This is a genomic window from Bradyrhizobium sp. IC4060 (assembly GCF_020193715.1).
Classification (GTDB): domain Bacteria; phylum Pseudomonadota; class Alphaproteobacteria; order Rhizobiales; family Xanthobacteraceae; genus Bradyrhizobium; species Bradyrhizobium yuanmingense.
Map to the genome: position 1 here is coordinate 282,193 of NZ_JADYVJ010000007.1, position 55,648 is coordinate 337,840.

48 protein-coding genes (1 of these 48 cut by a window edge) are annotated in these 55,648 nt (G+C 63.6%); 25 read left to right on the plus strand and 23 right to left on the minus strand.

Annotated elements, in window-relative coordinates:
* Positions 1 to 794 carry the 5' end (the start) of a Wzz/FepE/Etk N-terminal domain-containing protein gene (locus tag I6F16_RS23690; protein WP_225112410.1) on the minus strand. Its footprint begins 1,438 nt before the window's first position, so only the first 794 of its 2,232 coding nucleotides appear in the window; its start codon is at positions 792 to 794; its stop codon lies off the left edge, out of view.
* A 31-nt stretch (positions 795 to 825) separates the two neighbouring features.
* Positions 826 to 1,392, minus strand: coding sequence for a hypothetical protein (locus tag I6F16_RS23695; protein ID WP_225112411.1), 567 nt, complete (start codon positions 1,390 to 1,392; stop codon positions 826 to 828).
* Between the two features lie 592 nt (positions 1,393 to 1,984).
* On the opposite strand from I6F16_RS23695, the gene I6F16_RS23700 reads away from it, so the two are divergent.
* The 4 genes from I6F16_RS23700 to I6F16_RS23715 are packed head-to-tail and all read left to right on the plus strand — an operon-like array spanning position 1,985 to position 6,745.
* A complete protein-coding gene (locus I6F16_RS23700; RefSeq protein WP_225174044.1) occupies positions 1,985 to 3,196 on the plus strand; it encodes an acyltransferase in 1,212 nt (403 codons plus the stop codon).
* 7 nt (positions 3,197 to 3,203) lie between these two features.
* Positions 3,204 to 4,541: a hypothetical protein gene (locus tag I6F16_RS23705; RefSeq protein ID WP_225112413.1), complete on the plus strand. Its 1,338-nt coding sequence runs from the start codon at positions 3,204 to 3,206 to the stop codon at positions 4,539 to 4,541.
* A gap of 9 nt (positions 4,542 to 4,550) precedes the next feature.
* Positions 4,551 to 5,657, plus strand: coding sequence for an acyltransferase (locus I6F16_RS23710; RefSeq protein WP_225112414.1), 1,107 nt, complete (start codon positions 4,551 to 4,553; stop codon positions 5,655 to 5,657).
* The gene (locus tag I6F16_RS23715) at positions 5,654 to 6,745 is read left to right on the plus strand and encodes an acyltransferase (protein ID WP_036024720.1); all 1,092 of its coding nucleotides are present in this window, start codon (positions 5,654 to 5,656) and stop codon (positions 6,743 to 6,745) included. Before I6F16_RS23710 ends, I6F16_RS23715 begins: the two co-directional genes overlap by 4 nt.
* A 17-nt stretch (positions 6,746 to 6,762) precedes the next feature.
* Here the strand turns inward: I6F16_RS23715 and I6F16_RS23720 are convergent, their stop codons facing one another.
* Both I6F16_RS23720 and I6F16_RS23725 read right to left on the minus strand, forming a co-directional pair.
* On the minus strand, positions 6,763 to 7,878 hold the full coding sequence (locus I6F16_RS23720) for a glycosyltransferase (protein WP_225112415.1): 1,116 nt from the start codon (positions 7,876 to 7,878) through the stop codon (positions 6,763 to 6,765).
* Position 7,879: 1 nt separating this feature from the next.
* Positions 7,880 to 8,713 (minus strand): polysaccharide pyruvyl transferase family protein, encoded by an 834-nt coding sequence (locus I6F16_RS23725; protein WP_225112416.1) that lies wholly within the window; start codon positions 8,711 to 8,713, stop codon positions 7,880 to 7,882.
* A gap of 124 nt (positions 8,714 to 8,837) precedes the next feature.
* Here I6F16_RS23725 and I6F16_RS23730 point away from each other — a divergent pair, with 124 nt between their 5' ends.
* On the plus strand, positions 8,838 to 10,304 hold the full coding sequence (locus tag I6F16_RS23730; protein ID WP_225112417.1) for a lipopolysaccharide biosynthesis protein: 1,467 nt from the start codon (positions 8,838 to 8,840) through the stop codon (positions 10,302 to 10,304).
* A 25-nt stretch (positions 10,305 to 10,329) separates the two neighbouring features.
* On the opposite strand, the gene I6F16_RS23735 is transcribed toward I6F16_RS23730, so the two are convergent.
* The 7 genes from I6F16_RS23735 to I6F16_RS23765 form a co-directional block, all read right to left on the minus strand.
* Positions 10,330 to 11,454, minus strand: coding sequence for an acyltransferase (locus I6F16_RS23735; RefSeq protein WP_225174045.1), 1,125 nt, complete (start codon positions 11,452 to 11,454; stop codon positions 10,330 to 10,332).
* Positions 11,455 to 11,705: 251 nt separating this feature from the next.
* Positions 11,706 to 15,614, minus strand: coding sequence for an RHS repeat protein (locus I6F16_RS23740; RefSeq protein ID WP_225112419.1), 3,909 nt, complete (start codon positions 15,612 to 15,614; stop codon positions 11,706 to 11,708).
* Positions 15,615 to 16,153: 539 nt separating this feature from the next.
* Positions 16,154 to 17,545 carry a hypothetical protein gene (locus I6F16_RS23745; RefSeq protein ID WP_225112420.1) on the minus strand — a complete coding sequence of 464 codons (1,392 nt, stop codon included), beginning with the start codon at positions 17,543 to 17,545 and terminating at the stop codon, positions 16,154 to 16,156.
* The gene (locus I6F16_RS23750) at positions 17,542 to 18,810 is read right to left on the minus strand and encodes a glycosyltransferase family 4 protein (protein WP_225112421.1); all 1,269 of its coding nucleotides are present in this window, start codon (positions 18,808 to 18,810) and stop codon (positions 17,542 to 17,544) included. Before I6F16_RS23750 ends, I6F16_RS23745 begins: the two co-directional genes overlap by 4 nt.
* 30 nt (positions 18,811 to 18,840) lie before the next feature.
* The gene (locus I6F16_RS23755) at positions 18,841 to 20,181 is read right to left on the minus strand and encodes a hypothetical protein (RefSeq protein WP_036013936.1); all 1,341 of its coding nucleotides are present in this window, start codon (positions 20,179 to 20,181) and stop codon (positions 18,841 to 18,843) included.
* Positions 20,181 to 21,320, minus strand: coding sequence for a glycosyltransferase (locus I6F16_RS23760; RefSeq protein ID WP_225112422.1), 1,140 nt, complete (start codon positions 21,318 to 21,320; stop codon positions 20,181 to 20,183). Before I6F16_RS23760 ends, I6F16_RS23755 begins: the two co-directional genes overlap by 1 nt.
* A gap of 253 nt (positions 21,321 to 21,573) precedes the next feature.
* The gene (locus tag I6F16_RS23765; RefSeq protein WP_225174047.1) at positions 21,574 to 22,677 is read right to left on the minus strand and encodes a glycosyltransferase family 1 protein; all 1,104 of its coding nucleotides are present in this window, start codon (positions 22,675 to 22,677) and stop codon (positions 21,574 to 21,576) included.
* Between the two features lie 181 nt (positions 22,678 to 22,858).
* Here I6F16_RS23765 and I6F16_RS23770 point away from each other — a divergent pair, with 181 nt between their 5' ends.
* Entirely contained in the window at positions 22,859 to 23,746 is an 888-nt protein-coding gene (locus I6F16_RS23770) for an aldose 1-epimerase family protein (RefSeq protein WP_109145043.1), read from the plus strand.
* Between the two features lie 24 nt (positions 23,747 to 23,770).
* Here I6F16_RS23770 and I6F16_RS23775 read toward each other — a convergent pair whose 3' ends face one another.
* Positions 23,771 to 24,619 (minus strand): MBL fold metallo-hydrolase, encoded by an 849-nt coding sequence (locus I6F16_RS23775; RefSeq protein ID WP_109145042.1) that lies wholly within the window; start codon positions 24,617 to 24,619, stop codon positions 23,771 to 23,773.
* A 247-nt stretch (positions 24,620 to 24,866) separates the two neighbouring features.
* On the opposite strand from I6F16_RS23775, the gene I6F16_RS23780 reads away from it, so the two are divergent.
* Complete coding sequence (locus tag I6F16_RS23780) at positions 24,867 to 25,670, plus strand: response regulator transcription factor (protein ID WP_225112423.1); 804 nt, start codon at positions 24,867 to 24,869, stop codon at positions 25,668 to 25,670.
* A 68-nt stretch (positions 25,671 to 25,738) separates the two neighbouring features.
* Here I6F16_RS23780 and I6F16_RS23785 read toward each other — a convergent pair whose 3' ends face one another.
* Complete coding sequence (locus I6F16_RS23785; RefSeq protein ID WP_225112424.1) at positions 25,739 to 26,509, minus strand: transglycosylase SLT domain-containing protein; 771 nt, start codon at positions 26,507 to 26,509, stop codon at positions 25,739 to 25,741.
* Positions 26,510 to 26,561: 52 nt separating this feature from the next.
* Positions 26,562 to 27,698 (minus strand): CocE/NonD family hydrolase, encoded by a 1,137-nt coding sequence (locus tag I6F16_RS23790; protein ID WP_225112425.1) that lies wholly within the window; start codon positions 27,696 to 27,698, stop codon positions 26,562 to 26,564.
* A gap of 164 nt (positions 27,699 to 27,862) precedes the next feature.
* Between I6F16_RS23790 and pgm the strand changes: the two genes are divergently transcribed.
* The 4 genes from pgm (at position 27,863) to I6F16_RS23810 (ending at position 32,494) form a co-directional block, all read left to right on the plus strand.
* Positions 27,863 to 29,509, plus strand: coding sequence for a phosphoglucomutase (alpha-D-glucose-1,6-bisphosphate-dependent) (pgm, locus tag I6F16_RS23795; RefSeq protein ID WP_225112426.1), 1,647 nt, complete (start codon positions 27,863 to 27,865; stop codon positions 29,507 to 29,509).
* A gap of 187 nt (positions 29,510 to 29,696) precedes the next feature.
* Positions 29,697 to 30,746: an aromatic ring-hydroxylating dioxygenase subunit alpha gene (locus I6F16_RS23800; RefSeq protein ID WP_225112427.1), complete on the plus strand. Its 1,050-nt coding sequence runs from the start codon at positions 29,697 to 29,699 to the stop codon at positions 30,744 to 30,746.
* Between the two features lie 3 nt (positions 30,747 to 30,749).
* Complete coding sequence (locus I6F16_RS23805) at positions 30,750 to 31,502, plus strand: GntR family transcriptional regulator (RefSeq protein WP_036013918.1); 753 nt, start codon at positions 30,750 to 30,752, stop codon at positions 31,500 to 31,502.
* Between the two features lie 11 nt (positions 31,503 to 31,513).
* Positions 31,514 to 32,494: a PDR/VanB family oxidoreductase gene (locus tag I6F16_RS23810; protein ID WP_225112428.1), complete on the plus strand. Its 981-nt coding sequence runs from the start codon at positions 31,514 to 31,516 to the stop codon at positions 32,492 to 32,494.
* A 232-nt stretch (positions 32,495 to 32,726) separates the two neighbouring features.
* Here I6F16_RS23810 and I6F16_RS23815 read toward each other — a convergent pair whose 3' ends face one another.
* The 3 genes from I6F16_RS23815 to I6F16_RS23825 form a co-directional block, all read right to left on the minus strand.
* Positions 32,727 to 34,688, minus strand: coding sequence for an EAL domain-containing protein (locus I6F16_RS23815; protein ID WP_225112429.1), 1,962 nt, complete (start codon positions 34,686 to 34,688; stop codon positions 32,727 to 32,729).
* A gap of 171 nt (positions 34,689 to 34,859) precedes the next feature.
* Positions 34,860 to 35,720 (minus strand): EamA family transporter, encoded by an 861-nt coding sequence (locus I6F16_RS23820; protein WP_225112430.1) that lies wholly within the window; start codon positions 35,718 to 35,720, stop codon positions 34,860 to 34,862.
* 72 nt (positions 35,721 to 35,792) lie between these two features.
* The gene (locus tag I6F16_RS23825) at positions 35,793 to 36,407 is read right to left on the minus strand and encodes a TetR/AcrR family transcriptional regulator (RefSeq protein WP_225112431.1); all 615 of its coding nucleotides are present in this window, start codon (positions 36,405 to 36,407) and stop codon (positions 35,793 to 35,795) included.
* A 149-nt stretch (positions 36,408 to 36,556) separates the two neighbouring features.
* On the opposite strand from I6F16_RS23825, the gene I6F16_RS23830 reads away from it, so the two are divergent.
* The gene (locus tag I6F16_RS23830; RefSeq protein WP_225112432.1) at positions 36,557 to 37,567 is read left to right on the plus strand and encodes a hypothetical protein; all 1,011 of its coding nucleotides are present in this window, start codon (positions 36,557 to 36,559) and stop codon (positions 37,565 to 37,567) included.
* Positions 37,568 to 37,578: 11 nt separating this feature from the next.
* Here I6F16_RS23830 and I6F16_RS23835 read toward each other — a convergent pair whose 3' ends face one another.
* On the minus strand, positions 37,579 to 37,944 hold the full coding sequence (locus I6F16_RS23835; protein ID WP_036013913.1) for a nuclear transport factor 2 family protein: 366 nt from the start codon (positions 37,942 to 37,944) through the stop codon (positions 37,579 to 37,581).
* 101 nt (positions 37,945 to 38,045) lie between these two features.
* Here I6F16_RS23835 and I6F16_RS23840 point away from each other — a divergent pair, with 101 nt between their 5' ends.
* The 3 genes from I6F16_RS23840 to hemC are packed head-to-tail and all read left to right on the plus strand — an operon-like array spanning position 38,046 to position 41,321.
* Positions 38,046 to 38,636 carry a TetR/AcrR family transcriptional regulator gene (locus I6F16_RS23840; RefSeq protein ID WP_225112433.1) on the plus strand — a complete coding sequence of 197 codons (591 nt, stop codon included), beginning with the start codon at positions 38,046 to 38,048 and terminating at the stop codon, positions 38,634 to 38,636.
* Positions 38,637 to 38,689: 53 nt separating this feature from the next.
* Positions 38,690 to 40,315, plus strand: a complete 1,626-nt coding sequence (locus I6F16_RS23845) for a choline dehydrogenase (protein WP_036035330.1) — start codon at positions 38,690 to 38,692, stop codon at positions 40,313 to 40,315.
* Between the two features lie 25 nt (positions 40,316 to 40,340).
* Positions 40,341 to 41,321, plus strand: coding sequence for a hydroxymethylbilane synthase (gene hemC, locus I6F16_RS23850; protein WP_225112434.1), 981 nt, complete (start codon positions 40,341 to 40,343; stop codon positions 41,319 to 41,321).
* A 264-nt stretch (positions 41,322 to 41,585) separates the two neighbouring features.
* Here the strand turns inward: hemC and hemE are convergent, their stop codons facing one another.
* A complete protein-coding gene (gene hemE, locus I6F16_RS23855; protein ID WP_225112435.1) occupies positions 41,586 to 42,620 on the minus strand; it encodes a uroporphyrinogen decarboxylase in 1,035 nt (344 codons plus the stop codon).
* 106 nt (positions 42,621 to 42,726) lie between these two features.
* Between hemE and I6F16_RS23860 the strand changes: the two genes are divergently transcribed.
* Together I6F16_RS23860 and I6F16_RS23865 are read left to right on the plus strand one after the other, a co-directional pair.
* Positions 42,727 to 42,942, plus strand: a complete 216-nt coding sequence (locus I6F16_RS23860) for a hypothetical protein (protein ID WP_036013926.1) — start codon at positions 42,727 to 42,729, stop codon at positions 42,940 to 42,942.
* A 174-nt stretch (positions 42,943 to 43,116) separates the two neighbouring features.
* Complete coding sequence (locus I6F16_RS23865) at positions 43,117 to 45,018, plus strand: diguanylate cyclase (RefSeq protein WP_225112436.1); 1,902 nt, start codon at positions 43,117 to 43,119, stop codon at positions 45,016 to 45,018.
* Between the two features lie 6 nt (positions 45,019 to 45,024).
* Here I6F16_RS23865 and I6F16_RS23870 read toward each other — a convergent pair whose 3' ends face one another.
* A complete protein-coding gene (locus I6F16_RS23870) occupies positions 45,025 to 45,243 on the minus strand; it encodes a SlyX family protein (RefSeq protein ID WP_036024763.1) in 219 nt (72 codons plus the stop codon).
* Entirely contained in the window at positions 45,233 to 46,000 is a 768-nt protein-coding gene (locus I6F16_RS23875) for a rhodanese-related sulfurtransferase (protein ID WP_225112437.1), read from the minus strand. The genes I6F16_RS23870 and I6F16_RS23875 overlap by 11 nt, the downstream gene beginning before the upstream one ends.
* A gap of 194 nt (positions 46,001 to 46,194) precedes the next feature.
* Here I6F16_RS23875 and ggt point away from each other — a divergent pair, with 194 nt between their 5' ends.
* The 5 genes from ggt to I6F16_RS23900 all read left to right on the plus strand — a co-directional run bounded on the left by ggt (position 46,195) and on the right by I6F16_RS23900 (position 52,404).
* A complete protein-coding gene (gene ggt, locus I6F16_RS23880; RefSeq protein WP_225112438.1) occupies positions 46,195 to 47,781 on the plus strand; it encodes a gamma-glutamyltransferase in 1,587 nt (528 codons plus the stop codon).
* 166 nt (positions 47,782 to 47,947) lie between these two features.
* Entirely contained in the window at positions 47,948 to 48,562 is a 615-nt protein-coding gene (locus tag I6F16_RS23885; RefSeq protein WP_109145029.1) for a (2Fe-2S)-binding protein, read from the plus strand.
* A 4-nt stretch (positions 48,563 to 48,566) separates the two neighbouring features.
* Positions 48,567 to 49,583 carry a xanthine dehydrogenase family protein subunit M gene (locus tag I6F16_RS23890; RefSeq protein ID WP_225112439.1) on the plus strand — a complete coding sequence of 339 codons (1,017 nt, stop codon included), beginning with the start codon at positions 48,567 to 48,569 and terminating at the stop codon, positions 49,581 to 49,583.
* A 2-nt stretch (positions 49,584 to 49,585) separates the two neighbouring features.
* Positions 49,586 to 51,877, plus strand: coding sequence for a xanthine dehydrogenase family protein molybdopterin-binding subunit (locus I6F16_RS23895; protein WP_225112440.1), 2,292 nt, complete (start codon positions 49,586 to 49,588; stop codon positions 51,875 to 51,877).
* Between the two features lie 62 nt (positions 51,878 to 51,939).
* Positions 51,940 to 52,404 carry an FKBP-type peptidyl-prolyl cis-trans isomerase gene (locus tag I6F16_RS23900; protein ID WP_036024769.1) on the plus strand — a complete coding sequence of 155 codons (465 nt, stop codon included), beginning with the start codon at positions 51,940 to 51,942 and terminating at the stop codon, positions 52,402 to 52,404.
* A gap of 208 nt (positions 52,405 to 52,612) precedes the next feature.
* On the opposite strand, the gene I6F16_RS23905 is transcribed toward I6F16_RS23900, so the two are convergent.
* Positions 52,613 to 52,831: a CsbD family protein gene (locus tag I6F16_RS23905; RefSeq protein ID WP_036013900.1), complete on the minus strand. Its 219-nt coding sequence runs from the start codon at positions 52,829 to 52,831 to the stop codon at positions 52,613 to 52,615.
* Between the two features lie 128 nt (positions 52,832 to 52,959).
* Here I6F16_RS23905 and I6F16_RS23910 point away from each other — a divergent pair, with 128 nt between their 5' ends.
* From I6F16_RS23910 to I6F16_RS23920, 3 genes are all read left to right on the plus strand, one after another.
* On the plus strand, positions 52,960 to 53,478 hold the full coding sequence (locus I6F16_RS23910; protein WP_036024770.1) for a cupin domain-containing protein: 519 nt from the start codon (positions 52,960 to 52,962) through the stop codon (positions 53,476 to 53,478).
* 96 nt (positions 53,479 to 53,574) lie between these two features.
* The gene (locus tag I6F16_RS23915) at positions 53,575 to 54,003 is read left to right on the plus strand and encodes a VOC family protein (RefSeq protein WP_225112441.1); all 429 of its coding nucleotides are present in this window, start codon (positions 53,575 to 53,577) and stop codon (positions 54,001 to 54,003) included.
* Between the two features lie 34 nt (positions 54,004 to 54,037).
* Entirely contained in the window at positions 54,038 to 54,526 is a 489-nt protein-coding gene (locus I6F16_RS23920; RefSeq protein WP_225112442.1) for a VOC family protein, read from the plus strand.
* Between the two features lie 160 nt (positions 54,527 to 54,686).
* Here the strand turns inward: I6F16_RS23920 and I6F16_RS23925 are convergent.
* Positions 54,687 to 55,648: hypothetical protein (locus I6F16_RS23925; protein WP_225174046.1), on the minus strand; the 962-nt coding region annotated here is incomplete at its 5' end.

The window sequence follows — 55,648 nt, forward strand, 5'->3', positions numbered from 1 at the left end:
TGAACTAGCTGCGTGTTGAGGTCGGACAATTGCTGCTCGGACATCAGGCCGCGGCTGGTTCCGACGATGTTGTTCTCGGCCTTGAAGGTCTGGACGGCGCGATCGCTGGCCGATGCCTGCTCGCTCAGCTCGAGGCTGCGCTGCTGCAGCCATTCGGTGGCCCGCTTGGTGGACTGATATTTGGCCTCCAGGGCGCCGACGAGATAGGCATTGGCGATCGCGTTGGCGATCTTGGCGGCTTTGTCGGGGCTCCGCGCTTTATAGCTCAGCGACAGCACATATGTCGTCAGCACACGCTCCGTACGCAGATTCTTCTGAATCTGCTGGACGACTGCATGTTCGATTCGCTCCTGGCTTGCTGGTTCGCCGGAGCCGAATAGCGATGTCAGCTTGCCGATGATGATAGAGAGCAGGCCGGGCTTGGAGCCGTTGAACTCCGGGTCTTCTGTCAGCTTCAGGCGGCGGACGACGGACAGAATGAGGTCGTCCGAGTTGATGATCTCCACCTGGCTGTCGACGTAGCCCGTGTCGATCAGGGCGCTGCTGGCGTTGCTGTCCTTGTCCAGAACTTGCGTCTGCCGCGTATCCATCATGATGCGGGCGTTTGCCGTATACATGGGCTGCGCCATGGCCAGGTAGACGATCACCAGGGCCAGCGAAGCTCCCGTACAGACCGCGATGATCGGCCATTGGCGGCGAAGGACGTCGGCCACGCGCTCGAAGCTGAGGACCGCCCCGCCGAATTCGATGCCGAATCGGTGCCCCGACTGGAAATGTTCCCTAGGCTGGTACATGTGCTAATTCGCTGCCTTTGACAATCATGGATCAATTCGGAAGGGGGACGGGCTTGAATGGATTGGCCAGCTTGGTTCTCCACTCGCCTTCGAGCAGTGCTCCGCCACGGCCCGGCTGCGGCGAGGTCTTGATTTGCGATTGGGCCTGGACGCCGGAGCTGTCCTCTCCGGCGCCGGAATAACCGGCCTGCACGTTGAGATCGCCGATCCGCTGCACGAAATCCCTGATCTTGCGCGCGGCGTCCGGCTTGGTCGACGTGCAACGTGCTTCGGCAAGGCGCAGCGCAGCGCCGATGGACGAGCGATCGGCTGAAGCCGACGCCGAGATGAGCGTCTGGACGGACGGCAGCACCGACGGATTCGTCGCGACATAGCGCGCGAGCCAATACCGCAACTTCTCCTTGTCATTGCGCAACCGCTCGAGGAGCGAGGACGGCGACTTCACGAAGGTGTCGAGTTCGAGTTGCGAGGCGCGGTCCGAGAATTCGACGCACTGCGCGCGGCAAGCACCGGCGCCCGACACGATCAGCGCAGAACCAATCAAGACAATCGCTAGCCATCGCGGCTGCGCATGACGACGTGTTAGTCCGCGGCCCATCCGTGTTCCTTGCTTCTGTTGCAATAGGAGAACAGGCGAAACTTGACAGGTAACTGTGTCATCTTTTTGTGCGACGCAAAAGCTGGTGCAAAGCTGGCGACAAAACAAACGCGAGCCCGCTTGTTCGCCGGTTGCAAAAACAAGTTCTACAATGCCTGCGAGATCGGCAAATCACGCCCATGAATGTTGCAACCTGAAAACATATCGGGCACTCGCGCAGCCGCTCGTCGCAAAACCGACACAAGTCACGAGGCGCGTTTATTGTTCCCCGTTGGCGAAAGAATTTTTCGTGCGACATTGGCACGCAGCAATCAACGTGCTCAAGGGCCTCGATCGCAACAGCGCCGAATTTCGCGCACACTTTGCGCGCAAATACTCGCAATCATCCCATGCCGATTGGCTTGCGCGCCGAAGCAGGCGCACGTCGGATGAAAAGTGGCATGAACTTGGCGCTCGCATGTCCGAATGATCTGCAAGCTTTGAAATTATTGTCGGTCGTCATGCATCGAATGCGGCTCCGTGATTGCAGAGATTGATCACGCGTTGAGACCTGATACACACTGCTGCGGTGCAACAGCTACGGAATGTTGATGTGACGGAGTTGGTTCATCGTGAGAAGGCGCACGTCCTGCCGCTCGACAGCATCCGGGGGATCGCCGCGACTTCCGTGGTGATCCACCATCTGCTGCTGATGCCAACCTTTCTCGCGGCATTCCCGCACAACGCCTGGATCAACTGCTCCTTCTTCAGGAGTGCATGGCTGCTGGTCGATCTGTTCTTCGTTCTCAGCGGAATGGTCATGGCGCTCAGCTATGTCGAGAACGACTTCACGCGCTTCTCGCTGCGCGAATTTATGGTACGGCGCCTGGCGCGAGTCTACCCGCTGCATATCGTCATGCTGCTGGCAAACCTCGTCTTTCGCCTGCTGCGCATCGGCCTGGTCATGGCGGGGGTGGTCGTCGCCGCGCCTGCGGCGTTCGAAGTGAACAATGCCTATTCCTTCGGCCTCAACGTCCTGCTTCTCCACTCGATGGGGTTCATCGACTATCTCAGCTGGAATGCGCCGAGCTGGAGCATCAGCGTTGAGTTCTACACCTACCTGGTGTTTGGTCTGATCGTTCTCATTGCCCTGCGCATGCGCTCGCTGGCGTGGTTTTATGTCCTCTCCGGGCTGCTCGCGGTCGGAAGTCTCGTCTTCATCATCTTCGTGCTCGAAAAGAAGAGCATCGAGCTTCAGACGGATTTCGGCTTGCTACGCTGCTTCGTCGGCTTTTTCCTGGGCGTCTTGATGGTGAGGATCGTCGATCGCCTGCCGGCCAAGCCGGGGCCTGCCGTGCAGGGCGCATTGCAATTCGTCGCCATGATCGCGAGCATCGTCCTGGTGTCCCTGGCGGAGGCCAATCCTGCCGCGACCTTCCTCGCGCCAGTGATGTTCGCGATCTTCCTCGGCAGCCTGCTGGCCTTTCCGGATGCGCTGCTGGTGCCGCGCATCCTGGTGGCCAAGCCGCTGATCTGGTTGGGGCGTCGTTCGTATTCGATCTATATGGTGCACGCGCTCGTGGTGCTGCTGGCTGAATACTTCGTGCGGGGCGTGGGGGCGGGGCGAATCGCCGCCCTGGATTCGATCTGGGCAGGCCTGCCGGCGACGCTGAATCTCGTCGTTTCACTGGCCGCCGTGCTCGCGGTTTCGCACCTCACCTATCTCTATGTCGAAATTCCCGGCGGCAGGCTCCTGCGAAATGCATTCGGAAGCCCCCCGGATTTTGCGCCATCCCCCGCCCGATCGGCGCGGCTGAGCAACTGAGCCGCGCATGAGCACCTTCGCGCTGCAACCCCGCAGGATGATGCTGATCAGCCTCAATATCGAGGCGATCGCGCTCGCAGCCTATCTGGTCCGGGATGCCTTCGGCGGTATGATGCGGTACTACACCAGCATCATGCATTTGGACGCGCTTTGGTTCGTGCCGGATGGCATTGCGCTTCTGTGCCTGGTCCAGTTCATCGTGCATTGCATCTTGCGCAATCGCAGTATCATGGCTGCAGTTGTCCTCGTGCAGATCATGCTGTCGCTGGTGCTCGGCTACTTCATGCTGGGGACGGTCAACGCGGCGATGTCGTCGTTTAAGATGATGCTCCCGGTGTTCGTCGGATTTTGTTTCTGCGACACCAGTCTGGGCTCCTACAAGAAGTTGCTGTCGGTCATCGCCGCGACGTTCTACCTCTCGCTGATCGGCGTGCTACTGACGAAATTCTACTTCATGCCCTGGGTCGGATACAAATATGAGTCCTTCGGCGCCGTTCGTGAGGCGGGTCGCTTATGGTGGGCCTATGGCGGTGACGATCAGCGTCTCACGGGCTTTGCTGCCGAAAGTACCATGGCGGCCTTCTTCATACTCGTGTCCTTCGCAATTACGTCGATCCGTAAGAGCACGCTTTGGTGCCTTCTGTACGGCTCCCTTGCGGTCTACATCATCCGTCTGACGACCAGCAAGACGACCATGATCGTCCTCGTGCTCTACTTGATTCTGCTGGTGTTCGTGCGGATGCTGCCGGAGAAGTCGCGCTTCTCCGCGATACGGAACATTGCATTGTGGTCGTTTGCCGCGATCCTGGTGCCGTTCTTCATGATCGTGCTCGCTTCGGGTACCGCCGCGGTGCCGCACACGACCCTGTTCAGCATCGTCGACCGCATCAACAACAGCTGGCAACTGCCGTTCGTCTACCTGAGCCAGCTCATGCCCGTTGGTCTCGTGACCGGCTGCGGCGTGGGCTGCTTCAACTATCCGCAGAAGCTGTTCTCGCCGCTCGCCGCCTTCTGGGTTCCCGTCGACAATTTCTACATCGGCACGTATCTGATGTTCGGACTCCCGTTCGTCGCATTCATGGTGATGGTATTCCGGGCGACGTTCGGCACGACCGACGTCTACAAGCTGACGCTGATCTTCGTCGTCAACTTGTTCACGATCACCGTTCTGAATTACGGCCCGGCGTCCGGCCTGCTGATCATCGCGTTGAGCTTCAGCGAGGTGTTCTCGCGGCGCGCGACCACCGCGCGGGCGGGCGACGCCGTGCCAATCATCGTACGGCCACCGATGCCGTCATTAGAAGGCTTCCGCCCGGATGTACCGGCGGCGAGCGGAAGCAGGTGAGAACGAACAATGCATAAACGGCTCGCATTCATCGACACACTGCGCGGCATTGCCGTGCTGGCCGTCCTGGTCCAGCACGTGTTCGAGGTCATCCTGGAAAAGCACCCGACGGGTGTCTATTACGGGCCCCTCCACGACATATTCGGCTACTACATGAACTTTGGCCGGTTCGGGGTCGTGTTGTTCTTCTTCGTGAGCGGCTTCGTCATTCCGTTCAGCTTCCCGGACAGCGCCACGCCTGTGCGCGATTTTACGATCAGCCGCTTCTTCCGGCTCTATCCGGCTTATTGGACTTCGATCGTTGTCGGGCTCGTGTCGGTGCAGCTGCTGGATTCGAAGAGTTTTCCGCTGGGGCAGATCGCCGCTAACGTGACGATGTTGCAGACTTTCGTAAACGTCCCGAATCTCTGGGTGTTCTATTGGACGCTGGCGATCGAACTCTTGTTCTACGTCGGATGCACCATTCTCTTTGCGATGGGGCTGCTCAACCGGCGCTTCACGGCGGTGACCATCGTCGTTGCCGCCGCGCTGGTGGGAACTACAGCTGCACTTTTCGTTGAGAGCAGGGCAGTCTCCTCGGTGATGGAGGTCGGCTTGAACCTCTCGGCGATGTTCCTGGGCAAGATCATCCGCGACACCGTCATTGGCGGCAAGCTGCGGTGGACGCATGTGACCGTCTGCACGCTTCTGTATGCGGTCTTCGCCGCCACCCTGTCCGACCGCCGGTTCGGCGGCGTGTATCACGAGAATTTCTTCTACAGTTATTCGATCGGATCGGCCTATATCTGCGCGGCGCTTGTCTTCATCGGCTTTGCCGTGTTCGGCGAACGGATGGCCTGGCGCCCGATGGCATTCGTCGGCGTGATCAGCTATTCGGTCTATCTGATGTCGCCGTTCGCGATTGTCTACGTCCATCGCCTGGTATGGTTCGGCGACGGACCCCTCGGATGGTCGATCTTCCTGGTCGTCATCCTGGCATTGTCGATCCTCGTCAGTTGGATGACATACACGTTCATCGAGAAGCCCAGCATTTCCTTCGGGCAAAGATTCCGCTCCGCGCGAAGAAAGCCTGTCGTCCTCGAGCCAGTGCTCAGCACCCAGGGTGCCGCAGAGTGATCAAGGCACCTCACCAGCCGGGCACCGCCTATGACGGATCGTTCCTTCCTTCGGTCCAGGGCCTTCGTGCCATCGCGGCGCTGAGCGTGCTGATGGATCATTTCTACGACATGCCGAAGGCAGGCATGTACGACATCCCGAACCCCGGATTCTTGCCGCCGATCTGGCCCTGGCTGCAATCTGTGATCAATGTCGGCGGGCACGGTGTCGAGCTGTTCTTCATGATCAGCGGCTTCCTGATCCCGGCCAGTCTGATACGCCACGGTTCGCTGTCGCGGTTCTTCTTCGACCGCGTCCTGCGCATCATGCCGGTGTTCGTCGTGCTGCATCTTGCGCTGTTCGCGATCGGGCCGATCGTGGCCTACAAGTTCTTCCGCGGGATCGATCTCACCAGCTATCTCGGGATCTTTGCGGCCAACCTGTTCTTCGTGCAGGACGCGCTCGGGTTGCCCATTGCCCAGCAGAATGCCTGGACGCTGACCTATGAGTGGGCGTTCTACATCTGGTTTGCGCTGACATTCTCGATGTGGCGCGCCGGCGGCAGGCTGCTGGCTGCGCCTCTGATCCTGCTGGGCGTGGCCTGCCTGATGCGCTGGCCTATCACCGCGTTCTTCTGCATCGGGATGCTGTTCAGCGCGACGGGATTTCGCATTTCCATTCCCGGACGGCTCGGTCTGGTCGCAGGGCTCGTCTGCGGGGCCGCGCTGTATGCGAGCCTGGTGCTGTTTCATCCGTTCGTGGGCCTCATTCCCGGATTTCTGCTGTTCGCCATGGTGCTCGCCCCGGAATCAGGCCTCGGGAAGGCCCTGAGCACGCCGGCGCTCCAATATATCGGCAAGATCAGCTACAGCCTCTATCTCGTGCACCCCTTCGTGCTCTTCCCCTTGCAAGTGGTTGGCCTGAAGCTGGTTGCCGCCGGCGTCGACCGCTGGTTGCTATGGGCGGCTTTCATCGGACTCGGGCTGGTGATGTCACTGGCTGCAAGTGCGATCAGCTATGAACTGATCGAGGTCCGGCTGAGGCGCTTGCTGGACGGCGCGTTCCGCAGCACGTTCTTTCGACCGCTGAAAGTGGGGCAATCGGCTTGAGAAAGCGCGTGTCGCGCTCACTTCACGCTACGACCTGCGAGCCTGTGATAGGATCCAAGCAACCGTTCGGCAATGTTGTCCCAGTTCAGAGGGCCGGCCGCGGTCTGCCGCGCGCCGTCAGCCAACGTTGTGGCGAGTGAATTCGACGTCAGCACGCGCTCGAGTGCATCGGCGAGCGCAGTGGCATCGCCGGGAGGGACCAGGAGACCATTGACGCCGTCCGTCACAACGTCGGGAATGCCACCGGTGGCGCTGGCGACGACGGGACGCGCATTCCCATAGGCGGATGCGAGCACCCCGCTTTGTGATGCATCCTTGTAGGGCAAGGCAACCACCGTAGCAGATTGAAATAGACGTCCGGTATCCGCAGGCGAAATGTAGGCATTGATGGTCTTGACCGTCGGCATTGCCTCCATCCGGGCGCCGAGCCGTGTCATCTCGGGGCCGCGCCCGGCGACGATCGCTTCATGCGCGACGCCGCGCTGGGCCAACATGTCGATCGCGTCGATGAAAACGTCGAGGCCCTTGTAAGCCCACATCCGTCCAAAAAACAGGATGCGTCCGGATTCGGGCTCGGTGAACGAGCTTTTGTCCGGCGGAACCATCAGCACGCCGTGCATGCTGCAAACCGTCTCGCCCTTGAAGTCGGGCGAAGCGCGATGAAAATCTGCAATGCAGCTCTCGCCGTGCGTCGTGACGATCGAGGCGGCCGCACGCATGCGCCCGCGCCAGGCATCTTCACGGGGCGAGGTGCCGGAGCCGCCCTCCGAGTGCGGGATAGCATCGTGAACGGTCAGTACCAAGGGAATGCCGAGCGGACGCAGGAGCTGAATCAGCTTGGACGTGTAGATCTCGGGAACTTCGTGACAATGGATCACGTCCGGGCGGAAGGAAATTATGTCGATGAACGAGGCAGGGATGCCGATTGCGCCGCCGCGCCGCAGACTGAGGTCGCGAATCCGTGTCTCGAACGGCGCCGTCACAGCGATATCGGCAAGCTCCCATTGCTGGTTCGCGTCTTTGCGGTTGAGCACAAGCCGAACGTCGCAATGATGCGCCAATCCCGATGCGAGGCGGTAGGAATATTCCGCAAAATGCGGCGCGTAGATGGCCACGCGAAGGCGCTTGGCCATGTTAGTTCTTTCCGCTCCAGAGGTCGATCGGGAATGCACTTATCAAGGCACGATGATCAAAGTTGAGGCGCGCAGCTCCCCCCATCTCGCGACCTTCGTCAATACTCGTCGCAAACTCGACGGCGAACCGGCCGGTGCCCTCATAATAGTCATGATACTTGAACTCGGCCTCTCCGCTGCTCAGCCGTACGTATCGAGCCGGTATCCCGAATGCCTCGGCGACGATGATGCCGTGGAGCGAGCTGGCCAGCACCAGTTCAGCTTCGAGAATGGCGTCAATTCGCCGGTTCCAGGATCCCAGCGGTGAGACCACCGTATCGGCGGCAGGGTCGACGATGTTCAAATCGTGCAAATTCGGAACAAACACCCACGGCTTCTTGGCAGTAGGGCGAAAACGATTTGGAAACAGCTGAGGAAGCAGCAAGGCCGGATCTCCGAACACTTCGGGAACCGCGATGCCCCGGCGCTGCAGAACTTCCCGGGTACGGGGGCCGCGCACCGCTCGCACGTCCAAATTCTGCACGCGATGGTTGAGGTCACCTTGGCCGGGGCGTCCGTTTACGCCGCTTCCCCAGATCACATCGCCATTTCGCGCGTAGTGGAGCACGGAGCCGATCGCGAACAAGCGCGCTTGCCGCGGCACCTCATCGGCGAGCGTATAGCCGAATTGCCGCAAGAGATGGTCAACGACAACGATCGAAAGATGATCACCGAAATTGATCGTTCCGTCGTCGGGACGCCAGAAGAACAAGTCCACGTGCGGATAGGGCAGTTGATGAATAAAGTCGCAGCCGACCTCGTTGATCAGCCGTCGTAGATTGCCTCGAAAATTCATGCTGCCTCGGATGTAGCTGCTTTCTTGCCGTAGTGTCCTCGTAAACAAGGCGACTATTGGACCATAGCAGCCAATGGCTCATCGACGAATGTCGACCTAACCCCGAATTGTGACAGGCTTCCAGTTGCGCCACGAGATTATCAAGCCGCGCTCGATCGTTTCGGGCGTCATTTGGTCGGCGCTCGATTCCGCGGTCGGGCAGGCGCTCACGCTCGCAATCTACATGATCATGGCGCGGCTGCTGTCGCCGCAGATTCTCGGCATCGTGGCAACGGGAGCGCTGGCGCTCGAGTTCTGCCGGGCGGTCCTGATCGAGAGCATCGCGATTGCCGTCCAGGCGCGTCCCGATCCGAAGGATGAGGATTACACTGCCTCGTTTTGGCTCATCGCGGGCCTCTCCTTGTTTGCAGCACTCGCACTGTTCGCCTCGAGCGGCGCCATCGAACGACTCTCGGGTCTTTCGGATATTGCCATCGTTCTCAAGGGATTTTGCATCGTCGTGGCCGTGCAAGGCCTGTCACGGACGCACGAAGCCTGGCTGACGCGCAATCAACTCTTTCGATCCCTCGCCATCCGTTCGCTTTCTTCAATCTCGGTTGGCGGAGCCGTAGGGATCGCGCTGGCGATACAGGGTTACGGGGTCGTTGCGCTGGTCGGACAGCTCGTCTCGACTTCGTTGATCTCGCTGGTCAGCCTTTGGGTCTTGACACCCTGGCGCCCTCGGCTCCGGGTCAGCCGGCAGGCTGTTATCGATCTCCTGAGCTATGCGCGCTACGTGGCACTGACGGGAATCACGAACTTTGCCAATGCCAATTCCGATCTGATTTTCGTCACGTGGTATACCGGCGCCGCCGGCGCGGGCTTCTACAGCCTCGCCAAGCGCCTGGTCAACGCCGTGAGTACCGTGATCGGGAATGCGTTGAACCGCGTGTTCTTTTCGACCATCGCTGGCCTCCAGCATGACCGGGAAGCATCGCGTTCGACGCTGGTCGACTTCGTCAAGTACACGTCACTGCTGACGGCCCCGCTTTTCGCGGGCATAGCGGCTCTGGCACCGGATCTCATCGTCGGTTTCTTCGGATCCAAGTGGGGCGAGGCCGCCCCTCTACTCGCGATCATGTCGATCACCGGGTTCTTGACCACAATCGGCCTCTACAATCACTCGGTGATCCTGGCATTCGGCAAACCGCACTGGCAGACTTGGCTGACGCTGATATACGCGGTTTCGAACATAGCGATCTTCATCGTCGCTGCGCCATTTGGCCTTATCGCGATCGCTGTCGGCTACGTCGTTCGCGCCTTGTTGCTGTATCCACTGTCCGCCGGAGCCTCGATGCGGATCTTGGCGCTCGGCATCAGGCCCTATGCTGCGGCGCTGATGCCGGCACTTGCGGGCTCCGCGGTGATGGCATGCGCGGTCGTTGCTGCCTCCGTTACCATGCCGGCCACGTCGCCATGGCTGCGTCTCGCGGCGCTCGTGCTGCTTGGTTCTTCGGTCTATCTTGCCGTTGTCATGGCGGTCGCCCGGCCGGCCGTGGTGCGGATATGGCAGGAAGTCTTGGGTCGTGTGCGGCGATCGTCTAAGACCTAGCCAGAATTCGGCCTGCACGCACCAGCTAGCTTGCGTTGGCCGCCTGTCTGGCCTCGGCAAGACCGAGCGGCTCGGGCTTCGGGACGCGGGCAGATCTTGCCCCGCCAGGCGCAAGCCGGTTGATCAATCTTCTAGCGGGATCTTCGACGTAGCGATATGTCACGTCGGCAACGACTGTCAGAACGATGCAGCAGACCAATGCAAACACCGGAAACATGCTTGGCTGAAGTCCGAAATAGTGCCAAGCCGGCTTGAAGAGCAGGATCAACAGCACTTCGTGCACCATGTAGATGGCATATGACGTGTTGCCGAGGCGGCCAAGCCAGTCGGAGCCGGGAAACCGCGCGAAGGCGCTTTCTCCCGTGGCTGTGACGAGGATCGCGAGAGAGAACAGTATGATTGCAAGGTCGGGCTTGGCAAAGAAGTTGAGGACCAGAACCGAGACGGCAAACAGCGCTATTCCGGCGAATGCAACCGGCTTCTTGCGATAGTCCCTTGAGAGCCTGAACAGGACGGTTAGGAGAATCCCGTTCAGGAAGCTCGGAAGCGCCCGTAACATCCCGAAATCGAAAGTTGCCCCGTACATCTGAGAGCGTTCCTGCCAGATCGGCAGGTGAGCATGGGCAAGGATGCCGTAAGAGAGCGCGACGATGATCGCCAGCATCAGCGGCGAGATCCTCCCGGCCAGCAGCATGAACAATGGGAATAATAGGTAACAGAACAGCTCGGCGCTGATGGACCAAGCCGGCGAGTTGAAGCTGAGATGATCTGTAATACCCCACGCCTGCACGAGGAAGAGGTTTTGAATGAAATCCGTCAAGCTCGCGTGCGAGGTCGGACCGGATATGCCCATGAGAGCAAGGACCGCGAATATCAACAATGTGAGCAGATGCAAGGGGTAGATTCGCGCGATCCGCCTAATGAGGAAGCGCGCATAGGAGCGCGGGCCTGTCGAGGTTGAAGGATAGGAGTAGGAAATCACGAACCCGGACAGGATGAAGAACATGTCCACGAACAGGCCATAGGACCCGTTCCAGGCCGGTGAGATGCCCTTGTCGATCAGCTTCAGGTGGAAGATGAAGACCCCGAGCGCGGCGACGAAGCGGTAGAAGTCGAGAACGACAAAACGTCTTGCTTCACTGGCTTCCATCGGGGCTCGGTTTCCTTGCACGTTTCGTCGCTCTTCTAGAGACGAATTGTGACGCAAGTTCGCAAGCGCGGCGGCCGATGGCGGCACAACCCGAGACGATCCCTCCGAATTCATGGGGCTCATCCAATTGCGGATGGCAGAGAGCCCTTTGCTCATCGATGAGGCAGGCGCCCGACCAACGAGCGATCAGGGGCCGGGACATGGTCCCGGCCCCAGCGACGTTGGCGCCCGTTTGGGCAGGTCTCACCGGCTCAAACGAACACGAAGTCGTGGCTCGTCAGGCTGGAGACGTAGACGTTCTTCAGCAGAATCGAGTCGGTCGCCGAGAACGTGATGAGCGCGTTCGTGCCGGACTGCGTGATCTGGAGCTGGCTGTAGTCCTCCGCCAGCAGTTTCGAGATCGCGATCGTATCGTGCGTCGTCCCGCTGCCGGCCTGGAAGTTGAGGATCTGGTCCTGGCCGTGGTCGTACGCGATGGTCGTCGAGTTCGGCGCCGCCGAGAACACGTCATTGCCGGCCCCGCCCTGGATCGTCACGCCGCTGGCGACGGCCGTGACGTTGTGGGTGCCATCGGACTTGGTCTGATCGATGAACTCGAGCGCCTTGGCGGTGTTGTAGCTCTCGTGCTGCGTGACGCCGGCCTGTCCGTTGAAGTTGAACAGGAAGACGTCCCTCGAGCCGTCGGCGTGGCTGGCGATCTCCTGGGTCTTGATGCCGGCGCTGTTATAGATGTCGGTCAGCTTGCTGCCGTCATTGTTGATGACCTGGGTATAGTCCAGACTGCCGTCGGCGTGGGTCCTTGTGATCTCGACGATCTTGCCCGAGGCATCGAGGTGCTGGTGCTGCGTCGTGTAGGACTGGCCTGTGATGTTGTAGTTCCAGTTGTCCGACGTGCCGTCGGCGTTCTTGATGTAGGCAGCGGTCTTGATACCGCCGGTGTAGACCGTGGTGGAACTGTAGCCGTCGCTCTTGGTCGTCACCTCGCTGGTGATAATTCCTTTGGCGTCATACCAGCCCGAGGTCTTGGTGCCGTCGGCGCTCTGCACAAGGGTGAATGCCAGGCTGTCGTCGGCGTGGGTCCGCACGATGTGCGTCAGGAAACCGGTGGTATCGTAGGTATCGTGCTCTTTCGTGTAGTTCTGACCGATGACGTTGAAGAGATAGACATCCCTCGAGCCGTCGGAGTGATAGTCGGTTTGTGTCTTCTTGAGGCCTGAAGCGTCGTAATTGGTCACGACGCTGCCACCGTCGCTGCCGACGACCTGGGTATAGTCGAGCGTGCCGTCGGCGTGCCAGCGGGTCACCTCCGTCGTCTTGCCGGTCGGATCGAGATGCTGGTGCTGCGTGGCATAGCTCTGCCCGGTGATGTTGTAGGTGTAATTGTCTTGGCTCAGGTCGGCATTGGTGATGTAGGCCGCAGTTTTCAGGCCGTTGGTATAGACCGTTGTCGAGCTGTAACCGTCGGCCTTCGTGATCACCTCGCTGGTGAGGACCCCCTTGGCATCGTACCAGTCCGTTGTCTTGGTTCCGTCCTTGCTCTGCACCAGCTTGAACGCCATGCTGCCGTCCGCGTGCTTCCGGATCAGCGTCGTGAGGAAGCCGGTTGCATCGTAGACATTGTGTTCGGTCGTGTAGTTCTGGCCGGTGATGTTGAAGAGGAAGACGTCCTTGCTGCCATCAGCGTGGTACTCGGATTGTTTCGTCCGTACTCCCGTCGCGTCATAGATGGTGACGACGCTGCTCCCGTCGTTGTTGACGACCTGGGTATAGTCGAGCGTGCCATCCGCGTGCTTGCGGGTGACGGACGTGACCTTGCCGGACGGATCGATGTGCTGGATCAGCGTGGTGTAGCTCTGGCCGGTGATGCCATAGGCATAGTTGTCCAGACTACCGTCGGCGTTCTTGATGTAAACTTTTGTCTTGACGCCGTTGCTGTAGAGGGTTGTCGAGGCGAAGCCGTCGGCCTTTTGGACCACCTCGCTGGTGAGGCTGCCGGCGGCATTGTACCAGTTGGTCGTCTTGGTGCCGTCGGCGGTCTGCATCAGCTCGAAGGCCAGGCTGCCGTCGGCATGCAGGCGCGTCAGGGTCGTGAGGAATCCGGTCGAATCGTAGACGTCGTGCTGGGTCGTATAGTTCTGGTCCTTGATGTTGTACGTCCAGACATCCTTGCTGCGATCGGCATGGTAGGCCGTCTCGATCAGTTTCACTCCCGTGGCGCTGTACAACGTGATCACGCTGCTGCCGTCACTATTGTAGACCTGGGTCGAGTCCAGCGAGCCGTCGGCATGGCTGCGGATCACCGAAGTGACCTTCCCCGAAGCGTCGAGATGCTGCACCTGGGTGGTGAAGCTCTTGCCCGTGATGTTGTAGGTATAGTTGTCCTGCGAGCGGTCCGCGTTCTTGACGTAGGCGGCTGTCTTCACGCCGTTGGTGTAGAGCGTGGTGGAGTAATAGCCGTCGGGCTTCTGGACGACTTCGCTCAGCAGGGTGCCGGCCGTGTTGTAGGTGTCGGTTGTCCGGGTTGCGTCGGTTCCGACATGAACGAACTTCGTCTGCACGCCGCCGGTGTAGCTGATCACGTCCTTGGAGCCGTCGCTGTGGACGATGGTGGTCGAGGTCGGCTGTCCGCTTGAATTGAGGCCGGTGTCGGATTTCGAGAGCAGCTTGCCGCTCGAATCGTAAGTCCTCGTGCTGGTCCAGGTCGCCGCCGAGTTCGTCACCGAGAACGAATATCCGCCCTGGATCTTCGAGAGCGCGTTGCCGTAATGGGCGATCATGTAGTCCATGGTCGCCTTCGACGCGACCTGCAGGACGTGGGAGTCGGTCAGGGTGATTGTCTGCAGCGCCGTCGAGTCGCTCAGATCGGACAGTTGCGGTACGATCTCCGCAGCCGTTCCGGTGACGCTGGTCCTTGTGTCCGGGGCGGGCGGCGTGGTCGGGGGCGCGTCGATCTCGATGATCACAGGGTGATCGCTGACCGGAATGGTGATGGTGCTGACGTCGGTGTAGCTGGCGATCGCTGTGGTGCCGGTCAGCGTGTCGTACACCTTCACGGTATGATGGACGGCGCCGAGGTTCACCGTCACCGTCTGGGCCGCATTGGACAGCTCGGTATCGGTGGCATCGTTCCAGAGCTTCGGCTCGGCCCAGACGACGAGTTCGTAGGCGCCATTGCTCTTGCCGAGCACCATGCTGTTGCCGGTGGCCGGCATGTTGCTCAACGTGTAGTTCAATGGGTCAGTCGGCTGCAGGCCGCCCTTGCCGTCGTCGGCCAGAATGGTCGTCAGGTTGTGAATCGCCGTCGCGGCGAGCTTGGGCGTGCCGTCGGAATTGAACAATCCGAAATTGGCTTCCGGATTGGTGTTGGCTGCAGACGAGTCGCGGTCGAACAGCTCGTAGAGGTAAGTTGCACTCACGCCGGCCTTGTAGGCGACGACAAGCGTGTTCAGGATCGATTTGGCCTGCACCGTCTCGTTGGCGCCGAGATACTGGGTGTTGTTTTGCGTGGTGTAGCCGGTTTCCGTGATGACGACAGGCTTTCCCGGAGCCGCGGCCATGACGGCGCTCAGCGTCGCCGCAATGGAGCTGCTCGGATTGAGGCCGGTGCTGACATAAGCGTGGGCGTTGGCATAGTCGACCGAGCCCGACATGTTGCCGAGCTGGCTGTAGCCTTGCGGATCGTTGTAGGCCAGTGACAGATTGTAGACGGGGATGCTGGCGAGCGTCGCGTTGGCATTGACGGCCTGATAGAGCGCACTCTGGAACTGGGCCGCGGCCGAAAGGCTGGAGCTGCCATTGTAGCTGAAGGGCTGGTGATTGGCCTCGTTGAGCCCCTCGATGGCGGTGATGCTACCCGAATAGCTCGTCGCGAATTTTTGGAGCGAGGCGATGTAGTTCTGCAACCCGACCGTACCGGACTGGGGCAGCGCAGACGATACCAGAAAGTCGAACTTGTAGCCGGCGGCGGCCAGGCCCTCGACGACCGGCTGCGCAGCGGGGTTCGTGCCCATCGCGTCGCGGAGATGGGTGACGCCGATATATTCGAGGCTGTCGGCCATCAGCGCGAGGTTGTTGTAGCCGGTCCATCCGAAACCGGCGTGCGTGTTGACGCCGATGGAGTTGATGAAGCCGCTGGCGGACAGGATGGTTTGATCAGGCATTGCAAACTCGGGTTTCAGCGCGAACGAAATTGCTCGCAGGGATTTGCGTCGAAGCTTCTCTGTCGAGTGTGAATTTCAGATAAAAATCGAAGCTACAAATCGCGAGTGAAATGCGGTTCCTTGTGCAGGAACAGCTCGACTCGTGTTGCAGCAGAATGCTGATGCGATGCCCGTGCAGGATGGCGTGAGAATGGCGCTTTCAAGATTTCCACGATTCACGCTGCTAAATATATGCGCAAGCCGTGCGAGTTCGATCCAACGCTTCGGCTTGAGAGCGTGTCATACGAACGCGGCGGTGGGGTGCGACTCTTTCGTCTGCGTCATCGGATGGCACAGGGAGTCGGCAGATGCCATTTTCATGGGCGATCAATCTGAAAGATTTTATCGCACTGGTTGTATCCGTATTTTCCCGGATATGACCGCTTGGTTCGATCGGGGAGGCGCAAAGGTTCCGTCCAGGACCTGAATTTGAGCCGTGGCCCAACGGCTCAGTTGCTCGCCCGCTGTGTTCCGATCCGTGCCGGATGCGGCGAATTGGGCTAGCCGCGACGGGCCAGCATCAGAAAGTCGCCGCGCCATCCGACGATCGCCGTTGCGAGCGCGGCGATCACGATCTTGCCGGCAAGCCATGTCGCGGGCTCGGTCGGCATCGCGCCGAGTGATCCGATCAGGACGGCGGCCACCAGCGCCTGCGCGACCAGTGACCAGCGCGGGAATGCCTCGAACCGCAGGGTCGGACCGAGCGCAAACAGAATCGCTGCCAGCGTGGCGAGGCAAGCGCAGCCGACCGCATCTTGCGGCGACAGGCCGGCCCATGCCGCGGCCAGCGCGACGGCAGCGACGATCGCGAGCTGGCCGACCGCAACGATCACGAGCCTCGTTGCGAGCTTCTCCAGGTGCGGAACGACCGCGACGGTCGCCTGGAGATGCGTGTGCAGGAAATAGAAGACGGCCACAACAGGTGCCGTCGTCAGGAAGCCATCAAGGCTCTCCCGCGGCACCAGGATACGGGCTGCATCCGGAATGAAGCCGACGAGGCCGCCGAGCAGCACGAGGGTCGTGCAGACCATGAACTCGAACATTCGCCGCGTCGATTGCACCGACTTCATGACGGTTCCGTGCTCGAAATCCTTCACGACATCGGGATAGCTCACGGTGTGGATCGCTGCATTGAGGACCCAGAACGGGCGTTGCAGCAGGTCGAGCGCAATCGAGAATCCGGCGCCGGCGCCCGTCGCGCCCAGCCGGCCGATGATGATGAAGCGGAGCAGCACCGGCACCGAGAGATGGATGACGGACGCACCCGCCGCCAGCATGCCGTAGCGGGAGAAATCCTTCCAGTCGGCCAGCATCGTCCGCAGCGGAACGCGCTCCAGAGGGGTGCGATAGGCCACCAGCCCCGCGAGCAGGCCCAGGGCGTGGCCCGCACTGACGCCGAGCAGCGCCGCTTCCGCCGTTCCCCAAATCGCCGCACCCGCGGCGGCTCCGGTCAGAAGGGCGGTAGCGCGAAACGCCAGGAGAGAGGAGGCGACACCCAGCCGGTCGGACAGGCGGACCGACAGCAAATAGAGGTCGGTCAGGCCCTGAAGCACGGATATGCCGAGGCCCAGCGCGATGATCCCTGCCGGGAGCACGCTGGCCAGAGATGCGCAGCCGCCGACCACGACGAGCGCGCCCGCGCTCGACAGGCCCGCGGCAAAGAGCGACCACCTCAGCCGCGCCGCCTCGTTCTCCCCGGCTGCTGCCAGAAAACGCAATCCGGCGAGCTGCAGCCACTCGAACATCAGGACGCAGAGCAATTGGCTCGAGGCCAGTGCCAACGAGAAATTGGTGTAGTCGGCGGCGGGCAACAGATGACTGATCGCGAAGATCAGGATGATCGCCGCGGCGCTCTGATAGAGGTAGCCCGCCATCGCGAAGAGGCGTGTCATCTCGGAATGAGGCGCTCCTTGCCGACGGCCCGCGGCGCTTCAGTCGTTGCTGCGCGCACGCGCGACATCCGCTGCTCGCGCAATTGCTCATACAGATTCTTGTAGGATGACAGCACGTCGGCAAATACCCATTTGTTGGTATCTGCGATCAGGCGCCGGCTGATCTCGTCGATCTTGTGCGGATCAGACGCGACTGCAAGCATGCTGTCGGCCAGGGATTGGGGATCGGCTTCGGTCAGCCAACCCGTCACGCCGTGCTCGATGACCTCGGGCATGCCGCCAAAGCGCGTTCCGAGCAGCGGCCTGCCGGCCGCCTTGGCATCTGCGACGACGAGTGGACCGGGGTCGTGCCAGATCGAGGGCGCGACCACCACGTCGACCTGCCTGTAGAAATCGTCCGGCGCCACGAAGCCCATGAACTCGATGCGCGCATCCGGCGCGAGCGCCCTGAGGCGGCGTTGTTCCTCCTCGCTGACCCGGCCGGCGATCAGCATCCGGATGCGGTCGGGGGGCAGCATGGCAAGGGCATGCATCAAATTGTCGATGCCCTTCTCCTCAGTGAGCCGGCCGATGAACCCGAACGTCACTTCCGTGGTGCAGACCGGGCGAGGGTAGGGCTCGCGCGGCGGCTCGGTCGAGGCGTTGCGGATCACGGTGCGGATCGGCGTCTCCGCGAACATGCCCATGTCGGTATGGATCGACAGCACGCGCTCGCTCACGCCGACCACGGCGCTCAGCCAGTGCGTCGCCCGCTTGCGATGGAAGGTCAGGATCCCGCAGCTCGTGCAGGTGTGCTCGCAAGAGCGTCCCTTGTCGAAGCGCGAGCAGCGCGGGCAGGTCAGATAATAATCGTGAAGCGTATGCAGCACCGGCACGCCGAGCTGGGCGGCGACGCGCCAGATCGCGGTGGTGAGACCCGACAAATTGTTGGAGTGCAGCACGTCCGGCTTGAAGGCCCGGATGCGTTCCGCTATCAGCGGCGCCTGCATCTGCCAGTCGTCGACCGCATGCCAGATGCTGCGCTTTACGATGTTCTTCGGCAGCGAGAAGGGCAGATGGAAGTTGCGCACCGGCGCAGAATAGACGTTGATGCCGTTGCAGCTTTCACGAGCCTGCTCGGGCGCGGATGCGCTGCGGATCACCTCGACCTCGTCTCCGCGCTGCACCAGGCCTTCGGCGAAGCGCCGCGCGAAGATCTCCGCACCGCCGACGATCTTGGGGGCCTGAGGCGTCGGATAAAGCGTGGACGTCAAAAGAACTTTCATCACTGAACCTCATGTCTTGCAAAATCGCGCTTACCGCGCCGGCCTTATCTCCAAAGCGGGCATGGCACCGTTGCTCGCTGCAATGAGAACCGGCGTGGTCGAAACCGGAATCCAGGCACCGGACGTAGGTCTTGCGGCCGAGTCGCACGGCATCGCAAAGGTTGCGCCGTCCTGATCGCCCTTGATCCGGACCTCGTAACGCCGCTCGGGAGTCTCGGACCACACCGCAACTCTGGCGCCGGACGTAGTCGTTGCATTGATCGACACGACGCCGCTGGCGAGCTCGCGTTTCTCGGCGCTCAGGCTGGAGCGGATGAAAGCCCAGGCGCCCTGAACCGCGCAGGCGACGGGCTTCGGCGAATTGTCGAAACGGTAGAGCCCGAAATTGTGCTCCAGATCCGATGCGTCCTTTCCACTGTCCTTGAGTTCGTAGAACCACATTCCTTTGAGCCAGCGCGCCGCGGTTGATGCCCACAAGATGAGCTGCGCACTATTGTCGGACTGGGCTTGTTCGCTGACGCCGCATTTATTGGTGGCAGCCGTGGTCCACCCGGTCTCGGTGACATAGATCGGAAAATCGGGGTTTCCGCTCGCCTGGCCGACCAGGCGGTGAAACGCCGTCAGCCTGTCGATGATTTCGGCCGAGGTGCGTTTGCTCGGGCCCATGCAGAAATTGTAGAGATGGATCGATGCGCCGTCCGCATATTGAAGAATGCCGGTCCGCAGCATCTTCTCGGTCCATGTCCAGCCCAGATCGTCGCCGAGCGCGCCGACCAAAAACGGCGCATTTGGCGCCACCCGCTTGACCACCGGCCGCGTGACCTCGGCAAGCGCCCGATAGTTTTCCGGCGAGAACGCAGGATCCTTCTTCGCCGCCAGGTTCCATTCGTTCCAGAGCTCGAACAGCGGATGCTGCGCCACCACCGATTGCGCCGCCGCCGCCGCATAATCGGCGAACCGCTGCCGCGCCTCGTCCGTCGTCGGTGGCGAGGAATTCGGAACGAGATGATGGCCGAAGGCGAGGATCAGGAGAGGGCGCGCGACGCCGGACTTGACCTGCGCTTCGAGCCTGCCAAGTCGGGGTGTGAAGCCCATCCGGCGTCCCCCAACCTCGAACTCGGACCAGGGAAAATCATCGCGAAAGGAATTGAGACCGAGTTGCTTGATCTGGGCGACGTTTTCCGAAGGCACGTATCCGCGCGCGCTCACCGGGCCGCCCAGCCCCTGATGTGTGCCGACCCCGAGCAGGAATCGGGCATCGAGCGGTTGCGCCTGCTGTGCGCAGACCGGGACCGGAAGGAGAATGGATGCGATGAGGCTCGCGAGGCGGAGACTGTCGCGAACCAAGGTGCGTGGGAGCGGTGCAGCCATCAGAAATTCTTGGAGAGATCCGACTGCAGCGCCGCCTTCGCTGCGACGGGCGTCTGGTCGTCCTGAAGCAGCTCGACATAGACCTGCTGCAATTGCGCATGCGTCTTCTCAACGTCGTAGAGCTGCTTGAACCGGTCGTAGCCGCGCTGCCCCAGCACCTTGAGATCGAGATCGAGTGCGCGCCGGAAACCATCCACGAGCGGCTGAACCGCGACGGGCTCGCAGAGCACACCGGTGACGCCATCGACGACGATCTCGGGCAAAGCGCCGCTGCGGAATGCCAGGATGGGCTTGGCCGCGCGCATCGCTTCGAGCGCAACGAGGCCGAAGGCTTCCCAACGTGACGGAATCACGACGAGGTCGGCGGCCTCGAGCTGGGTCTCGATGGTCGGGCGGTCGAGCCAGCCCAACAGGGACACGTTGGACGGGACGGTCGGACCTTCGTACTTGTTGACGACGGAGGCGCCGATCATGCGGACGTCCAGCACATCCTCGAGCGCGCGTGCCGCTTCGATCAGCAGATCGAACCCCTTCTGCCGGTCCAGGCGTCCGATGAACAGCACCTTGACCTTCTTCGAGGTCCAGTCAGCCGCGACGGGCTGCGGCGTGCGGCTCTTCGAGATGCCGTTGTGGACCACGGTGAGGCGGTCGGCAGGAATTCCCGCGCGCACCGCCTCGCTATACTCGTCGCCGGAGATGCAGATGATTCGGTCCGAGGTGCGCGCAAGCAGGTTCTCCGCCGCCTTCGTCAGCTTATGACTGAAGCGGCCGGTCTCGCGCGAAAATGCCCAGCCGTGCGGACAATAGACGACGCGCGGTCCGCCTGAGCGGGCTGCCAGCGCGGGCCGGAGCACGAGCCCCGCCAAGGAAGAATGCAGGTGCACCACGTCCGGTCTGAAGGCATCCAGCGCTTGCATGCTGGCACGCAGCATCTGGAATAGGCCGGCGACGCTGCGGCCGGATCGTTCGAATGTTGTAATCTGGTCGTCATCGATTGCGCCAAGGTCGCCCCGATGATCCGACGGCACGACATAATGTACGTTCTCGGCACCGAAGCTGGCTTGTTGTTGAGGATGCAACTCGTTCAGATAGCTCGCGATCCCGCCACGGATCGTTTCGGCGATGTGCAGCACTTTCATCGTTTGCCTTGCGTAGGGCCGCGTTGGAGAGCCGGACATCTGTATCCCTGTTCTGTGTTCGCTAGTGCGAAATACAGTTCCTCGAATACGTAGCGATATTGGGGCAGCGATGTGGTGATGTTGCGCCAAGGCGCTCGTGCTTGCGATCATCGCAAGAACGAAGAAGAAATTTCATGGAACCAGGCAAAGAGCCGCGAGTTGCAAATCGTTTGTGCAAAAACCGTTGCGCGCGATAGGCGAACCGCGCCGCGTTTCACGCAGCGCTGGCGACGTTCGCCGGCACTGCGAGGTGATCGAGCAACGTCTTCGCCGATTTTTTCCACGAATAGAGTGCAAGGCGATCCTGTTGCCGCCGGCGTTCCTGGTCCGAGATCGCGCCGATTGCCAATCTTTCGAGCATGAGCTGCTTCAACGCCTCGGCATCCGTGGCGTCAAAATACGCAGCCGCGTCGCCGCACGTCTCCACGACGGCGTCGGCCCTCGAGGCGATGACCGGGCAGCCGAAGATCATGGCTTCGAGCGGCGGCACGCCGAACCCCTCGTAGAGGGAGGGAAACACGAAGGCCGATGCGTGTGCATAGAGAGCTGCAATCTCCCCGTCGGTCAGGCGGCCGGCCAGCAGCAGGCCGGAGACCCCTTCGCCGGAATTGTCCTGAAAGACCTTGCTGTTGTCGCCGCCGACGATGACCAGCGGAATGTCGGGCCGATCGAGCAGCTGGATGGCGCGGATCGCGACGGCCAGATTCTTGTTCTTGGTTTTCGAGCCCACGAAGAGGAAGAACTTCTGCGGCCGAACGCCGAGCCGGGCGAGAATGCCGGGATCGGGCTTCGTGGCCGCAAAGTGTTCGGCACTGTTGGGGAAGACCGGAATGCGCGATGGCGAGAGATTCAGCACGCCTGCAAGTTCCTTGCGCGAAAATCCCGACACCGTTGCGATGCTTGCGTGCCGGGCGAGCATCCGCCCCATCGTGCGATGGACGGTCAGATAGCGCCAGCTGAAGAAGTCGGGCCTGCGAAAGACCTGGGCGTCGTGAATCACGACAATGTGGTCGCGATGGAAGACCGGTCCGGAATTGGCCAGGCTGATCAAGCGGCCTCCGGCGGCAGCGCGGGCGAGATCGATCTGATCCCACGCGTGCCCATGCAGCCGGCCGACAGCGCGAATCTTGATCCGGTCGAGATCAAGTTCCTCGCTTGCATCCGCGGGCTTCAACAATTGCCAGTCTGCGTTGCGCAGCGAGGCCGGAATCTGCTCCGACGCGAGCAGCACGTCGATCGCCTTGACCATTTCAGCGGCATAACGCTGCACGCCCGTGAGCTTTTGCGACAGAAAGCGGCCGTTGATGAAGAATTTCAATTGGGGACCACGATGGTTCATGGAGTTCCGGCCGGGTTCGCGGGGAGCTCGCGGTGGAGGAGCCGCACGTGAGCAATCGTTAGGTACAGAAATATGACGCAGCCGGGCATGGCTCGGAGGCGCCGCCTGCATGGCCCGGCGTCGCCTTGCTGCGTGCCAGGCCGGGGTGTAGAGGTCGGCCATGACCGATGACACCCACTCCTTCCGCTGCGGCTCGCTCACCGCGACCGTCAAGGCGCACGGCGCCGAGCTCTGCTCGCTGAAGGGCGGCGGCACCGAATTCCTTTGGCAGGCGGGACCGGAATGGCCGCGTCACGCGCCGCTGCTGTTTCCGATCGTCGGGCGCCTTGCCAACGACGAATTGCGGCATCAGGGCAAGACGTATCGGATGACGCAGCACGGCTTCGCCCGCGACAGCCGCTTCGTGTGGGCAGAACGCGGCGAGAGCCGCTGCACCCTGGTGCTCGATGATAATGAGACGACGCGCGCGCTCTATCCGTTCCCGTTCCGGCTGACGGCAGCCTATGCGATCGATGAGTCCGGCCTCGATCTGACGCTCACGATCGCCAACACCGGCAAGGAGACGTTGCCGGCCTCGCTCGGCGGTCATCCCGCCTTCAATTGGCCGCTGCAGCCCGGCGCGGCGAAGGAGAGCCATGCGCTGACTTTCGCGAGCGCCGAACCGTCTCCGGTCCGCCGTCTCGAAGGTGGATTGCTGCGGCCGGCAGCGGAGCCGAGCCCGGTCAAAGGCACCTCGCTTCCCTTGTCGGACTCCCTGTTCGTCGACGACGCCATCATCTTCGACCGCATCGAGAGCACTTCGGTCCGCTATGCCGCGGCGGGCGGTGCATCGACCGGGCCATGGCTGAAAATGTCCTGGCGCGGATTTCGCGAGCTCGGCGTCTGGTCGAAACCGTCAGGCGCGCCGTTCCTCTGCATCGAGCCCTGGCGCGGCTACGCAAGTCCCGCCGACTTCCAAGGCGAGTTCACCGACAAGCCGGGACTGATGCACATCGCAGCCGGCGCGGAAGAGCAATTGTCGTTCCGCATCGAGGTCGGATCGTCCTGAGGCCGGCGAGCTGATCGATGATGATCAGACCTCGATGCGCGTGAGATCCTCGCCGAGCACGACCGGTCCTGCATAGTCCCGCCTGACGTCATCAAGCAATGCGTTCAGCATGGCATCGTCGGTGCGCGGACGGTGATGGGTCAGCGCGAGCTTCTTGACGCCGGCTCTGGCCGCGATCTTCCCGACCGTGTCGCCGCAGGCGATCGTGTATTTCGCAAGCCGGCGCAAATGCTCGTTGTTGATCTCCGGCGTGGCGAGGAAGCAGCACTGCACCAGCAGGTCGGCTCCCTCGGCCAGCCGCTCGAGCCCGGGGCAGGGGACGGTGTCGCCGGAAATAGCAATGACCTTGCCTTCCGCTTCGAAGCGATAGCCGAGACAGATCCAGCGCGCCAGAAAGGCCGGCGGCATGTCGAGGCCATCGCCATGCGAGACCAGTTCGGCACTGATCTTCCAGCGACCGGTGTCGAGCACGGGGCCTGGGATGATGTCCGTTGCGGCGACCGGCTTCCAGCCGCCGAAGCTCGGCTCGCCCTGGTCCCGCCAGATGATGTCCTTGTCGTAGACCTGCGTGATGAGCGTGTTGACGAGCCGCTCAGTGTCCGGCGGCCCATAGATGCGGAGATCGTCCTTGCGCCCGTGCATCCACGAATTCAACATCACATCGTAGAGATCACCGATGTGGTCGAAATGGTGATGGGTGAGGAAGACCGTGTTGATGGCGCCGAGCGGCACGCCGGCCTTGTGAAGCTGCACCATGACGCCACGGCCGGCGTCGAACAGGATGTTCTCCTCGCCAAGCCTGATCAGCGTGGTCGTCGCCATGCGGCGCGGGTCCGGGCGCGGGCCGCCGGTGCCGAGCAGTATGACCTCCATGCGCCACCTCCGAGTGCAGGCTTTTGGAGGCACAGTAGATGCGAAGCTCACAGGGGAGCAAGCCGCAGAGCGCCGCCCGAAGTACGATCTGCTTTTCCGAAAATCGGGAGACTGCCGGCGCGACGGTGCGCGGAATGAGAATTGTGGGCCAATTCATACTTAATATGCCAAGAGCATGACCAATATTGTTTGCGCATCACAACGCGCCTAGTATCGCGGCAGGCAATTTCGGGGGCTCGAACAGGCTGTGAATGCCCGTTCACATGACGGCGCGTTGCGCGGCGACTTGAATCTGCAGGTCGGGACGCAGGCACATGGGACCGCCAGGACGGCGGTAGCTTCCGCTCGTCCGCCCGGCCGCGAGCGGCTGATCGTCGTCGAGGACGATCCGGTGACGCGGACCATGCTGGTCGACTATTTCAGCGACAACAATTTCGACGTGGTCGGCGCCGGCACCTGCACGGAGTGCCGTCAGGCGCTGCGCGCGCGCACCGATCTCGTCTTCCTCGACGTGCAACTGCCTGACGGGGACGGCTTCGAGCTCGCCAAGGAGATCCAGGCCACCAGCAACGCGGGCATCATCTTCGTGACGCGGCGCGACACCGACGTCGACCGCATCCTCGGCCTCGAGGTCGCCGGCGACCATTACGTCACCAAGCCGATCAACCTGCGCGATCTGCTCGCGCGTGCGCGCAGCGTGCTGCGGCGTCGCTCGATCGACCGCAAGGCGGCGCGCAACCACAATTCGATCGCGTTCGGCGACGGGATCATCGACCTGACCCGGCGCGAATTGCTCGGCAACGACGGCAAGCCGGTGGCGCTGACGCGCGCCGAATTCGACCTGCTGGCGGCGCTCGTCGGCGCCGACGGCAGGCCGCTCAGCCGCGACTATCTGATCGAGGTGGTCAGCAACCGCCAGGCCGAAGTCGACATCCGCACCGTCGATGCGCTGGTGGCGCGGCTGCGCCGCAAGCTCGTCGGCAGCGGCACGCCCGTGATCGCGACCGTCACCGGCGTCGGCTACAAGCTCGCGCTCAGCGAGCGGCTGTAGCGCATGATCCGGAAAAGCGTGCAGCGGTTTTCCGGCAAGATCATGCTCAGACAATAGCAACATCGCCGTCAGCGCGATGCGACGCGCTTCCAGCGTGCTTCGATGCGCGCCTTGATCCGGCTGACCCTGGCCTCATGGGCCGCCCAATAGGCGCGGCTGGCGGCCGCGGTGCCTTGATGATAGCGGGCATAGACCGCCTTCGGCTGCACCGGCATCTTCGGGCGGCTCGCCGGTTTCACGGGCGCCGCGGCCGCAACCGCAACGGCAGCTGCAACCGTGGACGCCGGATCCGGAGCAGCCGCAGCTTCGCGCTCTCCCGGCATCGCGCTCATCGCGACAAGCCGGTTGCGGGCCCGGTTGCAATAGACCTGCGACCGCGCGCTCATCTCCACTTCGCCATGACCCGCCCGGTATTTCATCAGGGCGCGGCAGAGGTCCCCGCCCGAAAGCCGCCAGGCTTGGCTGAGATAGAGCACCCCGTAATGGATGTTGACGTCGGGTTCGGCCAGCTCCGCGCTGCTGCCGCGGAAGCCCAGCATCGCCGCGGTCTCGGGGCGCACCTGCATCAGGCCGATTTCGCCCGCGCTGCCGATGGCCGCCGGGTTGTAGCCGCTTTCGACGAAGACGACCGCCTCGGCGATATCGGCCGGCAGATTGGTGCTCTTGGTTTCCCGCTCGATGATCTTTCGGATCATGGCCCGCGACGACGGCGTTTCGCCGGCGCCGAGCTCGCTGCTGCCGTCGGCCGCATGTGTGCCGATCGGAGCCGACACGAGCAGGACGACCGCGACGTGCTTCCACGTCGCGCCGAGAATGGAGCGTGCCCGATCCCGCAGCATGGGCCTGTCATAGAGCGCCGGAGTTAACAAACCGGCCTCAGGCGTTTGTGCGTCACGGTCGCGCGCGGGCGCTCTGGTCGGTGGATCTGGCCTGCGACGGCTCCTCCAGCTGGTCATCGACCGCATAGAGCGTGCAGCTGGGCGACCATTTCATGCAGGCCGCCAGCGAGTCGCGCCGGGCCTCCTCGGTCGTCGCACGTCCGGCGCGCCAGCCGTAGCCGCCGTTCGGCGACACCGCAAAGGCCTTGTGCGGCAGCAGGCTGGCGAGATAGCGCGCGAACTCGGCTCGCGCGGCCTCGTTGAGCTGGCGTGGCGGCGGCAGCGGATCAGGCAGGCCCAGCACTTCATGGCCGAGCCCGCGCTCGCGCAGGAAGGCGTCGAGATACGGTGTCCATTGCGGCCGGCCCGCGACCGAATAGAGATAATGCCCGTCTTCGCCGTAAGCCGGTGCCGCCACGAACCTCGCATTGCCGCCGCCGGCGCGAAATCCGTCATGGAGCCGGCGCGCGAGGTCGGAACCGAAATAGGAATCGTTGCTGGCATAGACCCACAGCATCGGCACGCGCGAGGTCTTGCCGAAGGTGGCGAAGGCCTGCACCAGCCCATCCGGATTGCAGACATCGTCGTCGTTGCGCGAGCCGCGGCCGCCGGCAAAATTGATTGCGGCGACGAGGCCCGCCGGCGCCTGTGCGCTCAGCGCCACCGTTGCAAGGCCGCCTGCGGAATGGCCGGCCGCGATCATGCCCGATGTCGTCACGTCGCCCCGGTGCGCCATCGCATCGATCGCGGCGCGCAGATCGGCAACCGCGACGGCGGCCGCCGGCAGGTACGCGGCCTTTGCGCAACCGCCGACGCTGTCGACGCGCCCGCCCGGCGAGCTGCCGTAGCCGCGCCGCATCACCACCAGCGCCGCAAAGCCGCGCCGGGCGTATTCCAGCGCGATGCCATAATATTTGTGCGCCGACATGGTCGCGCGGTCCTCGAACTTGCGCGGCGAGCCATGGCTGAGCAGCGCCAGCGGATATCGCTTGGTCCCGACTGGTCGGACCAGAAAGGCCTCCAGCCCCTGCGGTCCGGCCTCCGCCATCGGGATGCGCAGGTCCTCGGTGTAGAACTCCGCGGCGCGCGCCGGTGCACCGGCCAGGATGAGGCTGGCGATCAGTACGAGCAGCTTGCGCGATGGGATCATCAGACGATTCGAAAGGGCGGTGCTGCCGAGCATAGCACGAAGGCCGCTCATGGGGACTGCAGCGCCTCCAAGGAACGCCTTCCCCCTCGCGCGTGTTGTGGCCTTGGCGGGGGCTTAGCCGATGCTATGGTGTCCCGCACTCACGACAGGACGAGGGTATTCCAGTGGCTGATGTTCATCCCGCGGCGGGCAAGCAGGCCTCGCCGGACGCGCTCACCAATATTCCGCAGCTGGTGACGGCCTATTTCGCCGGCAAGCCGGATGCGTCCGATCCGGCACAGCGTGTGGCATTCGGCACGTCGGGCCATCGCGGCACCTCGTTCAAGAACACCTTCAACGAAGGCCACATCCTCGCGACCACGCAGGCGATTTGTGATTACCGCAAGGAGAAGGGCCTGACCGGCCCGCTCTTCATCGGCATCGATACCCATGCGCTGGCCGAGCCGGCGCTTACAAGCGCCGTCGAGGTGTTCGCAGCCAACGGCGTCGAGGTCATGATCGACAAGGATGGCGGCTACACGCCGACGCCCGTCATCTCGCATGCGATCCTCACCTATAACAAGGGCCGCACCTCTGGTCTTGCTGACGGCGTCGTCATCACCCCCTCGCACAATCCCCCCGAGGACGGCGGCTACAAATACAATCCGCCTCATGGCGGCCCGGCCGATACGGACGTGACCGCTGCCGTCGAGAAGTGCGCCAACGCCTATCTCGCCGGCGAGCTCGAGGACGTGAAGCGCATCGACTATTCGAGGGCGCGCAAGGCCGCGAATGTCCACGCCTACGACTTCGTCACGCCTTACGTCGCCGATCTCGGCAATGTCGTCGATCTGGACCTCGTTAAATCCGCCGGCGTCAAGATCGGCATCGATCCGCTCGGCGGCGCCGCCGTGCATTACTGGCATCCGATCATCGAGCGCTATGGCCTCAACGCCACAGTCGTGAACGAGGCGATCGATCCGACCTTCCGTTTCATGACGGTGGACTGGGACGGCAAGATCCGCATGGACTGCTCCTCGCCTTACGCGATGGCGAGCCTGATCGGCATGCGCGACCGCTTCGACGTCGCCTTTGCCAACGACACCGACGCCGACCGTCACGGCATCGTCACGCGCACCGGCGGGTTGATGAATCCGAACCATTACCTGGCGACCGCGATCTCCTACCTGTTCGCGCACCGTCCGGACTGGGGCAAGGATGCGGCGATCGGCAAGACCGTGGTGTCGAGCTCGATCATCGACCGCGTCGCCAAAAAGCTCGGCCGCAAGCTGGTGGAGACGCCGGTCGGCTTCAAATGGTTCGTCGACGGCCTCGTCACCGGCGGCTTCGGCTTCGGCGGCGAGGAGAGTGCAGGGGCCTCGTTCTTGCGCCGCGACGGCGCGGTGTGGACCACCGACAAGGACGGCGTCATCCTCGGCCTGCTCGCTGCCGAGATCATGGCCAAGACCGGCCGCGATCCCAGCCAGATCTTCAATGATCTCACCGCCGAATTCGGCATGCCGCATTACGCGCGCATCGACGTTGCCGCCACCGGGCCGCAGAAGAACATCCTGAAGTCCCTCACACCAGAGCAGCTCGGCCTCAAGGACCTCGCCGGCGATCCCGTTCGCGCGACGCTGAGCAAGGCGCCGGGCAACGGCCAGCCCTTCGGCGGCGTCAAGGTCGAAACCGATTTCGGCTGGTTCGCGGCGCGCCCGTCCGGCACTGAGGACGTCTACAAGATCTACGCCGAAAGCTTCCGCAGCCCCGAGCACCTGAAACGGATCCAGGAGGAAGCCCAGGCGGGCCTAGCCAAGGTGTTCGCGAGTTAAAGCCAACACTGGCGCTTTCTTACCCTCCCCTCCAGGGGAGGGTAAGGGGAGACGGACGCGATCCATTCCCCCGCTCTGTATACAAGCAAAGGGATAAAGGTATTAAAGTAGAGCTGATTCTCCCTTGAACAATTCCATCCCTCAGCTATTGTATACATAACGTATTCATAAGCCGTGGGAGTGAGACATGACAAAACCCTTCCCCATGAACGCCTGGTACGCCGCGGCGTGGGACGCCGACGTCAAGGCTGCGCTGCTGCCGCGGACCATCTGCGGCAAGCATGTCGTGATGTATCGCAAGGCCGACGGCACGGTGACCGCGCTGGAGGACGCCTGCTGGCATCGCCTGGTGCCGCTGTCCAAGGGCCGGCTCGAAGGCGACACCGTCGTCTGCGGCTATCATGGCCTGAAATACAACGCGCAGGGCCGCTGCACCTTCATGCCCTCGCAGGAGACCATCAACCCCTCGGCCTGCGTGCGCGCCTATCCCGTGGTCGAGCGTCACCGCTACGTCTGGCTCTGGATGGGCGATCCCGCACTCGCCGATCCCGCGCTCGTCCCCGACATGCACTGGAATCAAGACCCGGCCTGGGCCGGCGACGGCAAGACCATCCACGTCAAATGCGACTACCGCCTCGTGCTCGACAATCTCATGGATCTCACCCACGAGACCTTCGTGCACGGCTCCTCCATCGGCAATGATGCCGTCGCCGAGGCGCCGTTCGACGTCACCCATGGCGAGAAGACGGTGACGGTGACGCGCTGGATGCGCGGCATCGAGCCGCCGCCGTTCTGGGCCAAGCAGCTCGGCAAGCCCGGCCTCGTCGACCGCTGGCAGATCATCCGCTTCGAGGCGCCGTGCACCATCGCGATCGACGTCGGCGTCGCGCCGACGGGCACCGGTGCGCCGGAAGGCGACCGCTCGCAGGGCGTCAACGGCTTCGTGCTCAACACGATCACGCCGGAGACCGAGAAGACCTGTCACTATTTCTGGTCCTTCGTCCGCAACTATCGTCTCGGTGAGCAGCGCCTCACCACCGAGATCCGCGAGGGCGTCTCCGGCATCTTCCACGAGGACGAGCTGATCCTCGAAGCTCAGCAGCGTGCGATGGACGAAAACCCCGACCGCATCTTCTACAACCTCAACATCGACGCCGGCGCGATGTGGTCGCGCAAGCTGATCGATCGGATGGTGGCGAAGGAGAACGCCCCAAAGCACCTTCAAGCCGCGGAGTAGAACATGGCCGAGCGTGAGGTCGACCGCTCCATCTCGCAGACCGTGAAGGCGCAGCTCGCGCTGCGCGACCAGATCCTGTCGGGCGCCTTGCGGCCGGGCGAGCGCATATCCGAGCTTCAGGCGGTGGAGACGACAGGCGCCTCGCGCACGCCGGTACGCATGGCGCTGGTGCGGCTGGAGGAGGAGGGGCTGTTGGAGGCGATCCCCTCCGGCGGCTTCATGGTGAAGGCGTTTTCCGAGCGCGACATCTCCGATTCCATCGAGCTGCGCGGCACGCTGGAAGGCCTGGCGGCGCGCTTTGCCGCCGAGCGCGGCGTCTCTGCGCGCGAGCTCGAGCCGCTGAAGGAGTGCCTTGCTGCGATCGACGAGCTGCTGCGGCAGGTGCCGATCTCGGTCGATGCTTTCTCGTCCTACGTCGCGCTGAATGCGCGCTTCCACGCGCAGCTCACGGAACTGTCGCGCAGCCCGCCGCTGATCCGGCAGATCGACCGCGCCTCGGCGCTGCCGTTTGCCTCGCCGAGCGGCTTCGTGATGGCGCAATCGGCGTTGCCGGAGGCACAGCAGATCCTGATCATCGCCCAGGAGCACCATCGCGTCGTGATCGACGCCATCGAGAACCGCGAAGGCGCGCGCGCCGAGGCCGTCATGCGCGAGCATGCCCGGCTCGCGGTGCGAAACCTGCGGCTCGCGCTGCGCAACCGCACCCATCTCGACCTCTTGCCGGCGCTCGCGCTGATCAAGACCGCAACCGATTGAGGGCAGTCACCATGCGCTTCATCGAGACCTGGACCCCGGCAACGCTCGTCGCCACCCGCGATCTCACCCTGAACGTCCGCGAATTCCTGATCAAGCCGGATCAGTTCGAGACCGCGGCCTATCCGGTCGGCAGCCACATCAATGTCAGCGTCACCATCGACGGCCTGCTGGAGACGCGGTCCTATTCGCTGGTCGGCGAGGCCTCGTCGCACGGCCTCCGAATTGCTGTGCGCCGCGCTGAGGATTCCCGCGGCGGCTCCCGCTACATGTGGTTCTTGCAGCCGGGCGCGCGGCTCGAGATCACCCAGCCCGCCTCGCTGCTTGCGGTGGACTGGGCGCGCGAGAACTACTGCCTGATTGCCGGCGGCATCGGCATCACCCCGATCCTCGGCGCCGCGCAGGCGCTGGCGCGGCGCGGGGCGGATCTCACGCTGCATTATGCCGTACGCTCGCGCCGCGAGGCCGCCTATCTCGACGATCTCGCCGCGATGCTTGGCGATCGCCTCGTCGTTCATGCCAGCGACGAAGGCAGCCGGCTCGATATGGACGCCCTGTTCGCCTCATTGCCGCAAGGCACGCTAGCGCTGTTCTGCGGCCCGATGCGCATGCTCGACGCCGCACGCCATGCCTGGATCGGCGCCGGCCATCCGCTCCCCGATCTCCGCTACGAGACGTTCGGCTCCAGCGGCACGCTGCCCACCGAAACGTTCAGGGTGCGCCTGAAAGACTCCGGTGTCGAGCTCGAGATCCCGCGCGAGCGCTCGATGCTCGACGTGCTCAATGCCAGCGGCTTTGAGGTGATATCCGATTGCAAGCGCGGCGAATGCGGCCTCTGTGCCATCGACGTGGTCGATGTCGACGGCGAGATCGACCATCGCGACGTCTTCTTCAGCGACCATCAGAAACAGAGCAACCAGAAGATCTGCGCCTGCGTCTCCCGCGCGCGCGGCACGATCACGGTGGATACGTTGCTGCGCGCGGATGCGGTTTGAAGGAGGCCGGAGCGGGACTCTCCTAGGAGCAAGTAGACGGCGCCGCGGGCTCCACCTCTCCCGCTTGCGGGAGAGGTCGCGCCGAAGGCGCGGGTGAGGGTTCTCTCCTCTGGGGGAATCCCTGTAGCCCGGATGGAGCGGAGCGAAATCCGGGGCGGTGTTGCTCCGGCGCACACTCGTCCCGGATTGCGCTCCGCTCCATCCGGGCTACGAAGGACCAATCGGTAGAGCCCTACGCCGCGTAAATCGCCCGGTACTTCTTCGTCTCCAGCAGCGCCATCACCCCGTCCGCGGCCACCGGCCGGCTGATCAGATAGCCCTGCACCTCGTCGCAACTGATCTGCCTGAGATATTCGAGCTGGTCGGCGGACTCGACCCCCTCCGCCACGACGCCGATCCGCAAATCGCGCGCAAGCGAGATCACCGATTTCACGATGGCCGCGCAGTCCGGCTGCACCAGCATGTCGCGGATGAAGGACTGGTCGATCTTGATGCGGCTGAACGGCAGCTTGCGCAGGTAGGTCAGCGAGGAGAAGCCGGTGCCGAAATCGTCGAGCGCGAGGGTGACGCCGAGCTCCAGCAGCGCGTTCAGGACCGTCGCGGCCGAACCGTATTTCGCCAGCAGCATCGATTCCGTGATCTCGATCTCGAGCCGATGCGGGGCGATCCTGGCCTCGGCGAGCGCCTGCACGATGGTCTGGAGGATGGCCGTGTTGTGAAATTGCGCGGCCGAGAAATTCACGGCAACCCTGATGTCTTCGGGCCAATTCGCCAGCGTCGCGCAGGCGCGGCGGATGACCCATTCGCCGATCTCGTGGATCAGCCCGGTCTCTTCGGCGACTGGTATGAATTCACTCGGCGGAACCAGCCCGCGCGAAGGATGCTGCCAGCGCAATAGCGCCTCGAAGCCGGTGATCCGGTTGGTGCCGAGATCGAGGAACGGCTGGAACACCAGGAACAGCTCGTTGCGCGCAATCGCGCCTGCGAGGTCCGCTTGCAGCGCCTTGCGCTCGCGGGACGATTTGTCGTCGGCCTGTTCGAAGAAGCAGACTGTGCCCGGCCCCACCTTCTTGGCGCGGTAGAGCGCGGTATCGGCATTCTTCATGAGGTCGAGCGGCGTGTTGCCGTCGCGTGGCGCCAGCACGATGCCGACGCTGATCGCGCCGACGATCTGGCGACCCTCGATCTGGAACGCCTCGCTGAAGGCCGCGACGAAGCGTTCGGCGATCTCGAGCGCATCCTCGGGCCGTGTCAGATTGGCCATCACCAGCGCGAACTCGTCGCCGCCGATCCGCGCGACGTGCTCGGCGGCGCGCGTGCAGCGTTGCAGGCGGCTGGCGACCTGGACCAGGAATTCGTCGCCGGCGGGATGGCCGAACTGGTCGTTGACCTCCTTGAAGCGATCGAGATCGAGCAGGAGCACCGCGAATTCCTCGCCCGATAGCGCCAGCCGCTTGAGCGCGGCATCGAGCGTTTCGTTGAAGGCGACGCGGTTTGGCAGGTGGGTCAGGGGATCGAGCCGCACCGTGCGCTCGGCCTCGATCTGCCGCATCATGCGCCGGGCGAACGAGAACGAATTGACGAACACGCCGCGCAAAAGGACGCTGCCGTAGACCACGACGAGAAAGGCGATGAGGAGAAAGGCGAGATCGCCGTTCTGGCCGAGGCAGATGGCGATGCCGAGGAAGATCGGCGCCGTGAAGGCGATCGCCGCGATCGGAATGGTGGCGAAGGCGAGCGCGCCGCCGGCCAGCATGCCCGCGCACAGGCAGGTAATGACGAGCTGGCCGCCGCTGGAAGCGTCGGCGAAGAAGGCGACCGGGACGATGCCCCAGGCGGCGCCGAGGATGAAGGCGTTGCGCACCAGCCGGTACATCGCGCGACGCGAGACGAATTGCGGCTTGGTGATGCGGCGCGCGACGTGGGATTGCAGGCCAAATCCGATCGCGGCGGCGGCGACAGCCGCCGCCCAGATCAGGGCGGGCATCCTGTCCGGCGACTGCCACAGCGCGATGGCGAGCACGATGGCGTTGCAGGCATTGGCCAGCATGATGCCGACCGAATAGCCGAGCACCAGCGACATCTGCTCGGCGCGGATATGCCCGGCCACGGCCTCGTCCGTTGCGGGACCGCCAAAGGCTGACAGATCGCCGGCGAACAGCCGTGCGACATAGCTGGTCGTTTGAGTCCGCATTCAATAGCCTAGCAGCACGGGCCGTTCTTTTCGGCTCGATCCGGAGAATTCGCCGTAAACCTTTGACGAACTATGAATTATCCCCGCTTGCCGCGCCGGCCGCGACCACTTCTGCGTGCTCTTCACGCAGTATCGATAACAAATCGATACAAATGCCCGACAGGCCGGACATCAAACGGGGCGGGGGCGCGGTGTCAGCTGGGCGATGGCGACCCCGGAGATCGCGAGCAGTCCGCCGACGATCAGCTTGGGCGTAAGCCGGTCGCCGAGAAACAGTACGCTCGAAAGCAAGGCAAACACCGGAAGTAGCAGACCGAAGGGCGCGACGCGCACCATCGAGCAACGGGCGATCAGCCAGAACCAGAGGCCAAACCCGACAATTCCCCCGGCGAAGATCGTGTAGGCGAGCGCCAGCCAGCCAAGTTCGCCCGCCGTCAAAAGGCTCGCCGCTTGTCCATGTTCAAGGAGCAGCGACATCAACATGACCTGCGGTACCGTGAGCAGCGACGACCATCCCATCAGCATCAAGGGGTCAAACGGGCCGTAGCGTTTCGTCAGCACGTTGGATACCGCGAAGGCGAAAGCCGCTCCGACCACGAGCAGCAGCGGAAGCGGGTTGGTGGACTGGCCCGGCTCCGCCGCCAGCACGGTCACGCCGACGAATGCAAGCATCACTCCGGCGCAGGTGGCAAGTGACGGTCTCTCCGCCAGCAGCGGCCAGGCCAACAGAACCGTGAAGGGCGTGGCGAGTTGGTATGCGACGGCCGATATGCTTCCCGAGCCGAGCCCGAGGCCAACGTAGAAGAGCCCGAAATTTAGTCCGCCCAGGAAAAGCGAAATGGCTGCGACAGGGCCGAGCTGTTGACGCGTGGGCCTGTCCACGAACGGAACAAGCAGCAGCGCAATGGCCAGAAAGCGCAGTGCGAGGAAGAAGAGCGGTGGAAACTCCGCAACGCCCACTTTGATGGCCACGAACTGATAACCCCAGATCAGGGGAACGGCGATCGCGCAGACGATCTGGATGGCAGACATGGCGGATGTCCTTTTTAAAGACCGATTAGTCCAAATATGGGCGCACCATCAGCGGAGGCGTCACGGGGTTGCTTACCTGACGAAACGACCGATGAGAGCGTCGACGGCCGCTTGCGATGTGGTCCGTGCCGGTGCCGTCTTGCCGACCACGCGCAGCCCTTCAACGAAACAGACGAGAACCCGGGCGGCCGTTGCGGGCTCGACACCATCGGCCAACCTGCCCGCCGCTTTCGCGCGGGACAGTGCATCGGTCACTTTGGCCTCCATCGCCTTGAAGAAGCCCGCAACGCGTCGACCGACGTCGGCATCCCCGCCAGCCAATTCCATGGCCGTGGCCACCAGGAGGCATCCACGCCGACCGTTGCTCCCGCTGGTGCGCTCGACGTAACCGGCGAGGTAGGCCTGCAGACCCTCGACCGGATCGTTTCGGGGGTCGAATTCGACATCCATCCGCGCCAAGGCATCCGCGATGTAACGATCGAGCGCCCGCAAGAACAGCGAATGCTTGTCGCCGAAAGCGGCGTAGAGGCTGCCCCGCGACAGCCTGGTCGCGCGCAGGAGATCGGGCAGCGCCGTGGCGTGATAGCCGCGCGACCAGAACACATCCATCGCGCGTTCGACGGCGGCGTCCACGTCGAAACTTCGCGGCCGGCCACGGGGCATCGGCGTTGCAGTATTTTGCCTCATGCCGATATATAGACCGATCAGTCATTAAATGACAAGCCCAAGCTCCGGGGATCATTAGCCTCCTATCCGGACCTCAACACCGGAATCTGCGCTGATGTTTTCTTCTCGTCAGCGGATCGAGACGCCCCCTCGATCGCGTGATACGTTTCGTGGACCGGCAGGTCACCGTGCGCCGCGTCGGCACCGGATGCGTTCGAAATTCCGAGGGCCTGTCCATGAGCGAGCCTTCAGCCGATGTGTCGGCAACGGTCGAATACACGATGGACAAATGGCGGATGGACCGGGTCCCCTGGGCCCTGTGGGCTTGCGTCGCCGGCCTTGCGATCGCGGTTCACGCCGAGAGCCGTGGCCAGAATGGAGCCGTTTTGGCCCTCGTCTATCTGGCTCTGCTGGCTCTGGCGTTCGCAGGCTATGCACTGACGAGCCTGATCGGGCGGTCCGGCCTGCCATTGCTTCTCGAATTATTTATCGGCCTCCTGGTCCTGATCATCGTCTCTGCCCTCATCGGTGGGATCAGCCTGATGGTCAGCGGGTCGACCGGCGGCTCCAGCTATGTCGGCACGATGCGCAGTCACTATTGGACTCATCTCGTGAACCCATCGCTGAACGTTTTCGGCTGGATGTTGCTCTATCTGGGTTTCGGATGGATCGCGTTTTCAGCTTACCGGCACTTCTACGCGGATCGGGCGGTCGTCTCCATGTCTTCCGCGGGCATCCACTTTCACAGGCCATGGCTCAAGGGTCTCTTCATTCCCTGGCAGGAGGTGCGCGGGGTGGGCCATCTGGTCGTTCCCGGCATCTCGGGGGTGCCGTATGTCAGTCCATACGCTGCGGCCGTCACGGTCGGTCAAAACTTCTATGAGCAGCATATCGCCCCGAAGCTGGGCTTCCTCGCGCCACCCGGGGCCGAGGCCATGTTCCAGCCGAAAGGCGAAACGATGCAGGTGGTGCTGAGCAGCGCCGACATGGCGGTCAAGCCGGAAGATTTTCTCAGGCCTGCCGAGGCGCGGTGGAAGACATTTCGGGATCAACCGGCATCGCCGCCCCAACGCGGCGGCACCGTCTTCTACGGACGCTGGTCGATCGATGGCTCTCGGTGGCAGGCCGTTCAGTTTCTTGCGCCTCTCGTCGGTCTGGCCGTGGTCATGCTGTACCGATAGGGTAATCCCGCTCAGCGTCCGAGTTGCTTCGGATCGTAGAAGAAGCGCTCCTCGATGATCTCATTGCCTCGCCAGGTCTGCCACGCGATCTCCTCCAGCGTCCGCGTCGCGCCCTCGGCGTCGGTGAAGGAGAACTTCCAGCGGCTGGCGACGACGTCGCCATCGATCAGGCTCGGGCCGAGGCGCACGGCAGTGACCTCCTTGAACGCGGCCAGCACGCCGCGCTCCTTATCCGCGAGCTTGTCGCGCCCGACCACCGGCGCGGCGAGATTCTCATAGGTCGCGGTATCAGCGGTGTAGTAGTCGAGGATCGCGCCGACGAAGTCGCCATCCTCCAGCCGCTTCGCAAAGGCTTCGACGATCTCACGGCTCGGCATGGTGACCTCACAATTTAAAACCGACTGATAGTCGGTAATTACCGACCGATAGTCGAAAAGTCAACTGGCCGGCTCTCGCGAATTCGACTAGACGAGAGCTTATGGCCAAACAGGCGGAGCGGCGGGCGGCGACATCGGAGGCGACCCTGACGGCGGCGCGGCGCCTGTTCGGGACGCAAGGCTTTGCCGCGACCACTATGGACGACATTGCCGAAGGCGCTTCGGTGGCCAAAGGCGCGGTCTATCATCACTTCAAGACCAAGGAGGCGGTGTTTGAGGCTGTGTTCGACCAGGTGTCGCGCGACCTCGTTGCCGAGATCGACCGCACGGCACGCGCCGAGAAGGACGTGCTCGCCGCCATGGTCGCCGGCACCCAGCATTACTTTGCCGCGACCGCGAAGGGGCCGACCGGCCAGATCATTCTGCGTGACGGCCCCGCCGTGCTCGGCTGGGAGCGCTGGCGCGAGATCGACGCGCAGCACTTTGGCGGCAAGATGCCGCGTGCGCTCTCCGCCGCGATGGAGGCCGGCCTGATCGCGCGGCAGCCGGTCGAGCCGCTGGCGCGGCTGCTGCTCGGCGCGGTGACGGAGGCCGCGGTCGCCTGCGCCGGCCGCGCCGATATCGCCAAGGCCGGCGCGGAATATGCCCGTGCGTTCAAGTCGCTGGTCGAGGCGCTGCGCGTCAAGGCCTGAGTGTGCTACTCACAAACTCGAAACGCCCGCTCTAACAAGAAGAACAGTAGCGCATGAACGCAACTTCCTCTCTCGCACCCACCGATCCCGAATTCGACTACATCATCGTCGGCGCCGGCTCCGCCGGCTGCGTGCTCGCCAACAGGCTCTCGGCGAACGGCAAGCACAGCGTGCTTCTACTCGAGGCCGGCCCGAAGGATTCCAACATCTGGATCCACGTCCCGCTCGGCTACGGCAAGCTGTTCAAGGAGAAGAGCGTCAACTGGATGTACCAGACCGAGCCGGAGCCGGAGCTGAAGGGTCGCCAGGTGTTCCAGCCGCGCGGCAAGACGCTGGGCGGATCGAGCTCGATCAACGGCCTGCTCTATGTCCGCGGCCAGCACGAGGACTACGACCGCTGGCGCCAGCTCGGCAACACCGGCTGGGGCTATGACGACGTGCTGCCCTATTTCAAGAAGGCCGAGAACCAGTCGCGCGGCGCCGACCAGTATCACGGCACGGGCGGGCCGCTGCCGGTGTCCAACATGATCGTGACCGATCCGCTGTCGAAGGCCTTCATCGACGCTGCCGTCGAGAGCGGTCTGCCCTACAATCCTGATTTCAACGGCGCGACCCAAGAAGGGGTCGGCCTGTTTCAGACCACGACGCGCAACGGCCGGCGCGCCTCGACGTCGGTGGCCTATCTCGGGCCCGCGAAGGCGCGCAGCAATCTGAAGATCGAGACCTCCGCCCACGCTCAGCGCATCCTGTTCGAAGGGCGCCGAGCCGCAGGCGTCGAATACCGGCAAGGCGCCACCTTGCGCCGCGCCCGCGCGCGGCGGGAAGTCGTCGTGTCGAGCGGCGCCTACAACTCGCCGCAGCTGCTTCAGCTCTCCGGCGTCGGGCCCGGCGATCTCCTGCGCAAGCATGGCATCGAGGTGGTGCTCGATGCTGCCGGCGTGGGGCATGATCTGCAGGATCACATGCAGGTCCGCATCGTCATGCGCTGCTCGCAGAAGATCACGCTCAACGACACCATCAATCATCCGCTTCGCCGCACCATGGCCGGCGCACGCTATGCGCTGTTTCGCAAGGGATGGCTGACGATCGCAGCCGGCACGGCGGGCGCCTTCTTCAAGACCAGTCCGCGCCTCGCCTCGCCCGACATCCAGGTTCATTTCCTGCCGTTCTCGACCGACAAGATGGGCGAGAAGCTGCACGATTTCTCCGGCTTCACCGCTTCGGTTTGCCAGCTCCGTCCTGAAAGTCGCGGTTCCCTCCGCATCAAGAGTGCCGACCCGGCCGTGCCGCCGGAAATCCGCATCAACTACATGTCGACCGAGACCGATCGCACCACCAACGTCGAGGGCATCAAGATCTTGCGCAAGATCCTGAACGCTCCGGCGCTGAAACCGTTCGTGGTCAGCGAGTACGACCCCGGCGCGAAAGTATCTTCGGATGCCGAGATCCTGGATTACTGCCGCGAACGCGGCAGCACCATCTATCATCCGACCTCGACCTGTCGTATGGGCAATGACGCGCTCGCGGTGGTCGATCAGCGGCTGAAGGTGAGGGGACTCGAAGCCTTGCGTGTCGTCGACGGCTCGGTCATGCCCGATCTGGTGTCAGGGAACACCAATGCGCCGATCATCATGATCGCCGAAAAGGCCTCCGACATGATATTGGAGGATGCGCGTTAGTTTCGCGCTTTGAAAGGATTTGGACTTGGCTACGCGACTGAAGATCGGCACACGCAAGAGCGCCATGGCGCTGGCACAGACGGAAGAGATTGCGCGCCGCCTGACCGCCGCGGTGCCCGGTCTCGACGTCGAGATCGTCAAATTCGATACCACGGGCGATCTCGACCAGACCAGCAAGCTGCTGCCGCATGGCGGCAAAGGCGGCGCCTTCGTGGCGCAGATCCGTGCCGCCGTGCTGTCGGGTGAGCTCCAGGCGGCGATGCATTCGTTAAAGGACATGCCTGGTAACGAGGACACGCCCGGCCTCGTCATCGGTGCCACGCTGTCGCGCGATCCGCCTGGTGATGCGCTGGTGCTGCGCGAGGGTGTGACGCTGGAGGCGCTGCGGCAGTCCCGCGGCAAGGGTTTCAAGATCGGCACCAACGCGGTGCGCCGTGCAGCCTATGCGCGGCGGCTGTTCCCTGATGTCGAGGTGATTCACTTCCGCGGCGCCGCCGACACGCGTGTGCGCAAGCTCGACAATGGCGAGAAACAGCGCCTGCCGGATGGCGGCGCTGTGGGGCCCGCGGATGCGCTGATCATGGCGCGCTCGGGCCTCGATCGCGTCGGCCTGTCCCATCGCATCGCCTACGAATTCACAGCAGTGGAGATGTTGCCCGCGGCAGGGCAGGGCATCGTCGCGGTCGAATGCGCCGCGCAGGATTGGCAGACGCGACAGATCCTGTCGTCGATCGACGACGCCGCTGCGCACGCCTCCGCCGACGCCGAGCGCGAGGTGCTGTGGGTGCTCAACGGCCACTGCAATTCACCGGTAGCGGGCTTCTCGACCATCACGGGCGATCGGATGTCGCTCACCGCCTCGGTGCTCGATCTCTCCGGCAACACCATCATCGAAGCCTCGCATACGGGGCCGGCCAACCGTCCGCGCGAGCTCGGCCGCGCGGTGGGATTGGACCTGCTGACGAAGGGTGCGGCGGAGATCATCGAGCGCAGCCGGCCGCGGTAAGCATGCCGAAATCACGATCTCTGATGATGTCATTTTGCACCTGTTTTGCCCGACAAGTCAAAACGCACGGGCGAGTCATGCCCGCCTAATATTTTCAACGACTTGCCTACTGTGCATGGGGTTGTTTTTCGCACTTTTTGCAAGACCCGATCACAACGGCTCGTCATGCCCGGGCTTGTCCCGGGCATCCACGTTCTTCGCGTCGCATGGCAAGGCGTGCATGGCCGGGACAAGCCCGGCCATGACGACGTGGATAGACGGCCCTCACCCCCGCACGCGCCGGATCATCTGCTCGACATGGGCGATCGGCGTCTCCGGCTGGATGCCGTGGCCGAGGTTGAAGATCAGCCGCCCGGCAGCAAAATTGGCCAGCACGTTGTCGACCGCGCCATCGAGCGCGGCGCCGCCCGTGATCAGCACCAGTGGATCGAGGTTGCCCTGCACCGCGACCTTGCTCTGCACCCGCTCGCGGATGAAGGCGGGCTCCGCGGTCCAGTCGATGCTGACGGCATTGACGCCGGTCGCTTCGACATAGCCGGGCAGTTGCGCGCCCGCACCGCGCGGGAAGCCGATGATCTTCGCGTCCGGCACTTTGGCCCTTACGCCCTCGATGATGCGCCGCGTCGGCTCGACCGACCAGCGCGCGAACTCGGTCGGCGGCAGCACGCCGGCCCAGGTGTCGAAGATCTGCAACGCGTCGGCCCCGGCGTCGAGCTGTGCCAGCAGATACTGAATAGAGTTGTCGACCAGGACGTCGATGATCTGCGAAAAAGCTTCCGGATGCCGGTACGCCATCATCCGGGCCGGCGCCTGGTCCGGCGTGCCGTGGCCTGCGACCATGTAGGTCGCCACCGTCCACGGTGCGCCGCAGAAGCCGATCAGCGCGGTCTTGGGATCGAGCGCGCCGCGCACGATCTTCAACGCGTCGAACACCGGCTTGAGCTTGCCGAAATCTGCGTGCGGCGCCAGCGTCGCCACCTTGGCCGGATCGTCCAGCGGCTCGAGCCGCGGGCCCTCGCCGACCTCGAACCGCACCGAGCGTCCGAGCGCGTAAGGGATCACCAGGATGTCGGAGAAGATGATCGCCGCATCGAAACCGAACCTTCGGATCGGCTGCAGCGTCACCTCGGCGGCAAGCTCCGGGTTGAAGCAGAGGTCGAGGAAGCCGCCCGCCTTGGCGCGCACCTCGCGATATTCGGGCAGGTAGCGGCCGGCCTGGCGCATCATCCACATGGGCGGGACGGTCTGGCGCTGGCCGGAGAGGACGTCGATGAATGGTTTCGTCGAAGACTGGGGCACGAATGGTCCTGAAGCAAGTTGTGCTTCCTGATACACCGCCGCGGCCCGCAGCGGAACAGGGGAACCTGGATGATCGGGCCGCGTTGACCAGCCAATGGAGGAGATCATGGCTGAGACATTCAATCCCGCGCCGCACGACAAGCACGCCGAAGACCTGCGCGAGGCGCTCGCTGCCGATCGGCAGTCCAAGCTCGACGACGGGCTGAGGGACACGTTCCCAGCGTCCGATCCCGTGAGCGTGGCGCAGCCGACGCCCTCGAAGGCCGACGCCGATGCCGAGCATCCTTCGCTCTGGGCCAAGGTCAAGGCCATCTTCAGCTAGCGGCGGCGGGCGCCGGATTCCGATCGGCCCGCTAATGTCTTGTTAGCGATGCACCGATCGCCGCGTCCGTAAGACTACTGGAAAGGGCGGAAACCGCCGCGTAGTCCGGTAGCCATTTCAGAATTAAATAACAGAAGCGGCAGAGGTTTCCGAACGATCGGAGAACCCTGCCACATGAGCGCTACCCAACGAGCCGGATGGAGCCGCCTGCCGCTGCGCGCGGCGGCCTTCGTGGCGCTGACCTGCGCGACGATCCTCGGCGTCAGCGGTTGGCGTGAATGGACGGCACGCGATGCGGTGCTCAAGGCCGCCGAGATGGAGATGGCGAACGTGGCCCGTTCGCTGACCCAGCATGCCGAAGACAGCCTCGATCTCCTGGATTCTGGTGTCGTCGGCGTGGTCAGCCGGTTGGAGATGGACGGCACCGCACCGGTCACGATCGCGAAGCTGCGCACCTTGCTGGATGTGCGCAAGAAGGCGATCGCGCGCATTCACAGCCTCGCCATCATCGACGATCAGGGCAACTGGCTGACCTCACCCGGTACGATCGGCACGACCTTCAGCGACGATGCCTTCTTCCGACATCACCAGCTCTCGCCGAAGCGCGAGGCCCATGTCGGCCGTCCCGTGAAGAGCCTGCTGGACGGCGAATGGGTCGTCACCCTGTCACGCCGCTTCAGCAAGCAGGACGGCAGCTTCGGCGGCGTGGTGCTCGCGACCATCAGCTCGAACTATCTGTCGCACTTCTACAAGCAGTTCGAGATCGGCCGCAACAGCTCCGTGTCACTTGCGCATGGCGACGGACTGATCGTCGCGCGCAATCCCAGCAACGAGACATTCGTCGGGCGCAGCGTCGCCGACAAGCCGTTGTTCCGCGAGCCGAGCCTGCAACGGCCGAGCGGCGCCCATCATTTCACCTCGTCGCTGGACGGTGTCGAACGCGTCAGCTTCTTCAATCGCAGCGGTCGGTTCCCGCTCCTCCTGCTCGCCACCGTCGACAAGGACGAGCTGCTCGCGCCGTGGCGCGCGGCGGCGATCTCCCGCATGCTCTACGTGTTCGCGCTGGTGATGCTGATCGCGGTCATCGGCGGCGTGCTGGTGCGGCAGTTGCAGCGCGGCCAGCGCATGGCTGTCGCGCTGACCGAGACGGAGGCGCATTTCCGCCTGCTCGCCGAAGGCTCCAGCGACATGGTGACGCGGATCGGCCTTGATGAGCGACTGCGTTATGTCTCGCCCTCGTCGGTCCGCATCGTCGGCTGGCGTCCCAATCAACTGGTCGGTTCGCCGGCCCTCGCGGGTATCAATCCGGAGGACCTGCCGGAAGTCCAGGCGATCGTCGACGCGATGAAGCGCGGTGAGAAGGAGGAGGCGCGTCTCACCTACCGCAACTCGCATCGGCAGAACGGCGAGATCTGGCTCGAATCGACCATGCGGGTGACGCGCAAGGACAATGGCCAGGTCGATGGCGTGGTCGCGATCTCCCGCGACATCACCGAGCACAAGAGGCTGGAAACCAGGCTCGAGACGCTGGCGATCGAGGACAGCCTCACCGGCCTTGCCAATCGCCGCCGCTTCGACGAGCGCCTGAAGGAGGAATGGGCGCGTGCCTATCGCGACCGCTCAAGCCTTGCTTTGCTGATGATCGATGTCGACCACTTCAAGGCCTACAACGACGAATATGGCCATCCTGCGGGCGATGCCTGCCTGCGCCTGATCGCCAAGATCATCGCGGCCGAAGCGCAGCGCGCCGGCGATCTGGCGGCGCGTTACGGCGGTGAGGAATTCGCCATGCTGCTGCCGAACATCGATGCCGCCGGCTGCGCCCGGATCGGCGAACGGATCCGCAACGCCATTCACGAGGCCGGCCTCGCGCATGGCAGCAATGAGGCGGCTGGATGCGTCACCGCTTCGCTTGGCGGCGCAGCCTGCCGGCCGGCGTTCGAACGAACCGCGGGGGTCGCTGCGCTGGTCGAAGCTGCCGACCGGGCGCTCTATGCCGCCAAGGCCGCAGGCCGCAACCTCCTGGTGATGTCCGGCGAGGTCATGGATCTGCTGCCCAAGGCGTCCGGCCAGTAACACCGTTCAGTAATGCGGCGGAGGCTCGTTGGCAGGCCCTGGCGCATTTGCCTCGGCGTCCTGCAGCCGAGCATTAAGCTCGGTGATCTGCCGCGTCAGCCTGTCGATCTGCTTCCACTGCGCGGTGATGGTCTGGTTCAACGTCTCGATCGTATCGTCCTGATAGGCGAGGCGCGTCTCCAGCGTGTCGATGCGCTCACTCAGCGTCTTGATCTCATTCGTCACGCGTTACGTCCTTGTTTCGCTCGCGCAAGCCGTGGCCGAGCGCCACGCGCTCGTCGAACACGAAGCATTCGCCGCGCCAGCGGCTCTCCGCCTCCGGCACGTCTTCCAGATATCTCAGGATGCCGCCCTTGAGGTGATAGACCCCGCCAAAGCCGCGCGCGAGCAGATGCGCGCTCGCCTTCTCGCAGCGGATGCCGCCGGTGCAGAACATCGCGATCCTGCGGTGCCGTGCCGGATCGAGCTGCTCGGCGGCAAAGTCCTTGAACTGGCCGAAGCTCTTGATGCCGGGATCGAGCGCGCCCTCGAACGTGCCCATCGCGACCTCGAAGGCGTTGCGGGTATCGAGCACGAGGGTATCGGGTGCTGCGATCAGCGCGTTCCATTCGTGCGGATCGACATAGGTGCCGACCTGACGCGTCGGATCGGCGGCCGCATCGCCCAGGGTGACGATCTCCTTCTTCAGCCGCACCTTCAGCCGTCCGAACGGCATCGCCTCCGCGGCGGAGAATTTCAATTCGAGATTGTCGAGCCTGCCGCCGAACATGTCGCCGCGTGCGAGCTCGTGAGCGAAGGCCTTGATCGCCTCCGGTGCGCCGGCGACCGTGCCGTTGATGCCCTCCTGCGCCAGCAACACGCTGCCCTTCAGCCCAAGGCCGGCGCAGCAGGCGCGCAGCGGCTCGCGCAGCTCGCGGTAATCCGGGAGGGCGACGAATTGATAGAAGGCGCAGACCTTGTAAGGCGTATTGCTCGACGTCATGGACGCTCGTTTAGCAGGCGGCTCGCGCCCGGAAAACCCGCATCGCAAGAGCCTGCAAAAGGTCCATACGCCCAGCGGATAGCAGCCATTTTCCTGGTATGCCAGCATTGCCCCACGGGGCGGGAATGTGTCATGTAGACGCGGTTTTCGAGATGGCGCCAACCGCGCCGACGGCCAAGAGAGCAAGACATTCGATGAGAAACTTCCATTTCCCCGGCAGGTCCACGGTCCACGCCACCAACGCGATGGTGGCGACCTCGCATCCGCAGGCCTCGCTCGCCGCGATCGAGGTGCTGCGCGAGGGCGGCACCGCGGTGGACGCGGCGGTTGCCGGCTCGGCCCTGCTCGGCGTGATCGAGCCGCAATCGACCGGCATCGGCGGTGATTGCTTTGCGCTGATCCAGCCGCGGGGCGAGGGCAAGATCGTCGCCTATAACGGCTCCGGCCGCGCGCCAAAGGCGGCGAATGCCGACTGGTATCTCGAACGCAAGATCAATTCCGTGCCGCTCACCTCGGCGCATGCGGTCTCGATCCCTGGCGTGATCGATGCCTTCGCGACCGTCTTGCGCGATCACGGCAAGTTCGGTTTCGACCGGCTGCTCCAGCCCGCGATCAAGGCGGCCGAGGAGGGCTACGTCGTCGCGCCCCGCATTGCCTTCGATTGGAAGAACCAGTTCGAGAAGCTGAAGAACGGTACCAACACCGTGCGCTATTTGTTGCCGGGCGGCCAGCCGCCGGTCGCCGGCGACGTCATTCGCCAGGCCGAGCTCGGCAAGACGCTGCGCGCGATCGCCAGGGACGGCCGCGACGCGTTCTACAAGGGCGAGATCGCGGAGGACATGGTCGAGACCCTCAGGGGCATCGGCGGCCTGCACACGCTCGACGATTTCGCCGCGCACACCACCGAAGTGACCACGCCGATCGGCACCATGTACAAGGGCTATGACGTCTGGCAGTGCCCGCCGAACGGCCCGGGCGTCACCGCGCTGTTGATGCTCAACATCCTGTCGCGGTTCGATCTGACCAAGTACGCGCCCGTGAGCGTCGAGCGCTTCCATCTCGAAGCGGAAGCGGCACGCATCGCCTACATGAACCGCGAGATGCATGTCGCCTCGCCTGCGCACATGAAGATCAACGTCGCCGAGATGCTCGAGAAGGGCTTTGCCGACGAGTACATCAGCAAGATCCGCCTGGACGGCATGCTCGACCTGCCGAACGTCGCGCCGCCGATGAATCCCTCGACCATCTACATCACGGTCGTGGACAAGGACCGCAACGTCTGCTCGTTCATCAATTCGGTTGCGCATTCCTTCGGCTCGGCGATCGTCTCGAACAAGACCGGTGTCCTGTTCCAGAACCGCGCCGGCGGCTTCCGAATCCAGCCGGGCCATCCCAATTGCATCGAAGGCGGCAAGCGCCCGCTGCACACGATCATGCCGGGCCTGCTCACCAAGGGCGGTCGTTCCACGATGTCGTTCGCGGTCATGGGCGGCCAGTACCAGCCGACGGGCCAGACTCATCTCCTGACCAACATCCTCGACTACGGCTGCGACGTGCAGGAGGCGATCGACATGCCGCGCGGCCTGCACTACGAGGGACAGTATCAGCTCGAGGACAGCGTGCCGGCGGCCGTCGTCGAGGGCCTGAAGAAGCTCGGCCACAAGACCACCAGCGTGGTCGGCCCGCTCGGCGGTGCCCAGGCGATCTGGATCGATTGGGACAAGGGTACGCTCACCGGCGGCTCCGATCCGCGCAAGGACGGCTGCGCGCTGGGTTATTGATCGCCGGCGCAGTTCCCCACGCGAGATCAGGAAAAGTTGACGAAGGGCGGCGCGGCATTTGCTGCGCCGCCCTTCTCTCATCGGAACTGCGCCCATTGCTCCAGGTTAAGGGGCGATGAGCGGTGCAGGCGTGCGCTGCTTTGCAGATCAGCGGCGGAGGCCTGCCATGCCCGACAAACCAGGTTCCAGATCATCCGGATTCGACCGGCGCGCCTTCATGACCGGCGCGGCGGGCAGCGCGCTGATCCCGATCACGGCGCGCGCGGCGTCGGAGGATGCCCGGGCGCCGGCCGCGCAGGATCCGTCGCTTCCCGTCGAGGTCACGCTGAACGTCAACGGCAAGGACAAGCGCCTGAGCATCGATGCGCGCACCACGGTGCTCGATGCCTTGCGCGAACATCTCAAGCTCACCGGCAGCAAGAAGGGCTGCGATCACGGCCAGTGCGGCGCCTGCACGGTGCTGATCGACGATCGCCGTGTGCTGTCGTGCCTGACGCTGGCACTCGCCGCCGAGGGACAGGAGATCACGACCATCGAAGGCCTCGCCACTGACGACCGCCTGCATCCGATGCAGCAGGCCTTCATCGACAACGATGCGTTCCAGTGCGGCTATTGCACGCCCGGCCAGATCATGTCGGCGATCGCGTGCGTGAAGGAGGGCCATGCCGGCAGCGAGGCCGACATCCGCGAATATATGAGCGGCAACATCTGCCGCTGCGCAGCCTATCCCAACATTGTCGCCGCCGTGAAGCAGGCCGCGCCCGAGATCATGAAAGGTTAGGCGCATGCGACCGTTTTCGTATCAAAGGGCATCAGATCCCGACATGGCCGTGCAGGCGCTCGGCGTCGCCGCAGCTGCAAACAATCCGCTGACGAAGGCGGCGGCGCAGCCGCTTGCCGGCGGCACCACCCTGATCGATCTGATGAAGCTCGACGTGATGCGACCCACCGCGATCGTCGACATCAATCCGCTGGCCCCCGCCTGGTCGGCGATCGCGCCAGGCGGCGACGGCTTGCGCCTCGGCGCGCTCGCCAAGATGTCCGACGTCGCCGCGCACGCCGAGATCCAGCGCAGCTATCCCGTGATCGCGGATTCGCTGAAGCTCGCCGCGAGCGCCCAGCTGCGCAACATGGCAACGCTCGGCGGCAACGTGATGCAGCGGACGCGCTGCAACTACTTCCGCGATGTCTCCTATGAGAACTGCAACAAGCGCAATCCAGGCTCCGGCTGTGCCGCAATGGACGGCGTTAACCGCATGCATGCGGTGCTCGGGACCTCCGATCAGTGCATCGCGACGTATCCTGGCGATTTCGCGCAGGCGCTGATCGCGCTCGATGCCATGGTCGAGATCACCGGCAAGGCCGGTACGCGCAGCATGCCGTTCGCGCAGCTTCACAGGGCACCAGGCAGCACGCCCGACATCGAGACTGCGCTTCAGCCCGGCGAGCTGATCTCGGCGTTCTCGATCTCCGGCCGCTGGCCACGCTCCGTGTATTTGAAGGCCCGCGACCGGCAATCCTACGAATTCGCGCTGTCGTCAGCCGCGATCGCGCTCAACGTCCAAGACGGCACGATCCGCGACGCGCGCGTCGCGCTCGGTGGCGTCGCCACCGTACCGTGGCGGGCGCGTGAGGCCGAGGCGCTGTTGAAGGGACAGAGGTTCGACGAAGCTCTGGCACAGCGCGTCGCCGATGCAGCTTTCGCAGACGCCCGCGGGCGCCGGCACAACAGCTTCAAGATTGCGCTCGGCAAGCGTGTCGTGGCACGCGCGCTCCAGCAGGCCGTAACGATGGAGATCTGACCATGACCGCTGCAGCTCCCGGGCCAAGGACGAATATGGGGCAGCCCGTGCCGCGCTATGATGCGGCCGCAAAGGTGACGGGGCGGGCGACCTATGCCTCGGACATGCCGCTGGACAATCCAGCCTACGCGTTCCTGGTCACCAGCGCCATCGCCAAGGGCCGCATCGACCGCTTCGACCTCGACGATGCCAAGCGCGTCCGCGGCGTGATCGACATCGTCACGCACGAGAACGCCCCGAAGCTGAAGGAGTCGAAACTGTACAGCAATGGCGGCTATGCCGGCACCACGATCCAGCCGTTGAAATCGGCCGAGATCGCCCATGACGGCCAGATCATCGCCGTGGTGGTGGCGGAGAGTTACGAGGCCGCGCGCGAAGCGGCCAACCGCGTCAAGGTCAGCTATAGCGCTGCTACGCCCAGCGCGACTTTCGATTCGCCGGGGACGACGACAGCCGCCGCGAAAGGACAAAACTCGCAGTTCAAGGAAGACCCGAAGGTGGGGGATTTCGCCAAGGCGTTCGACGCGGCCGAGGTCAAGCTGACCGCCTCCTACGAGACGCCGACGCAGCATCACAATCCGCTGGAGCTGTTCACGACCAGCTGCACCTGGATGGGCGACAATCTCGTCATCTACGAGGGCAGCCAGTATGTCCATGGCCTGAAGCACGGCGTGGCCGAGCAGCTCGGCATCGACGCCGACAAGGTGCGCGTGGTCAATCCCTATGTCGGCGGCGGATTCGGCTCGCGAGGTTCGATGACGCCGCGCACCGCCATCATCGCCGCCATGGCCAGGCGCCTGAACCGTCCGATCAAGCTGGTCCCGACCCGCGACCAGGGCTTCACCATTACCACTCATCGAGCCGAGACCCGTCACGAGATCAAGCTTGGTGCGAGCCGCGACGGCAGGCTGGTCGCCTTGAGGCATGAGGGGGCCGAAGTCTCCTCGCGCCCCGACGCCTATTGCGTCGGCGGCACCAAGACCACCACGCGGCTCTATGCCTGTCCGAACGTGGACAGCCTGGTCTCGATCGTGCGTGCCGATCGCAACACGCCGGGCTTCATGCGCTCGCCCCCGGAGGTGCCGTATCTGTTCGCGCTGGAGAGCGCGCTGGACGAGCTCGCCGTGAAGCTGAACATGGATCCGGTGGAGCTTCGCCGTATCAACGACGCCACCAGGGATCCGATTGATGGCAAGCCCTACACGTCGCGATCGCTCATGGCGTGCTTCGACGAAGCCGCCAAGGCGTTCGGCTGGTCGCAGCGCTCGCCACAGCCGAAATCGATGTCGGATGGCGACTGGTTGATCGGCTACGGCTGCGCCGCCACGTGCTATCCGACGCTGGCGGGACCGTCCGCCGCGCGCGTGCGCCTGCAGCGCGACGGCCGCACGCGCGTCGAGATCGCCGGCCATGAGATCGGGACCGGCGCCTACACCGTCATCGCCCAGACGGCTGCCGAGCGGCTCGGCGTGCCCCTTGAGAAGGTGGCGGTCTTCATGGGCGATAGCGACCTGCCGCCCGCGCCGGTTGCCGGCGGCTCCAATTCCACTGCCAGCACCTGCTCGGCCGTGATGATGGTGTGCGACCAGATCCGACAGCGCCTGTTCAAGGCGCTGATGCCCAGCGACAGCCTTGCCGACAAGGCCAAGGAGACCGTCGGCATCAGCCCGGCACCCTCGACCCAGGCCGCCAAGAGCGATCGCTCGCTCGATATCGAGAAGGCGTTCGATGCGCTCGGCGTCGGCGTGGTCGAAGAATATGGCGAGTGGAAGCCGGAGGGCGCGCCGCTGGATTCCTTCAGGGCCATGCACAGCGGGCAGGTCCGGCTGGTCGGCGGCCATCAAATGAAGGACCAGATCGCCTATGCGTTCGGCGCCGAGTTTGTCGAGGTCCGCATCAATCGCTTCACGCACGAGATCCGCTGCCCCCGCCTGGTCGGCGCCTTCGCGGCAGGCAGGATCATGAATCCGCGCACCGCGCGCAGCCAGCTCATGGGTGGCCTGATCTGGGGCATGTCCTCGGCGCTGCTCGAGGCCACCGAGATCGATGAGCGCAATGCGCGCTACGTCAACGACAATCTTGCCGATTACCTCGTGCCCGTGAATGCCGATGTGCCCGGTGTCGAGGTCATTCTGCTCTCCGAGGAGGATGATCGCATCAACCCCGTCGGCGTGAAGGGCCTCGGCGAGCTTGGCAATGTCGGCACCAATGCTGCGATCTGCAATGCGGTCTACCATGCCACGGGACAGCGTATCCGCAGGCTGCCGGTTCGGCTCGAAGATATCGAGCTCTAAAGGGGGTGGAAACGGCGACCGCCTTGGGTTAGACACCTCCCGCCTCAAACGGAAGGTGTTTTATGCAGCGTTTCCAGCGCGCGCTCCTCGCCCTGATGTCGGCACTCGCGATCACCGTGATCGCCAACGTGTCGCATTTCGTTTCCACAACGGCCTCGGCCCAGACCGCAGGAAAGACCATGACCACAGCTTCAGGCTTGCAGATCATCGACTCCACCGTCGGCACCGGCGCCTCGCCGCAGCCCGGCCAGATCTGCGTGATGCACTACACCGGCTGGCTCTATGAGAACGGCCAGAAGGGCAAGAAATTCGACAGCTCCGTCGATCGCAAGGAGCCGTTCGAGTTTCCGATCGGCAAGGGCCGCGTCATCGCCGGCTGGGACGAGGGCGTTGCCTCGATGAAGGTCGGCGGCAAGCGCACGCTGATCATCCCGCCGCAGCTCGGCTACGGCGCCCGCGGTGCCGGCGGCGTGATACCGCCGAATGCGACGCTGATGTTCGACGTGGAATTGCTCGCGGTGAAGTGACTGACGTCTCTACATCGTCATGCCCGGGCTCGTCCCGCCTGCGCGGCCGAAGCCGCTTCGGCGAGGCGAAGGCTCAGGCATCCACGATCTTCGTGCCGTGCGGTCTAGACGTGGATGGCCGGGTCAAGCCCGGCCATGACGGATGAAATCGATACAAGTAAAAAGACCGGCCTTAGGGCCGGTCTTTTCACTTTCAATCTTACGCGCGTCACTCCGCCGCGCGGCGAGCCGCAGCGGCGGCGCGATCCATCGCATCCTTCGCGGCGTCCTTGGCATCGCCCATGGCCTGCTGGCCCTTGCCCTTCACTTCCTGCACCACGCCCTCGCCTTTCATGCGATCGGATCCGGTGGCTTCACCGACGCCCTGCTTGGCCTTGCCGATCGCCTCGTTGGCGGTGCCCTTGATCTTGTCGGTCGTGCTGCCCATGGAAATCTCCTTTCGATTTGCTTGGAATGACAACGCTGGGCGGCTATGAGGGTTCCGATTTTGGCATGGCTTGCGGCTGCGGCTTTGGGTTAGTTTGGCGCGCACGGAACCAACAGAAAGCAAGTCCCATGACCGGCCCTGACCATTCGCATTCCCACCATGACCATGGTCATCATCATGATGACCGCTGGAAACATGACGGCGTGCGGGTCATTCCCGGCAATCAGCTCGATACCAACGTGCCGTCGACAGCGGGCATGGACCGTGCGGCCGCGATCAATTTCGCCCGCGTCGGCGCCCAGAAATTGTGGGCGGGCACCGTCAGCATCAAGCCGGATGCCAAGACCGGCGCGCATCACCACGGCCATCTCGAAAGCGTCATCTATGTCGTGAAGGGCAAGGCGCGCATGCGCTGGGGCGAGAGCCTGCAATTCACCGCGGAAGCCGGCCCCGGCGACTTCATTTTCGTCCCGCCCTACGTGCCGCACCAGGAGATCAACGCCAGCCCCGACGAGGTGCTGGAATGCGTGCTGGTGCGCAGCGACGGCGAGGCGGTGGCCATCAACCTCGACATCGAACCGGTCGAGAAGCCCGAGACCGTGCTGTGGATCGACCCGGTGCACCGGGATCCCAACGAGAAGAAGTAAGGCCCCGCAGTCGGGGTCCGAAAAATTTGTCGGAAGTGATGTCGGATGGCGGCCTGGCCATCCGTCCTTGGCCAGAACCCCGCCAAGGAGCTTCCGATGCCCAAGATGATCTTCGTCAACCTGCCGGTGACCGACCTCAAGCGCGCGACTGCCTTCTATGAGGCGGTCGGCGCGGTCAAGAACCCGCAATTCAGCGACGAGACCGCGAGCTGCATGGTCTTTTCCGAGACCATCTTCGCCATGCTGCTGACCCACGACAAATTCCGCCAGTTCACGCCGAAGCCGATCGCGGACGCCAGGACCTCGAACCAAGCGTTGTTCTGCCTGTCCGCGGACAGCCGCAGCGAGGTCGATGACATCGTTGGCAGGGCGGAGGCTGCAGGAGGCGTTGCCGATCCCAGCCCGAAGGACGAATACGGCTTCATGTACGGCCGCAGCTTCGAGGATCCGGACGGCCACATGTGGGGCGTGAACTGGATGGACCTTTCAGCCGCCCCTCTGCAGCCCGACCTGGCGAACGCCTGAGCCGAAACAGCAGACCTCAAGAGGAGCATTCACCATGTCCAAGCTCGTGCCCTGCATGTGGTTCAACGGCGATGCCGAGGACGCTGCAAAATTCTACGTCTCGCTGGTCCCGAATTCGGCGATCACACACGTTCAGCGCAACGTTTCGGACGGCCCCTCCGGCAAGGAAGGCTCCGTGCTCGTCGTCGAGTTCACCGTGGCCGGACAGAAGCTGGTCGCGCTCAATGGCGGCATGAAGATGGAATACACCCACGCCATTTCGCTGATGATTCATTGCGACGACCAGGCAGAGGTCGACAGTGTCTGGAACGCGTTCCTCGCCCATGGCGGCAAGGCGGAGCAGTGCGGCTGGCTGAGAGATCGCTGGGGCGTGGCCTGGCAGATCGTGCCAAAGGTGATGTTCGAGTTCCTGTCGAGCCCGGACAAGGCCGCAGCCGCGCGCGCGATGCACGCGATGATGAAGATGGTCAAGCTGGATGTCGAGGTGTTGCGGCGCGCGTTCGAGGGCAAGTCGGCGGCGTGAGGGCAGGTCGCTCTCGCCACATACTCACTGTCATCGCCCGGCTTGACCGGGCGATCCAGTACTCCGAGACGGCAGTGATTAAACCGATGGGCCGCGGCGTACTGGATGCCCCCGGTCAAGCCGGGGCATGACAGCGGAATGTGAGGCGGGATTCTCGCCGCTAATAGTTGATCCGCAGCCCCACGCCGCCGTGGATCGTGTTGCCGACCGGCTGCGGGCCCAGCGTGCCGTTGGCGAAGAGGTCCACGATCCAGCCCTTCTGCACGCGGAAACCGAGGCGGCCGCCATATTCGAACCAGCCCTGGTTACCCATGGTCGGCACCACCGTGCCCTGGCCGGTCACTGTGGCGACGATGCCGCTGTGGCTGGCGAAGGACTGCACCCAGCCGCCATTGATGTTGGTCTCGATGCTGCTGCCGAACAGATGCGTCCACTGGCCGCCGATCTTGACGAGGCTGGTGCGGTCGGTGCCATCAGCGATGCTGGCGTCGAACGGATTGAACGCCACCGCGCTGTCGCGATAGCCGGAGACGCGTTGCCAGAGCTGCCAGACCTCGATCGAGGCCGCGACCTCGTCGCGCGGCGAGAGGCGGCTCATCCAGCCGGCGCGGCCGTAAACGGCGTAGTTGGACGCGTTGGTCGAGCTCGTCACGGTCACCGGCCCGAGGCTGGTGTCGTAGCTGCGCGTGTAGCGCGCCTTCTCCCATGGCGTCAGGATCGCGCCGACGTCGAAGAACGGGCGCGACGAGCCCCAGTCGGTGAAGTCGTAGCGCAGCGCGAAAGCGCCGATCGGTGCGCTCGTGATCTTGTAGCCGCCCTCGTTGTAATGCGTGTAGGCAATGCCGGCGAGCAGCGACAGATTGTTGGTCAGCTGCTTGCGGCCGTGGATGCCGGCCGAGAATGAGCCGGCCGAGCCGAACGCGCTGATGCAGTCGCCGCAATTGATCTGCTCGTTGACGCCGAGCAGCACGGTGCCGAGCACCCGGTTGGTGATCATCTGATTGAAGCGCTGATTGGCAAGGCCGCCGATCGAATTGCCGCTGGAATCCGCGCCCGTCGGTCCCGACGGCGACGGAGCCGGGCTCGGTGAAGGCGACGGATAGGGGCTGGGCGATGGGGAGG

Coding starts and splice junctions, on each gene's coding strand:
- I6F16_RS23695 (WP_225112411.1), bottom strand. CDS start 1,392: ATGGGCCGCGGACTAACACGTCGTCATGCGCAGCCGCGATGGCTAGCG.
- I6F16_RS23705 (WP_225112413.1), top strand. CDS start 3,204: ATGAGCACCTTCGCGCTGCAACCCCGCAGGATGATGCTGATCAGCCTC.
- I6F16_RS23710 (WP_225112414.1), top strand. CDS start 4,551: ATGCATAAACGGCTCGCATTCATCGACACACTGCGCGGCATTGCCGTG.
- I6F16_RS23720 (WP_225112415.1), bottom strand. CDS start 7,878: ATGGCCAAGCGCCTTCGCGTGGCCATCTACGCGCCGCATTTTGCGGAA.
- I6F16_RS23725 (WP_225112416.1), bottom strand. CDS start 8,713: ATGAATTTTCGAGGCAATCTACGACGGCTGATCAACGAGGTCGGCTGC.
- I6F16_RS23735 (WP_225174045.1), bottom strand. CDS start 11,454: ATGGAAGCCAGTGAAGCAAGACGTTTTGTCGTTCTCGACTTCTACCGC.
- I6F16_RS23740 (WP_225112419.1), bottom strand. CDS start 15,614: ATGCCTGATCAAACCATCCTGTCCGCCAGCGGCTTCATCAACTCCATC.
- I6F16_RS23745 (WP_225112420.1), bottom strand. CDS start 17,545: ATGACACGCCTCTTCGCGATGGCGGGCTACCTCTATCAGAGCGCCGCG.
- I6F16_RS23750 (WP_225112421.1), bottom strand. CDS start 18,810: ATGAAAGTTCTTTTGACGTCCACGCTTTATCCGACGCCTCAGGCCCCC.
- I6F16_RS23755 (WP_036013936.1), bottom strand. CDS start 20,181: ATGGCTGCACCGCTCCCACGCACCTTGGTTCGCGACAGTCTCCGCCTC.
- I6F16_RS23760 (WP_225112422.1), bottom strand. CDS start 21,320: ATGAAAGTGCTGCACATCGCCGAAACGATCCGTGGCGGGATCGCGAGC.
- I6F16_RS23770 (WP_109145043.1), top strand. CDS start 22,859: ATGACCGATGACACCCACTCCTTCCGCTGCGGCTCGCTCACCGCGACC.
- I6F16_RS23775 (WP_109145042.1), bottom strand. CDS start 24,619: ATGGAGGTCATACTGCTCGGCACCGGCGGCCCGCGCCCGGACCCGCGC.
- I6F16_RS23785 (WP_225112424.1), bottom strand. CDS start 26,509: ATGCTGCGGGATCGGGCACGCTCCATTCTCGGCGCGACGTGGAAGCAC.
- I6F16_RS23790 (WP_225112425.1), bottom strand. CDS start 27,698: ATGATCCCATCGCGCAAGCTGCTCGTACTGATCGCCAGCCTCATCCTG.
- I6F16_RS23800 (WP_225112427.1), top strand. CDS start 29,697: ATGACAAAACCCTTCCCCATGAACGCCTGGTACGCCGCGGCGTGGGAC.
- I6F16_RS23805 (WP_036013918.1), top strand. CDS start 30,750: ATGGCCGAGCGTGAGGTCGACCGCTCCATCTCGCAGACCGTGAAGGCG.
- I6F16_RS23810 (WP_225112428.1), top strand. CDS start 31,514: ATGCGCTTCATCGAGACCTGGACCCCGGCAACGCTCGTCGCCACCCGC.
- I6F16_RS23815 (WP_225112429.1), bottom strand. CDS start 34,688: ATGCGGACTCAAACGACCAGCTATGTCGCACGGCTGTTCGCCGGCGAT.
- I6F16_RS23820 (WP_225112430.1), bottom strand. CDS start 35,720: ATGTCTGCCATCCAGATCGTCTGCGCGATCGCCGTTCCCCTGATCTGG.
- I6F16_RS23825 (WP_225112431.1), bottom strand. CDS start 36,407: ATGAGGCAAAATACTGCAACGCCGATGCCCCGTGGCCGGCCGCGAAGT.
- I6F16_RS23835 (WP_036013913.1), bottom strand. CDS start 37,944: ATGCCGAGCCGTGAGATCGTCGAAGCCTTTGCGAAGCGGCTGGAGGAT.
- I6F16_RS23840 (WP_225112433.1), top strand. CDS start 38,046: ATGGCCAAACAGGCGGAGCGGCGGGCGGCGACATCGGAGGCGACCCTG.
- I6F16_RS23845 (WP_036035330.1), top strand. CDS start 38,690: ATGAACGCAACTTCCTCTCTCGCACCCACCGATCCCGAATTCGACTAC.
- I6F16_RS23860 (WP_036013926.1), top strand. CDS start 42,727: ATGGCTGAGACATTCAATCCCGCGCCGCACGACAAGCACGCCGAAGAC.
- I6F16_RS23865 (WP_225112436.1), top strand. CDS start 43,117: ATGAGCGCTACCCAACGAGCCGGATGGAGCCGCCTGCCGCTGCGCGCG.
- I6F16_RS23875 (WP_225112437.1), bottom strand. CDS start 46,000: ATGACGTCGAGCAATACGCCTTACAAGGTCTGCGCCTTCTATCAATTC.
- ggt (WP_225112438.1), top strand. CDS start 46,195: ATGAGAAACTTCCATTTCCCCGGCAGGTCCACGGTCCACGCCACCAAC.
- I6F16_RS23885 (WP_109145029.1), top strand. CDS start 47,948: ATGCCCGACAAACCAGGTTCCAGATCATCCGGATTCGACCGGCGCGCC.
- I6F16_RS23890 (WP_225112439.1), top strand. CDS start 48,567: ATGCGACCGTTTTCGTATCAAAGGGCATCAGATCCCGACATGGCCGTG.
- I6F16_RS23895 (WP_225112440.1), top strand. CDS start 49,586: ATGACCGCTGCAGCTCCCGGGCCAAGGACGAATATGGGGCAGCCCGTG.
- I6F16_RS23900 (WP_036024769.1), top strand. CDS start 51,940: ATGCAGCGTTTCCAGCGCGCGCTCCTCGCCCTGATGTCGGCACTCGCG.
- I6F16_RS23905 (WP_036013900.1), bottom strand. CDS start 52,831: ATGGGCAGCACGACCGACAAGATCAAGGGCACCGCCAACGAGGCGATC.
- I6F16_RS23910 (WP_036024770.1), top strand. CDS start 52,960: ATGACCGGCCCTGACCATTCGCATTCCCACCATGACCATGGTCATCAT.
- I6F16_RS23915 (WP_225112441.1), top strand. CDS start 53,575: ATGCCCAAGATGATCTTCGTCAACCTGCCGGTGACCGACCTCAAGCGC.
- I6F16_RS23920 (WP_225112442.1), top strand. CDS start 54,038: ATGTCCAAGCTCGTGCCCTGCATGTGGTTCAACGGCGATGCCGAGGAC.